Below are 57,671 nucleotides of genomic sequence, written 5' to 3' on the forward strand. Positions count from 1 at the left end.
AAGCAACCGGTCATCCAAACAATCTGGATTTCTACTTCCCATGTGGCACTGGCGATGCCATGCACATTGGCGGTATGGACCACATCGCAAAGAAGGGTCTTCTGCGCCGTATCATGGCAGGTTCCATGCTCAACCCTGTTCACCCTGAAACCGGTGAACGCCCAAAACTAATGCAGATGATCCAGAACAATGAGATCGAGTGCTTCAGTTGGGCCATGGGCACCTCCATGCATTGGTTCCGCGAAGTTGCCCGCCGCAGCCCGGGTTACCTGACCAAAACCGGCATCGGTACCTTCGTTGATCCGGACGTATGCGGTGGCAAGTTCACCGAGAGCTCTCAGGACGGTCTGGTCGAGAAGATCAAATTCAAGGGCGAAGACTACTTGTTCTACCCAACCCGCCCAATCCATGTTGGCCTGCTGCGTGCAACAAGTGCAGATGACAACGGCAACCTGTCTTTTGAGAACGAAGCGCTGCTGTCCTCCAACATCGCAATTGCAACAGCCGTTCGCGCATCCGGCGGTATCGTCATTGCACAGGTAGAAAACAAGGTAGACCGCGGCAGCCGCCCAACCAACATCGTGAAACTGCCGGGCGCTCTGGTAGATCACGTGGTTCTGGTAGATAGCGCTCAGCAACCTATGGTCACCGACATCGATTATGATGCCAACTACCTCGGACTCAACCGTATCGAGATGACTGAACTGCCACGTCCTCCTGTTTGCGTCGACAAGATCATCGCCCGCCGCGCATCCTGGGAAACCAAGAAGCACGAACTCGGCATCCTCGGCTTTGGTGCATCCGGCGACATCCCGCTGGTAATGGCAGAAGATGGCAAGTTCGATGGGGATGAGATCTACGACTACCAGTTCACCACAGAGCACGGCTCTTACGGCGGCGTGGTTATGATGGGCTGGCAGTTCTCTGCGAACGCAAACCCGGAAGCGCTCGTAGATGGCCTGACTCAGTTCGACGTCATCGAAGGTGGCCTGTGTAAGTTCGCAGCACTGGCTTTTGCTGAGTTCGACTCCAAAGGCACCATCAACGTCAGTAAGTTCGGCAAGGTGAACCCGGGCTCAGGCGGCTTCATCAACATCGCGCACAACGCAGAACGTCTGGTCTTCACCGGCACCTTCACAACAGCAGGCCTGAAGACCGCAGTTAGAGACGGCAAGCTTGAGATCGTCAAAGAAGGCAAGATCAAGAAGTTCGTCGAAACTGCTCAGCACATCACCTATCTGGTGAAAGAAGGCGTGGTGAAGCGCAACCAGCAAGCCAAGATCGTCACTGAACGTGCTGTGTTTGAAGTGCATGAAGACGGTTTGCATCTGGTTGAAATCGCACCAGGTATCGACCTGCAGACCCAGATTCTGGATCAGATGGACTACGCACCTGCAAGAGTAGCAGAGCCACTCCCACTCATGGATGCAGAACTCTTTGCTGAAGACTACGTCGAGTAGTCAAAAGCATCGTGGAGTGGGAAAGCTTGTTGCCCACTCCACTGACCTTCCAAAAGGAACTCCCAGAGAGTTTGTAAAACCCTGCTGACTGCCCCTGTGTGCCACAAACTCTCTCCCCGCTTCAGCCAGCCAAGCCATCACAAACCCCGCTGATCTGGCTGAAGCGTTGGACTCTCTGCCTCACACAAAGACCATTCCAATGAAACTCAGCTACCGTATCGTTCTGGCATCTGTTGTCGTGCTTCTTTTGTCGTTTTCCTTGATCATCACGACTGCGACCTACCTCAACTCACAACATTCAGAGCAGGAAACCAAGGCGCTCTTCGTTTCATTCGCCAACGGAATGGCAGTGACTGCAAGAGACGTCACCCGTGAAGCGGAAGTAACCTCAACCAATCTGGCTGTATTACTCGCTCAGCAGATTCAAAGAAGTGATGCCGATCGCGATACAATCGCAGATCTCACTATCGCCGCGCTCAAGAATACTTCTGATGTCCTCGGCATTGCCGTTGTTTTGGAACCTAATGTTCTCGGCAGAGATGTTGAGTTTCAGGCAGACAGATTTTCCACTCCATCTGGACAGTTCGCACCTTACTTCTATCTAAAGGATAGCCAGGTTGGCTTCAGGGTATCTGGCATCGATAAGCCAGAAGTGCAACGATGGTTCCAGGCTGCACTCCGACAAAGATCTCAATACGTTACAGAGCCTTATACCTTTGATGTTGATGGTGAGAACACTGTGTCTGCATCCATCACAACCCCAATTCTGGATACCGCTGGTAATAGCATCGGCGGTGTTATCGTCGACATCGATTTTCATAAGCTCAAAAGCAAGTTAGCAGCCTATGACCTTTATGAAAGTGGGCGACTGGCGGTCATCAGCGAACAAGGCCTTTGGGTGAGCCATACAGATCAGACACTGCTTGGTGAACCCGTTGGCACAATGGTTGAATCAATCATATCCGGCGTCACAGATGAGCCGAACCTGCAGACGATAAATGACCGGCAGTTTGTTCTTGAACGGTTCAGGTTAGGAACTACCAATCAGTATTGGTATGCAGGAATGTCGGTTACGACCGCAGAGCTACACGCAAGTTATTTGACGACCAGAAACATTATCCTGCTCCTCGCATTCGCAGCTGGTCTTGTGAGCTGTCTCGTACTCTGGTTCATCGGCAACTCCATTGCTCGCCCAATCGTCAATCTGACTCACAGGATGCAATCCCTGGCAGACGGCAATGTGAAGGACGAAGTGCAGTATACAGGCCGTTCTGATGAAATCGGCCAGATGCTAACGCCTTGAAGGTCTTTGTGACTGCTGTATCGGAACGTCAGACCTTGCAGTCTGAGGCGGAGAAGGAACATGAGCGTGAAGCTAACCGCCAGAAGGAAGTTGCAAAGCTCATTCAGGACTTCTCTGGTATGGCAGAAACAGCTCTGGGCATCATACATGCCCGATTCAACGAGCTGGAGCAGACTTCTAAAGAACTGGCAGATATCGCAGAAGACACAAATGCTCAGACCACAGCAACTTCAGCAGCCTCAGAGGAAGCAACAACAAACGTGCAGACTGTAGCCTCTGCCTCAGAAGAACTCTCTGCCTCTATTGAAGAGATCGCACAGCAGATTGCCCGTACTAATAAGGTAATCACAAGGACCAATGATGCAGCCCAAGCAACCAATGCCAAAGTATTGGATCTGGATAGCACCGCACAGCGCATTGGCGAGGTCGTGAATCTCATTCAGGACATCGCCGAGCAAACCAACCTGTTGGCACTCAACGCCACCATTGAAGCAGCCCGCGCCGGTGAGATGGGCAAAGGCTTTGCGGTTGTGGCAACCGAGGTGAAGGATTTGGCGAGCCAGACCTCTAAGGCAACTGAGGAGATTTCCCAGCAGATTGCTGAGATTCAGAGCTCTTCCAGGGATGCTGTTGAAGCTATTCAGGAAATCACCTCCAGCATCCGCCAGGTCAACGAGTTCGCCTCCAACATCGCCGCTTCTGTAGAACAACAGGGCGCGGCCACCGCTGAGATCACCGAAAACGTACATCAGGCGGCAACGGGCACACAGAACGTTTCTGAAAACATGGTGCTGGTGGCGCAAGCCGCTGAAAAGACCAACCAATCCTCTGACCTGGTCTCCAAAACCGCCTCTTCCGTACGAGAAGAAGTCATCGGCCTGCGCGAGCAAATCGACGACTTCCTGTACAAAGTGCAGTCCGTATAAAGAATATCCTCAATACTGGACAAATAGTCTTGCGTTGGCGCCGTGGTCTACGGCTTCGTCTGAGAGGAGACCGTAGTAGTTGACGTTGAGCTGGATGTACTCAGTGAGGTTGGACTGGAGGCCGGTTTCGATAAGGGCGACGTTGCGGCCGATTGGGACGCTTGCCACGGTGAATGGGTTGCCGCTGTCGATGAAGCTTTGGGTGTAGTCTAGCGTTTCAGCGGAGGCGTATTGCCAGGCTGCCAGTCCGACGAAACTTGTTTCACCGTAAAGGTAGTTGGAAAGATCAAACTCGCCGCGTGTTCCAAGTGTCAGGAAGGTGAGGGAGTTGGATTGGCTGTCGGCCTTCAGTGCTGCGGCGCCACCGCTTTCATTAAAGCCGGGACCGGTGAGGTAAGCGTAGGCGACGCCGGCGAAGGGTTCCAGGTTGCCGTAGGTGCTTTCCAACGTGTAGCCGAGCTCACCAAAGACCTGAACGGAACCGGCAAACTGATCAGCTGAAAGTGCTTCCTCCGGGAAGAGAGCAACATCACGATCGGTGGCAATGTTGTACCAAGTACCGGCAACACCGCCGCGCAGTTTGACATCGCCGATCGGATTGGCGCTTGCGTAGCCACCCACGCTGTAGCTGTCACTGTCTGAAGAGGCATCAATGGAGCTGATGTCAATGGATGTGCGACCAAAGCCAGCAACCACACCCAGCTGCACCATATCGAAGTAGGTCGCATCAACACCGACCAGAATACCGCCGACGCTTCTGCCTGTGGTGCGGGCGTTGCCGTCTGAGAAGAACTCACCCCAGCTGCCGTAAACCTGGCCCCACATCTCAAAATCGCCGACGGTGCGGGTCACCATGTCGTCATCCACTTTGGAGGCGAAGGCGCTGTGAGCGTTGTAGAGCCGGTCATTGACCGCCTGCCGTAGGAAGCGGCTGTCAGCCAGCAGGATTGCTCGAGTTGAGGCATTGATCTCACCGGAGAGTGGATCAAGAAGCGCCTTGATTTGTGCATTGTTCATTGGAGCAAGGTGTGTGAACAGATCACCGCTTTCGCTAATGGTATCCAGCGCCAGCGTGACGGAATGTTCGTTGCGCGTGGTCGCTAGGTCATTAAAGTTGTTGGAGCTGCGGATGAACTGGATCGCAACGTCATTGTCATCACCCGGAACACCGTAGAGCACGTTTACATCCAGCATGAACATGTCATGGTTTACCGCATCGAACGTGCCGGTTACGGGCTGGGTTCCCGGAGTTGAGAGGTTGTCGATTATGACGAACTCATCGCCAATCTTCACGGGTGTTGGCCCCGAAACACTGATGAGATTTAGGGTCATGTCAGTGACATCAACGGAACCGCCTGCGCTCACAATGATCTGATCTGTATTTGCCGCCCCCGTGTCCGGGTCTGAGCCGACCTCCATATCAAGAGTACCGCCGTTGGTGGTTGCACTCAGGCTGCCTACTGTGATCGTACCAAAGGAAGCGCCGGGAGATAGAACACCACCATCCAGAACGACGTTGTCAGTAACCTCGCCATATCCGGAGAGCGTGCCATCTGAAACGACGGTCAAGCTGCCATCCAAAATAGACGTGTCCGTTGCTGAAGTACCAATCTGCAATGTGCCGCCATGAATTCGCGCATTCACCAGAGACTTGGTGCCATCTGAAAGGATAAGAGTGCCTGCTCCGTTCTTGACGAAGTTTCCTCCACCCGGAGCTGTGTTACCAGTCCAGGTGAGCGTGGCACCTGTATTGGCCATATCAATGGTGTTGTCGTTGTTTCTGAGCTGCAGCTTGGTCGTGTCGACAGTCTCATTACCTGTGCCCAGATAGAATAGGGTGCCACCGTCAATGATCACATCGCCGGAACCGATGGCTGAGGCGGAGAAGCCTTCCAGACCAACCGTACCGGAAGCGATCTCGATATCAGCGGTGTAGCCGGAGTTGTCGCCCAGCAGGTTCACTTCACCCGGGCCAATGAATGTCACCTGATCAGAGCCCGTCAGACCGGACATGATATTGATCTGCCCAACTACATCTGTGGTGCCGACCACGTTACCTGTGCCGGAAAATGCGAGCTCGTTGATGGTGACAGTTCCACCACCTGTGTAGGTCAGGGTTGAAGAGTTGAGTGTGATACCAACATTGCCGTTGCCAATGTTTTCTGCTGCGTTGAACATGAGTTGCGCATCGGTAATTGAAAAATCACCTGACCAGGAACTGTTGGTCCCTGAAAGAGTAATGATTTCACCGCCGTCGATTGAGAGGTTGCCTGAACCTGAAAGGTTGGATGAGATTTCGAGGTTTACTGAAGCATCATCAATATCGATCGTGTTGCTTGTGCCATTGGCCAGCGCAAGGCGTGAGAGAATGACGTCGGTTACGCCCTGATAAAGCAGGTTACCATTGCTGAGAGTTGTGGTGCCTAGGCCAAGACGGTCCGGATCGGTAAACTCGATGGAGCTGTTTTCCTGAACGATGAGGCCACCTGAGAAACTGTTGCCGCCCTGCAGGTTGACCGTGCCGCCAGACCCGATGGTGAGCGCACCCGGTGTGGCGCCGCCATCGGTTATGTTGCCCGTCAGAGTTAGGGTGCGCCCGGACTGTACATCAAGCGTGCCGTTGTTGTGCATCTCAATGTTGTTGGCAATGGTCGCGTTTGAGCCAGAAACATAGCTCAAGTCACCGCCATAAAAGAGAACGGTGCCGCTGCCGATGTTAGCGGCTGCTTCAAACTGTGTGGTGCCTTCCACCAGATCCAGCCCGCCACTGAAACTGCTGCCAGTGCCGCCGAGCACCAGTGTGCCTGCGCCGAGCTTTTTGAGACGACCGGTGCCGTTGATGTCATTGCTGGCGGTGAGTGTATCGCCGGAACCAACTGTTATGGCGGAAGTGCCAGTCAGGTCGAAGCCGTTGGCGATCGTTGCGGTGGTGCCGTTAAAGGTGAGATTACCATTGTCCAGCGTAATGTCGCCCGTGCCAAGATTGCTCGCGCTGGTGAAGCCGACAGTGCTGTTTTCCTGAACGGTCAGGCCAGCGGTAAATGTGTTTGTTCCGCCTAAGTTGACCGTGCCGCCAGACCCGATGGTGAGCATACCCGGTGTGCCATCACCATCTGTGATGTTGCCGGAGATGGTCAGCGTGCGGCCAGACTGCAGATCAATCGTACTGTCATCAAACAGCTCAAGATTATTCGTGATCGTCGCCGATGTGCCGATAAAACTCAGGTTACCGCTGTCCAGGCCGATGTCACCGGTGCCCAGATCATTTGAGTCTGCAAAGCCAACCGTGCTGTTTTCCTGAATGACAAGACCGCCAGAGAAGGTGTTAGAGCCACGCAGATTGACTGTGCCGCCAGATCCGATGGTCAGTGTTGCGGGCGAGCCTCCACCATCAATAACGTTACCTGTGATGGTGAGCGTGCGCCCGGATTGCACATCAAGCGTGCCGTCATTGTGCATTTCAAATGTATTTGCAACGGTAGCATCTGAACCGGAAACATAGCTCAGATCACCGCCGTAATAGATGATGTTTCCGGTGCCGATGTTGGCTGCAGCTCCAAACTGAACAGTACCTTCAGCCAGATCCAAACCACCGCTGAAGCTGCTGCCAGCTCCACCAAGAACGAGTGTTCCATCACCGAATTTTTTCAGGCGGCCCGAACCGCTGATGTCATTGCTGACAGTAAGCGTGTCGCCGGTTCCGACGGTCATGGAGGATGTACCATCCAGATCAATGAGATTGCTGATCGTTGCGGTTGTTCCGTTAAAGGTGAGGTTGCCGTTGTCCAGCTCAACAGTGCCGCTGCCAAGGTCATCAGAATCCGAGAAACCAACCGTGCTGTTTTCTTGAACCACAAGGCCGCCAGAGAAGGAGTTGGTGCCTTGCAGATTAACCGTACCACCAGAGCCGATGGTCAGTTTACCGGGAGAACTGCCGCCATTGACGATGTTGCCTGTGATTGTGAGGGTTCGTCCGGACTGCACATCAAGCGTGCCGTTGTTGTGCATCTCAAATGTGTTGGAAATGGTCGCATCTGAGCCTGAGACATAGCTCAGGTCACCGCCGTAGTAGATGATATGGCCGGAGCCGATACTGGCTGCGCTCCCAAACTGAACAGTTCCGTCAGCCAGATCCAGCCCACCGCTGAAGTTGCTGCCCGTTCCGCCCAGCACAAGAGTTCCGTCACCCAGTTTCTTTAAGCGGCCTGAACCCGAGATGTCATTGCTGACGGTGAGCGTATCGCCAGACCCAACTTCCATAGAAGAGGTGCCATCGAGATCAAACAGATTGTTGACCGTAGCCGTCGTTCCGTTGAATGTGAGGTGGCCGTTGTTGAGTTCAATCGGGCCACTGCCTAGATTGGAGGCGCTGGAGAAAACAACCTCTGTGCCATCAATGTCGGCGCCGCCGGTCCAGGTGTTGTTTCCTGTCAGCGTGGTGATGCCATTGCCCTCAAATCTAACCTTGCCGTTGCCGATGATGTCTCCAGCAAGAGTTAGGTTGCTATTGGAGGTTTCGAATGTGGCGTCATTCAATGCACCCACATTTGTGACTTCGATATCGCCGTTGACCGTTGTGCTGCCAATGGTCACAATTTTGCCGCCGACAAAGTCGAGATCTGCATTTCCTACCGCGTTGGTTCCGGTAAAGACGGCTGTCGCGTTTTCCTCAAAGAACATTTTGCCAGTAAACCGGCTGTTATTATTGGTTATCTGAGTGGTGCCGTTCTCAAAAAGGACTTCACCTGCACCCGATGAGACAGAGACCAGATCTGCTATAAGATGATTTCCACCGGAGCTGGTGGTGTTGATCACAATCTTTGAGCCGTTCAGCATGTAAATGTCGTCTACCCTGAGATAGCCGGCGGAACGTGCAGCTGAGCCTTCTTCTCCACCAATGTTGATCGTTCCCTGACCTTCCAACACAATGTCGCCAGTTGGTGCAAAAAGCTGGCCGCTCTCATAGAGGTTTATCGTGCCCTCGTTGAAACCGTTTCCAACTTCTATGAATACGAAATTTCCTGACTGAGTGACTGACGCACCCTGATAAACGTTCAGTGTGCCGTTTGCGTTTGCAACACCGATCTCTACCAGTTGCCCGATGGGTACTGTTGTTCCGCTGAAGACATTCAGTGTTCCATCAGCCCCGTTTTGGCCAATGCGCAACCCATTTGTGCCATTGATTGAGAAGAGGATTGTTGATGGTGCCGGTAATAACCGTCTGAGCATCCGCCCGTTCCACCTGAAGGCTGAACAGGCAGGCAAACGTGAGACCCGCAAGTGCAGTTGTTCCGAGAAGACGCTCACTGTACCACATTTCAACCCTCACACATTTGCCAGCAACAGCAGTTCGGAGACAGTTGTTCGGTCGAGCACAGCCGTCACGGAAAGCTGCGCAGAGCAAAACGCAGCTTCAGTGTAAGTAATCGCGTTAGTAATCTGTTAAGATTTCTTTGCGCCACACAGGTATGCTGTATTCGACTGAAGAGCTATGAAGTGATACGCAAAACATTTTTCACAAACTATAGATTAACTGAATCGAATATGATGACTAATAGAGTTTTTATTTATTAAATAAGACTTAATTGAAGTATATTTGTGAAATATGCAGTAAGTACTTACTTATAAATGGTAAGCGTTTATATGTTCTTGAAGGTCAACTGAAGGTGTTCGTCAAAACATCCGGAACAGGCTGCCCGGTTATTGCGCATTCAATCGTCATTTCATCAAGCACATCCAGAAATGCGATGGAGGCGCGCTGCATCAAAGGTTTCAAGCGGCAAGAGGGCAGGAAGCAGCAATGAATTTCACCGCATTCGCTCTGACGTAAGCATTCAACAACGGCAAAGTCACTCTCAACGGCGCGGACGACATCCCCAACGCTGATGTCCTTTGCCAGACGGCCAAGCTTGAAGCCACCGCCACGACCGCGCATGGTCTCCAGTATACCTGCACGGGAGAGCTGATTGACCAGTTTCATCACATGCCCGCGCGAAAAGCCTTGCTGTTGAACCACCTGATCGATGCGTTGTATCACATCTGGTTGCATGGCGCATTGCATTGTGAGTCGCAGAGCAAAATCGCTCGCCTGATTTAATCGCATCGTGAAGCTCCAAAGATATATCCACCGTATATCATATCTCCTAGCGTCTCTGAATACGAAAGATAAAGAACTCTCAGCTTGCTGATATCATTCAGAAAATTGTGAGAATTACATGTTCATTGAGTTTGAGAGGACAATCTCAGAGTCTAAAAGATGTAAATCATATATTCCATTTAAGCGGCGTTATGTTAAAGATATATATGAGATAGATATTTAAGAATCGCGGTGGAGCAGCTCGCGATGTGCAGCACGTGTCGTTATCTTTTCTGTTCTCAAACTCCCAGGAAATGCGGCGCGTGCTGTGCTGCTCAGCATGCTTTCACAACCTCAGCTCCACGCCGGTTTTTGCTAATATTCGGAGGTAAGCCATGTTACCCGCAATTGTTTTAGTGGCCGAAGGTCTCGTCGTTCTCTGGTTCCTGCTGTTTCTGACAATGATCACGAGCATCTATCTGGATGGAAAAGACTACGGAACCGCAATCCGGACCAGCATCGAACAGGCCTTCCTCAAACACATCCGCATTTTCGTTGTCTTCGGCATAACAACAGCCTGCCTCTTCACCCTCGCCGAAGCCTTCGAGCTCGTCTGACGACACAAAAGGAGAGCCCCATGAACCTCTACCCCTATCTCCCCGCCATCTTCATCTGGGCCATAGTCCCAGCCCCCCTCTGGATCTGGCTCTGCGTCTCCTGGTTTGTCTGAGAGGTGAGGGGAGGCTCTGCAAAGACATCTTTCTGCCAAAACCATCCCACTCCTCATTTTATTAAATATTCGCTCGATAGAGGGGTATTAGTGAAACACTATCTCATGGCGTAAGTGATATCCCGCACTGAGGAAATATAGTGCGCCAAGAGGTCTGTTATGGCTGGTTCTGATACCACTTCCGGTTCAAATGAAGCTACTGGTACTCCAAAACAATCCGGTGATGTTGATGCGTGGGCGAATGCCATGCTTAAGGTTTGCAGCATCGACCCTTCTGAGGCTGGTGTAGAAGCTGTCCAACCGGTTGAGACACCAACTTCTCCCCGTGATCTGAGAGATATTTCTCTGAATGCAATCAAGCAAGCCTTCAAGGATTTTGGTGCCATCACTGAAAAGGCCCATCTTATTGTCGACCGTGAAGAGCTCAAAGTTTTCGAGAGGTTTGAGCAAGAGGCCAACGATTCCCTGCTGGACGCAGAACAGCTGTTTGATGGCAAGGATTATACTAAGATTGACTATACTGGGATTGATGACAGTCTTCAAAACGCTCACCGTAGTATGGAGGGGATGCGCGCAGCGCTTGAGCGCGGATCTTCAACTGCAAATAGAATAGATGGTTACGTGCAGGAAGTCAGCGACCTGCTCAAAGAGGCTGGTACCTATTACAAGCAGCGTAGTAAGATTCCGTACGAAGAGCAGCTTTCTGACCTCTTAAGCTATCAAACTATGGTCGAGGCGCTGGGGCAGGAAGCCAAACTGTTTCTCTCTGAAAACCGAGTTGCTGATGCCAAGATAGCTATCGAGCAGATGAAGACTGCGATTGGCAACATGCCAAAGTGCTTTGATACGCCGAAAAATTCCAAGACTGCGAAGAAAGCAACACCAGATGAAGTCGAGTACGGTCTGGTTTCTGAGAATGCGCGCGCTATCCCGGATGATGATGCGTTTGGAGATGTGTTTGAAGAAGAGATTGCACTCTCAGAACGAGTGGATGCGATCTTCGCTTTGAACCAGAAGTTGGGAGCTGACCATAAACAGAACCAGTCAGGATGGTCAAAGGAATCTGTAACTGAGTTTGAAAACACATATTTACTAGCTCAAAAGGCGCTTGATGGAGCTCAGGAGTTGGCGACGACAGATCTCTGGCTGGATTCAGATGTCAAAAAAACTCTGCCGCAGATTGATGCATTGCTTGAGACTGGTCGAACCATGCATATGCGCATGGTGAAAATTGGTCTGGCTGCGCAAGGGCTTAATACAGCTGAAGCTGATGAAGTCATTGCAGCAGATAAAGAATCCCAAGGTGATGTCTTCGAAAACCGCCTCGCCAGACTGACGAGTGATCTTGATAGTTTGAAGACTGCCCTCAACACGAGCAATGCAAACTGGCGGCCGATTTGTCAGGACGTGAATGGGGCAGAGTTTGATGCAATTTATCAGGCGTCAATTGGGCACCTTGAAAATGGAGTGGCCTGTGCGCAGGAGAGTAGAGACGATAAAGAGGCTCAATGTGAGCAGCTTCAGCAATGTGTCTCACAGGTCAAGTCCGGTCTGACGCAGATGCAGCAGCTTTTCGCAAAAGCTCAGGAAATCCGCAAAACGGACATTTCCGATATCAATGCCAGGGCAAAAGAATCTACTGAAAAGCTGCAGAGTTTGGTTAAACGTCGATCTGAGATTGAAGCGTGGAGTGTGGATCTCAGCGCTTTTGATCAGGCAGGCACGTCAGCGGCAAAAGCATTGCAAGCTCTCAATGTTGCCGTAAAAGACAAAAGCGCGATCAGGGGAGCTGGCGAGTTGAGTGCGCTCAACAGCCATATTGCAGATCTGCAGGAAGCGTTTGACGCTGCCGCAATCGAAGTCGAGCGTGTGGGTGCGGATGTAAAGTTCCGGTTCAAGAACATCAAAAGTGTATTTGCTGGCCTGGCGGCGCGCAAAGAAGAGCTTAAGAAAAAGCCGAAGGAGTTTGCCGAGTTCTACAAGGCAAACAATGAGGCTTTCACGTTGATCGCACAGGATCAGGCTGTACTGTCTAGACAGGATAAGAAGGGTGCTGATGATTTGCTGGCCGATGTCGAAGTCGTGCTCGGCAAAATGCGTGCCTTACTTGGCATGCCAGATGCCGGTGAAGGTGGCGTGCAGAATGATGCTTCAGGCCGCAGAGAAGAACTGCTGCAGGCGGTACGTGACAGATACAGCCAGCTGAAGCAGATTGAAAAGTGGGCCCGCGAAAACTCAGATTTGGAAGGCCACTACGCAGACTTTGCCGACACGTATGCTGATGCAGAAGAGCACTCCGACACTTTCAAGGTGGGGCTCATTGAACTTGGCAACATGGATCCTAAGGTCGTTGAAGCCGCCTTGCGTGCTATCGATAAAGACCTGGATAGCATGGACACGATCTTCCAGGCAGCCAAAGAGCAGATGGAGCAGTTCAAAGGCGCTGATGCGGTTGCCGATGAGTTAACTGAAAAAACGGATCTTCTCGAGCGCATCCGAGCTTTCAATCCTCGCATCACAAAGTATGAGGACAACGCAGGCTTGTTCCAGGATGCGGGTGAAAAAGAGTTCTACAAAGGCACAATCGCCAACCTTAAAGAATGCTTGCTGACAGCCTCGGATTTTTATTACCGAGATGAGGAAGGAAAAAGTGAAGCTGAACTGGAAAAGGTAGAAGTCTATTTTGACAGCCTTGATGAATCTCTAAAGCAAGCTACTGTGACCCGCAGGGAAGTGGATGAGTTCGAGCATATCGTTGATATGGCGAGCCAATCACTGGCTGATCTGAATGCCAGGGAAGAAAACCTCAAAACCCGCCCACAGCGCAATGCGTTCGTTCTGAACAGTGCTGAAGTGAAAAAGCTTATGGCTTTGGTTGATAAACATATCGGCCGTCAGGATATCAAGCCAATCCGAGACATCATTCCACTCCTGCAAGCCGCCGTTCAGAAAATGGAAGAGGACTTCCCGAAATCAAGAGGCGAGAAAGTCAAAGCCGCTCTTGGGAAAAAGAAGAAGGGCACCTTCGAAGACGAGCTGGCCGCTATGCAACAGCGCCAGGCTGCTGCTGAAGCAGAACGTGCCGCAGAAGAAGAACGCCGTGCAAACTCTGATGAGCATCTGAGCGAAGAAGAAAAGCAAGCCAAGGCCATTAAGCAGGCGATCTGGGATATGGAACAGATTGTCTATAAGGCCTGTGAGCTTATGGTTGGTTTGGACAAGAAGTTTGAAGCTTCGCAAAAGCAATTTGAGGTAAGGAAAAGTACTGCTCAAAGCGCAAAAGAGAAGCAGAAACTGGCTAAAGATAGGGCTTCATTGAAACCTTACTATCATGCTAGAGAAGCATTTAAGGCGCTTATTGTAGAGATCGGCCAGCTTCATCGCGATCAAAAGATTGAGGAAGCCTGGGCGCTCATTCCTAAGATCAAAGCAGCTGCTTTGAAGATGGAAGAGGTTTATCCAAAAACCAGATCCGAAAAAGCAAAAGCCGCACTCGGTAAAAAGAAGAAAAAAGACTTCTTCGGTGATGATATCGAGCCAAAGGGCGGCAAGAAGAAGTAACCCTAAGATCCTCCAAGAGGCGTAGTGATCTACGCCTCTTTAGTCTTCCCATCACTCAGGTTATCCAGAATCGGGCAATCGGGGCGGTGGTCGCCGGCGCAGGCGTTGATGAGGTGGGTTAGGGTGTCACGCATGGCGATGAGGTCGGCGATTTTGTCTTCGATTTCCTTCACATGTTGCTGCGCGATTTTTTTCACATCTGCGCTGCCACGGTCTTTGTCTTCATAGAGTGCCAGTAATGCCCGGCACTCTTCGATGTTGAAGCCCAGGGAGCGGGCGCGGCCAATGAATGTCAGCTTGTGAAGCTCAGTATCTTCAAAGATGCGGTACCCGTTTTCATTCCGTTTGGGATGAAGGAAACCAATATCTTCGTAATAACGAATTGTCTTGGTTGGGATGCCGGAGCGTTCTGCTACTTCGCCAATATTCATAGTAGTCTCATCCCTTACTAGTGCGTGGTGGCCGCTTTGATCCAGCGTAACCGCAAAGCGTTGGTCAAGACAAACACGCTTGACAGTGCCATGGCACCGGCGGCCAGAACAGGAGACAGCAGTGGTCCACCAAATGGGTATAGCACACCTGCAGCCACCGGGATCAGCAGGGTATTATAGCCGAAAGCCCAGAACAGGTTCTGCCGGATGTTGCGCATGGTCTGCTGGCTGATATGGAAGGCATTGACCACACCGTTCAGATCACCGGCCATGAGCACAACATCAGCTGCCTCAATCGCGACGTCGGTGCCTGTACCGATTGCAATTCCAACATCAGCGGCAGCCAGGGCTGGTGCATCATTGATGCCATCTCCTACAAAGGCCAGCTTGCCGGGTGCGTGCTTGCGTAGATCTTCCAGCGCGCGCACTTTGCCATCTGGCAGAACCTCTGCAACCACGCTGTCGATACCCAGTTCCTTAGCAATGGCATCGGCGGTTTTCTGGTTATCACCTGTGATCATCACCACCTTGAGGCCCAAAGCATGCAGGGCTTTGATTGCATTTGGTGTTGTTTGTTTAATGGGGTCAGCCACTGCAATCACTGCTGCGATTTCTCCATCAAGTGCAACGTAGAGCGGGGTTTTGCCCCGAGTTGCCAGAACTGTGCCTTCAACAGAAAGCTGTTCCAGCGAGATGTTTTCACGTTCCATCAGGCGATCTGCACCAACAAGAACATCACGGCCCTGAACCACTGCACTTACACCGAAGCCTGTCAGGGAGTTGAAGCTCTCTGGTTTTGGCAGGGAGATATCACGCTCCTCAGCAGCTTGAACAATTGCTTTTGCGATTGGGTGTTCTGAGTTCTGCTCCACGGCAGCAACCATCCGCAAGACATCGTTCTCTTCAAGGCCATCACGCACGATGATGTCAGTTAGTTCCGGATGACCAGCTGTCAGGGTGCCGGTCTTGTCCAACGCAACCACGCCGGTTTCCTGAAGCATCTGTAGGGCGTCGCCTTTGCGGAAGAGAACTCCGAGTTCTGCAGCACGGCCTGTACCGACCATAATGGAGGTTGGCGTTGCAAGGCCCATGGCACAAGGACAAGCAATGATCAGCACGGCAACACCTGCAACCAGTGCCAGACTGAGGGCTGGGTCAGGGCCAAACAGGAACCAGACACCAACAGTTATGATTGCGATGGTGATGACTGCGGGAACAAACCAAGACGTGATTTTGTCAACCAGTCCCTGAATTGGTAGCTTTGCGCCCTGGGCCTGTTCCACCATCTGAATGATCTGGGAAAGAACCGTGTCATTGCCCACTTTGCTGGCCTGCACACTAAGCGCACCTGTGCCGTTGATCGTCGCACCGACTACTTCATCACCAGATGCCTTCTCTACTGGGATCGGTTCACCGGTGATCATGCTCTCATCGACAAACGAGGAACCGGAGACAACAGTGCCATCGACTGCAATTTTCTCGCCGGGACGGACCTGAATGATATCTCCAACGATGATCTCTTCGATAGGAACTTCGCTTACCACGCCATTGCGTTCAACGCGGGCAGTTTTAGCCTGCATGCCAATGAGCTTTTGAATGGCTTCCCCTGTTCGCCCTTTGGCACGGGCTTCCAGAAAACGGCCCAGAAGAATGAGGACGACGATCACAGCCGCGGCTTCATAGTAAACGTTGACCGTTCCAGCCGGAAGCACCTGAGGCGTGAAGGTTGACAGCAGAGAGAATACATAGGCAGCAGCTGTTCCCAGCGCCACCAGAGAGTTCATATCTGGTGCACCTTTGAAGAGGGATGGAAAGCCTTTGGTGTAGAACTGACGACCCGGACCAAACAGCACAATCGTGGTCAGGATAAACTGCAGATAGTAGCTGTTCTGCATGCCAAGCGTATCCGCAACAAGCATATGAACGCCTGGGATGAAATGACTGCCCATCTCAATGAGGAAGACTGGAAGAGCCAGAACAGCGGCCAGAAGCGTCTTGTTTTTGAGCTGACGGATCTCATCGGTTTTACGGTGAGCAGTCTTAGTCGGCTCCGTCTTTTCCAGTGTGGCTGGATAACCTGCGGTTGTGACGAGTTCAGCAATAGTGGCTGGTGTTGTTGCACCCACGGCATAACGAACGGTTGCACTCTCTGTGGCCAAGTTGACATTCGCATCCAGAACGCCGTCACCGGCTCTCAGTGCTTTTTCTGCGCGGCCAACACAGGAGGCACAGTTCAGGTTGGAGACACCAAATGTGATGCTTTCTGAAACGGCTGGGTAGCCAGCCTCTTGCAGCGCATTCGCCACATCCTTGGGTGTGAGGCTGTCATCATAGTTTACCTGCACGCTCTCCGTCGCCAGATTGACGGAAGCATTGATAACACCCGAGATGTTCTTAAGCGCTTTCTCGACACGACCGACGCAAGAGGCGCAATTCATGCCTTCAACTTGCATTTTTAGTGTTGAACTGTGGGACATAACTTCACCATTTCATTGTCTCTTGAGCGCACTCTAAGGCTTCCAGTCACTGGAAGGTCAAGCAAGAAAACTACAATTAGATGGAAAGAGTTTGATCACCTTTGAAGGTCGACCTTTTCCTGGCAGCAGTATTTATTGAGGGAGGTGGAACTCTCTCACTTACCCTTTGTTTTTATTGGCTCATCAGAGATGGGCGCTGCTTCTATTCTCTTATTCAAGGCAGCCAATCGTGCCTTCTTCCAAAGCACATAGATTGCCGGGATAACAAAAAGCGTAAGCAGCGTTGCGGTGATCATCCCGCCCACCATAGGGGCTGCGATACGCTTCATGATCTCTGAGCCCGTAGCACTGCCAAGCATGATGGGAATCAGGCCTGCGAAGATGGCTGCGACCGTCATCACTTTGGGGCGTAACCGTAACAAAGCTCCCTCGACAACGGATTCCAGAATGTCTTTGGTCGTCAATTGTTGATGTGTTGCCTGAGCCGTCTCGATGCGCTTCTCCCAGGAAAGGTTGAGATAAAGCAGCATCACAATGGCTGTTTCCACGGCCACACCTGCAAGCGCAATAAATCCCACCAACACCGCAACTGACAGGTCAAAGCCCAAAGCGTAGACAAACCAGATGCCTCCGGTAAGCGCTATTGGCAGTGAAGTGAGAATGATCGCGACTTCTCCCACCCGGTTGAAAGCAAGGAACAACATCAGCGTAATGATAAGAAGTGTAACGGGCGCAACCAGCTGCAAACGTTCCTGCACCCGCCCGATATACTCATACTGCCCTGACCAGGTGATTGAGTAGCCAGCCGGGACTTTCACATTCGAGGCAACCAGTTGCTGGGCCTCACTCACGTAGCCACCCAGATCACGGCCCTCGATATCAATGAACACAAATCCTGTTGGCCGTGCATTTTCGGAACGGATCATACCGGGGCCGTCGACGATCTTCACGTCAGATACAGCACCAAGTGGAATGTGCGCACCAGATGGTGTGACAACCGGCAGCTTCTCCAGTTGTTCTGGCGTGCTCCGCCAATCCTGCGGGTAGCGCAAGTTGATGGGGTAACGCTCCAGCCCTTCAACGCTCTCAGAAATATCCATGCCGCCAATTGCGGTTTGCACCACATCCTGAACGTCCTTGATATTCAGCATATAACGGGCAGCTGCATTTCGGTTGATATCAATCTCGATAAACCGTGCACCTTTGGGGCGTTCCGCATAAGCCGACAGCGTCCCCTCTACACCTTTGACAAGTCCTTCAATCTCTACCGAGATATCCTGAATGACCTGCAGATCAGGCCCGGAGACCTTCACGCCAACCGGTGTTTTCATGCCCGTCGCCAGCATATCGATGCGGTTTTTGATGGGCTGAATCCAAACGTTGGTGAGACCAGGCACCTGTACAGACTTATCCAGCTCCTGCCGTATCTTCTCAAGTGTCATGCCTTCTCGCCACTGATCCTGCGGCTTCAGCTGAATGGTGGTTTCAAACATGGTCAAGGGCGCTGGATCCGTTGCGGTTTCAGCGCGCCCCAGCTTTCCATGGACCGTTTGCACTTCAGGCACCTGCATGATCATGCGGTCCGTTTGCTGCAGCACTTCCCGTGCCTTGCCGATGGAAACACCGGTGTAAAGCGACGGCATGTATAGGAAGTCACCTTCCTTCAGCTCCGGCATGAACTCGGTTCCAATCCTGTTCAGCGGCACAAGAATGGAGCCACCAGAACCAACGCAAACACGATTGTTGTCTTTGGCCACGTGATGACCAGCGAAAGGGCTGGCCGATACAGCGCGATGCAGAAACGGTTCACCGGGTTCTTAGCCTCAGGGTGAATGCGCCCACGCACGAAGTATCCCATTAGCACCGGCACCAGAGTGATACTCAAAATCGTGGCCGCTGCCATGGCATAGGTCTTGGTGAAGGCCAGCGGTTTGAATAAACGTCCCTCCTGCGCTTCCAGCACAAACACCGGCAGGAAGCTGATGGTGATGATCGCAAGTGAGTAGAACAATGCTGGCCCAACCTCTGAACAGCATTCTGCAACCACTTTCCAGCGGTTTTTGTCGGGGTCTGGTTCCTTCTCAAGCCGTCGGTGCATGGCTTCGATCATCACAATCGCCGCATCCACCATGCGCCAATCGCAATGGCGATCCCGCCAAGAGACATGATATTCGCGTTCACTCCCTGCAATCGCATCACGAGCAGTGCCGTCAAAATACCCAGTGGTAACGAGATCAGGATCACCAGTGACGATCTGAGATGCAGCAGGAAGATCGCGCAGACCAGAACCACCACCAGAAACTCTTCGGTAAGCTTTTGGGTGAGGTTATCAATGGCTCGCTCAATCACGCCGGAGCGATCATAAGTGGTTACGATCTCAACGCCTTCCGGCAAGTTGGGCTTCAGCTCATTTAGCTTAGCCGTCACACCCTCAATGGTGCGCAGCGGATTCTCGCCCCAGCGCATAATCACGACGGCACCAACGGAGTCACCCTCACCATTCAAGTCTGCCACGCCTCGACGCATTTGCGGACCGAGGCGAATTTCGGCCACATCCTCAAGCGTAAGAGCCGCCCCCCGTTCGTTCACTTTGATCGGGATTTGCTTCAGGTCTTCAATGGACTGAATATAACCAGTGGCGCGGACCATATACTCCGCCTCAGCCATCTCAATAACGCTACCGCTTGTCTCACGGTTTGCGTTCTCAATCGTGCTCATCAGCTCTGGCAGTGTCACTCCATAGGCACGCAGTTTATTAGGATCAGCAACAACCTGATACTGCTTGACCATGCCGCCAATGGTTGCCACTTCAGAAACCCCACTGACGGTTTGAAGCTCAAACTTCAGCCACCAATCCTGCAAGGATCGGAGTTGCGCCAGATCATGATTACCGGTTCGGTCGATCAGCGCATACTGATAGATCCAGCCCACCCCCGTCGCATCCGGTCCAAGCTCAGGCGTTACACCATCCGGCAGTTTAGCGCCCACCTGAGCCAGATATTCCAGCACCCGGCTGCGAGCCCAGTAAAGATCAGTACTGTCCTTGAACACCACATAAACGTAGGAGTCGCCATAAAACGAGAACCCGCGCACATCGATCACATCCGGCACGGACAACATGGCTGTGGCGATTGGGTAGGTCACCTGATCTTCAATAACCTGAGGTGCCTGACCATCATAAGGTGTCTTGATAATCACCTGAACATCGGAAAGGTCCGGGATCGCATCAACGGGTGTTTCCTTCAGTGCCCAGATACCGCCAAGTGTCAACATCACCGCAGCCATCAGAACGATCACACGGTTCTTGATGGAAGCACGGATTATGGAGCCAATCATTTGTCATCGGCCCCCACCGGTTCAGCTGGTGCTGATTTGGAGAGCTTTTCTCCACTCTCGCGCATCTCGACAAGGCTGAAGCGTTTGTCTGAGCCTCGCGTGATAGCAAACTCAATTTGCTTACTCGCAGACACATCAAACTCGTCCAGATTGCCACGAACCGCAAAAGTGGTTTCCATCTTTGGCCAGTCCAGTTCGCTGATCGCCGCGTGACGGATAGTGATAGTGTTGGCCTCCGGGTCAACGCGGGTCACAGTCCCTTCAGACCAGATGGGAGCGCCTTGTGCTGGTGACATCCGTTCCATTCCAGCAGAAAGTGAGCTTTCACTGTCGATCAGAAACTGCGCTGATGTGACAACTTCATCGCCAGGCTGCAGACCTTGCAGGATCTCTGTCCGGCTACCTTCACCAAAACTCCCAGTCAAACCGGGTGTTACGATGCGTGGCTGAAAGGTGCCTTCCTCCGTTTGCAGGATTACCCGTTCAGACATACCGGTACGGATCAATGCGCTGGTGGGAATGGTGATCGCATTTCGCGTTTCAGAAGGAATGATCGTGACACGGCCAAACATGTTAGGACGCAAAAAGCCCTTTGAGTTATCAAAATGCAGGCGAACTGGCAGAGTACGGGTAACTGAGTCCAGCTCTGGATAGATGTAGTCAATCCGTCCATCCAGCACTTTTCCGGGCAAATGCTCAAAGCTGGCCAGCACTTCGCTGTTCGGGCTTAACCGGGCTATATCCTGCTCAAACACATCCACCATCAGCCAGACAGAAGACAGGTCCGCAAGCGTTAAAGCGATGGAATCTGGCTGCAGATACATACCATCCGCAGCTTCTAGTGTGGTCACCACACCGGATTGCGGCGCAAAAACCTTGAAGACATCCGCAGGCTTGCTGGCCCGGGACATCTCCTCAATCTGAACCGGATCAATGCCATAGTTCTGAAGCTGAATACGGATGTTTTGCTCAGCAGCTCTATCGCCCCTTCGCACTGCCCTGATCAGGTCAGCACTGGCAACCGTCACTTCCGGCGCGTAGACGGTAAAGAGCAAGTCACCTTTTTCAACGGGATCACCAACGGCGCGAATGTTGAGCTTCTGGATCCATCCTTCGGTACGCAGATGGACCTGACTGGAACGATGCTCATCATAGCCAACAAAGCCAACACTTTCGATTTTCTGAGAAATTGGCTCTACACTGGCAACCGCTGTACGGACACCAATCGTATTGATGACACTCGGCGAAAGCGTCACTCCAGTCCCGTTTGGCTGCGTTTCTTCACCTGCATAAACAGGGATGAGATCCATACCCATGGGAGACTTACCGGGTTCATCGCGCCGGAAGTTCGGATCCATAGGCGCAACCCAATACAGTATCTCTTTATCAGTGCCACCAGAACTTCCTGAAGTCCAATCTACTGAACTTCCAAGAAAAATCCCCAAGCCCAGCCGAGACACTCGCAACAACCGCAAACCCAACCACAACAGCGTACTTACTACGCATCGGTCCTGTCCTGCTCTACCAATCACTGGTCCAACCTGAAGCAACCCGCCAGCACCACTCCAAGCCCTCACCATTACGCCGCTTTTTGCTGACATAAAGCAGCCCAAAACAGCCTAGAGCCGAACATGATAATCGTTCCAGTTACTGGAAGGTCAAGTGTTCAATCAGGATCGAGAAAAGCTGTATTATAACTCAAAATCTAACTGATAAGAAACTCTTATCATCGCATGCAAAAGATGCAATTTCACTTAATACACTTCAGTACCTACATTCATTCTAGGATTTGCTGGATGCATCGTTTCGTCTCACCGCTTAAGGTAAACGCTACGTCAAGACCCAGTGATCGCCAAACATAGGTAACGGAGACAGTTATGCACGGCAACGATGTCAAGACATCCGGCGTTTGTCCGGTGGTACATGGCGCGAATACATCGATGGATAAGCCAGTCACCCGATGGTGGCCTGACGCTTTGAATCTCGATATCCTCCATCAACATGGTGCGCGTACCAACCCGATGGACCCAGGATTCAATTATCATGACGCTGTCAAAACACTCGACTTTGAGGCAGTGAAGGCAGACGTCCACGCACTCATGACCGACAGCCAAGACTGGTGGCCGGCCGACTGGGGTCATTACGGCGGTCTGATGATCCGTCTTTCATGGCACACAGCTGGCTCTTATCGTCTGGCAGATGGTCGCGGCGGCGGCGGTTCCGGCAACATTCGCTTTGCGCCGCTCAACTCCTGGCCTGATAACGCAAGCTCGATAAAGCACGCCGCTTGCTTTGGCCTATCAAGAAAAAATACGGAAACGCTCTGTCCTGGCTGATTTGATTATTCTCGCCGGTACAGTAGCCTATGATTCCATGGGTCTGAAAACCTTTGGTTTCGGATTTGGCCGTGAGGATATCTGGGGTCCAGAGATCGACACCTATTGGGGATCTGAGAAAGAATGGCTGGCCCGCAGTGAAGAGCGTTACGACGATTTGGATGACCCATCAACGCTCGAAAACCCTCTGGCAGCGACTCATATGGGGCTGATCTACGTGAACCCGGAAGGCGTAAATGGCGTTCCAGGCCCGCAGAAAACAGCCGACCAGATTCGCGAAACCTTTGCTCGTATGGCAATGAATGATGAGGAAACAGCTGCGCTGACCTGTGGTGGTCACACCGTTGGTAAGACCCACGGACGCGGTGCCGTTGACAACATCGGTGTTGCACCGGAAGCTGCCGGATTGGAAGAACAGGGACTTGGCTGGTCCAACCCTGGACAAGACGGCAAAGCAACAAATGCCTTTACTTCTGGCATCGAAGGGGCGTGGACCACACACCCAACCACATTCGATATGGGCTTCTTCGATATGCTGTTTGGTCATGAATGGCATCAGGTTAAATCACCTGCGGGTGCCTGGCAGTGGGAACCTGTCGAGATTAAGGAAGAAGACAAGCCTGTCGATCCAACTGACCCGTCCGTTCGCCACAATCCAATCATGACTGATGCGGATATGGCGATGAAGGTTGACCCGATCTACAACGAATACTGCCAGAAGTTCATGGCAGATCCTGAGTACTTCAGAGATACTTTTGCACGCGCATGGTTCAAGCTGACCCACCGCGATATGGGACCGAGAGCAAACTATCTTGGTCCAGACGTACCGAAAGAAGACCTCATCTGGCAGGATCCGGTTCCAGCAGGCAATACCAACTACGATGTGGCTGCTGTGAAAGCCAAAATCGCAGCAAGTGGCCTGAGCAACGAAGACCTGATCACAACCGCATGGGACAGCGCCCGGACCTATCGTGGGTCTGATATGCGCGGTGGCGCCAACGGTGCCCGTATCCGCCTTGCTCCGCAGAAGGACTGGGTCGGCAACGAGCCAGATCGCCTTGCCAAGGTACTGGCTGTGCTTGAACCAATTGCAGCTGAAGCCGGTGCATCGGTAGCAGATGTCATCGTACTTGGCGGTAACGTTGGTGTTGAGAATGCCATCAAGGCGGCTGGTTTCAGTGTGGAAGTTCCGTTTGCTTCTGGCCGTGGCGATGCCACCGATGAGATGACAGACGCAGCATCCTTCTCTGTGTTGGAGCCTATTTCTGATGGCTTCCGTAACTGGCAAAAGCAAGAGTACGCTGTTAGCCAGAAGAAATGATGTTGGATCGCGCGCAGCTCCTCCGTCTCACTGGATGGGAAATGACTGTGCTCGTTGGCGGCCTGCGCGTTCTTGGTGCCAACTACGGTGGATCAAAGCACGGTGTCTTCACGGATCGTGAAGGTCAGCTGACCACTGACTTCTTCGTCAACCTGACGGACATGGGCAACAGCTGGCATCCGCTTGAGGATGGCACCTACGAGATCCGTGATCGTCACACCGGCAAGACCAAGTGGACAGCAACCAGCGCTGACCTTGTGTTTGGTTCCAACTCAATCCTGCGTGCTTACGCTGAAGTGTATGCTCAGGATGACAACCACGAAAAGTTCGTCCGCGACTTCGTGGCAACATGGACCAAGGTCATGAACGCCGACCGCTTCGACCTGTCTGCATAATTGAACCTCAACCCGGGCAGGAAACTGCCCGGGCTTTTTCGCAACTCCGTTGAGGTGGTTTTCATCCCTCAGGTATATCCGGTTGCGCTGCTCTTCTTTTCCAGTTAAGAACCGCTTGACCTCGGGGTGCGCGCTTTTGTCGTGCTGAGATGCCAGATTGGCGAACCCGTTGAACCTGAACCGGCTAGAACCGGCGGAGGGAAGGGTACCGGTTTCATCCATCCTTGCCCTCTCGCCGCAATGGAGGATGACTTGAAACATCTGTTAATTGCTGCGGGATTACTCACTGCAACATCGGCAATGGCTGCCGATAAGCCTGAACTCACCGTTTACACCTATGACAGCTTCGTTTCCGACTGGGGCCCTGGCCCAAAAGTGGAAGAAGCATTTGAAGCGATCTGCGAGTGTAATCTGAACCTTGTTGGTGTTGAAGATGGCGCAGCGCTGCTTTCCCGCCTTCGTCTTGAAGGCAACAACACCGATGCAGACGTTGTTCTGGGGCTGGATACCAATCTGATTGAGACAGCTAAAACGACTGGTTTATTTGCTCCGCATGCCGTTGAAGCGAAGTACACACTGCCGGTGGACTGGCAGATGAGACCTTTGTGCCTTACGACTGGGGCTATTTCGCTTTTGTGCATAAGAAGGGCGCAACGGTTCCTTCCAGTTTCCGCGAGCTGGCCGAGAGTGACACCAAGATCCTCATTCAAGATCCACGCTCTTCCACTCCGGGCCTTGGCCTGCTGCTTTGGGTAAAGTCTGCTTATGGCGATGAAGCTGCGGATATCTGGGCTGGGCTTTCCGATAATATCGTGACAGTTACCAAAGGTTGGTCTGAAGCCTATGGCCTCTTCCTAGATGGGGAAGCGGACATGGTGCTCAGCTACACCACGTCTCCGGCTTATCACCTGATTGCCGAGGAAGATGACAGCAAAACCACCGCTGCATTTGATGAAGGCCATTACATGCAGGTGGAAGTGGCAGCGAAACTTGCTGGCACCGATCAGCCGGAGCTGGCAGACAAGTTCCTGAACTTCATGGTTTCTGACGCATTCCAGAGCATCATTCCAACAACCAACTGGATGTACCCAGCAGTTACACCTGCAAGCGGTCTTCCAGCAGGTTTCGAAACCTTGCAAACACCTGAAAAGGCTTTGCTCCTTGCACCTGAAGATGCAGTTGCTGCACGACGTGAGGCTCTGCCGGAATGGCTCGAAGCGCTCAGCCAGTAAGCTCGCTTCCCGGAGTTGCCGCGGCATTGCTCGTCGCGGCACTCATTCTTGGCACGCTGGCTGCTGTTGCGCTGCGTGCTGAGGCCGGGCATGGTTTTTCTTCTTCAGATTGGGCAGCACTTAAGTTTACGCTCACACAAGCCGTGCTTTCAGCCGTGATCAGCGTAGGGTTGGCGGTGCCTGTTGCACGCGCGCTGGCACGCCGTCGGTTTAAGGGCCGCAGCCTGTTGATTGCCTTGCTTGGCGCCCCGTTCATCCTTCCGGTTATTGTCGCCATTCTTGGTCTATTGCAGGTTTTTGGACGTTCCGGCTGGATCTCAGAGGTATTGGTTTACTTCGGCGCATCTCCCATCCGCATCTATGGCCTGCACGGTGTTGTGCTGGCTCACGTTTTCTTCAATCTACCATTAGCAACGCGCCTCATATTACAGGGATGGCAAGAGGTGCCGTCTGAACGGTTTCGCCTTGCGGCTCAGCTGGGATGCCACGGCTGGTCTTTGTTTCGTCTGATCGAACTTCCCATGCTCAAACGCATTTTGCCCGGCGCACTAGTCGTGATTTTTGCCATTTGCCTCACCAGTTTTGCGGTTGCACTCACTCTTGGTGGCGGTCCCCGCGCGACAACGATAGAGCTGGCGATTTATCAGGCTTTTACCTATGATTTTGACCTCGGGCGCGCCGCTCTGCTCTCTGCCCTGCAATTGGCGCTGACAGCTGCAGCTGCTTTTGCAGCTCTGAAGCTTTCCCGTGGTGAAGGTTTTGGTGCCGGCTTGGACAGAGCCATCCAACGCTGGGATGGTGGTACGCCTATCCTCGATAGTTTCTGGATCATACTCGCCGCGGTCTTCCTGCTTCTGCCACTCAGCGCTGTTGCGCTCTCAGGTGTCGCAGGTCTTTTCTCACTGCCATTCTTAGTGATCAAATCTGCATTGATTTCGGTTGGAGTGGCCTCAGCCAGCACGATCATTCTGTTGTTGCTTGCGTTACCGATGGCTGCAGCCATTGCTGTTAGAAGGCACAGCCCTGTAGAACTTGCAGGCATTCTTGGCCTTGCTGCTTCTCCATTGGTGATCGGCACGGGGCTGTTCATCATCATCCGCCCCTGGGCAAACCCGACAGATCTAGCGCTCCCTGTCACTGCGCTGGTTAACGCAGCCATGGCCCTGCCGTTCGCCCTGCGTATTCTGGTTCCGGCTGCGAAGGATACTGTTTCACGTCATGGACGTCTGGCGCTGTCTCTGGATATGGAAGGCTGGGTGTTCTTCACGCGTGTTTTCATTCCGCGCATGAGGCCACAGATTGGCTTTGCTGCAGGCCTTGCTGCCGCGCTTTCCATGGGCGATCTAGGTGTGATTGCTCTTTTCGCTGACCCGGAGATTGCAACACTGCCTTTGCAGATCTATCGCCTCATGGGCGCTTATAAGATGGAAGCGGCGGCAGGTGGCGCGCTGTTGTTACTGGTGCTGTCCATGTCTTTATTCTGGCTCTTAGACCGAGGAGGACGCTGGCATGCTGAAGCTTGAGTCTTGCATAATCGCCAATGGCGCCTTTCAGCTGCACGCAAATGTCAGCATGGAAGCTGGTAGCAGTGTTGCCGTGATTGGCCCTTCAGGTGCAGGTAAATCGACCTTGCTGGAAGCAATCGCCGGTTTTCGCCAGATCTCTAAGGGTCACGTCTCATGGATGGGACAGGATCTGACAGAGCTGGCTCCGGGCAAACGCCCAATTGCTATGTTGTTTCAGGATGGCAACCTCTTTCCGCACCTTACAGCTGAGCAGAATGCAGCACTTGGTCTGCGTCCAAGCGGTAAACTCTCAAAAACAGAACAGGCTCAAGTTTCAGCTGCACTGGAGCGGGTTGGCCTTGCCGGGATGGGAACACGTAAACCTGCTGAACTGTCTGGCGGTCAACAAAGCCGCGTTGCGCTCGCCCGTGTGCTCGTGCAACACCGCGACCTGCTTCTGCTTGATGAGCCTTCGCCGCACTTGGCCCAGCCTTGAAGGCCGAAATGCTGGATCTGGTTGCAGAGCTAGCAACTGAGACAGGCACTACGCTCATGATGGTCAGCCACGACCCACAAGACGCCCGCCGCATCACCAGCCAAGCCATGCTGGTTGCAGGCAGCACAGTCCATCCCCCCGCCGAAACCACAGAACTGCTGGACAATCCTCCACCGGCATTGAAGGAATATTTGGGTTAGCTCTTCGGTCTGGAGCTCATCAGCCGAACGCAAAAGCGTGATTGGCGTCCTTTTGGTATTTCTGATTTTATCTCTCAAGCAGTGCGTGTATGGCCCTGACGGAGTTCCGATTTTTGCGCACTGCACTTTGGTTTTGCAACTGGAAAGAGGTTTAAATCATGGGTTTGCTTCAGGATGGACGCTGGGTTGATCGTTGGTATGACACCTCTAAAGCGGGTGGGCGATTTGAGCGCAAAGCGTCTCAGTTTCGAAACTGGGTCACCTCAGATGGTCAACCTGGCCCCAGTGGGAAAGCCGGGTTTAAAGCAGAAGCGGGTCGCTATCACCTTTACGTTTCACTCGCATGCCCATGGGCTCACAGAACTCTGATTTTTCGAAGCCTCAAAGGCCTTGAGGAGATGATTTCATTGTCCGTCGTCCATTGGCATATGGCTGAGAATGGATGGACCTTCGAAGAAGGGGAAGGCGTTCAGCCGGATACCATCAACCATGCTAAGTTCATGTATCAGGTCTATACCGCAGCTCAATCGGACTACTCAGGCCGTGTGACGGTCCCTGTCCTTTGGGACAAAGAGAACAACACGATCGTCTCCAACGAATCCTCCGAGATTATTCGGATGTTCAATTCCGCTTTTGATGATGTTGGAGCGAAATCAGGCGATTACTACCCTGAAGCTTTGAGGGCCGAGATTGATGCTCTGAATGACCGCATCTACACCACAGTCAACAATGGCGTTTACAAAGCCGGGTTCGCAACAACACAAGCCGCCTACGAGGAAGCTTTGTATCCTTTGTTCGAGACACTGGACTGGCTCGAAAGCAAGCTTGCGAAATATCGGTATCTGACTGGAGCGACTATCACGGAAGCGGACTGGAGACTGTTTACGACGCTGGTACGTTTTGATCCTGTCTATGTGGGACACTTCAAATGTAATCTGCGGCGGATACAGGATTACCCGAATCTATCCAATTACCTTCGAGATCTCTTCCAACAACCGGGTATCACCAAAACCGTCAACCTCCACCACATCAAAGCGCACTACTACACCAGCCACGCAACAATAAACCCAACAGGTATAGTGCCGGTTGGGCCAGAGGTTGACTATAGCCATCCCCATGACAGGGCAAAGTTGGGGTAGGAAGACCGCGAAAGCAACGACAACAACGATGTTGATCGCTTTCCGCCTTACTACATCCCCTCTACAATCAAAATATCCGCGAAAGCAGCGTGGGCTCGGTGGGATTTGGCTTGTTGGTATTCGGGGGAGTGGTAGCAGGCGAGGGCTTGGGTCATGGTGTCGAACTCGATGACCACGTTGCGGGGATGGGCGGTGCCTTCCAGGTGTTCGGTTTTGCCGCCGCGGGCTAGAAAGCGGGCGCCGTATTTTTGGAAGGCGGCAGGGGCGGCCTTTGTGTAGTCAGCATAAGCCTCAGCGTCAGTCACTGTGACGTGGGCAATCCAATAGGCTTTTGGCATTTATTTTTCGCTCTTGCTCAGCTCTGCAGTCAGAAGGGTTTTGGCGATGTTGGCTGCTTCTGTCAGGTGCACCTTGATGGCTGCGGCTGCTGCATCAGCATCGTTGGAATCGATCGCAGAGTAGATTTTTTCCATCCGCTTGTACCCGGCTTCATGACGGTCACGGGTTCCCAATGTCATTGCACGTAGGCGGCTGATGCGACCGTTGAGTCGCTGAACAACTTCCCATGCCACGTTCTGTCCGCTGATCTCGAAAATACACTGATAAAACAGAGTTGTTGCCTCAAACAGATCATTGGTCTCGCCGCTGCTATACGCGGATTTGAGCTGGCCGAGGCTTTGCCGAGTTTTTTCTTATCCCCATCTTTGGCCAGTTCTGCGCATTTCTGTGCGGCGCTGGTCTCCAGAAGCATGCGGATTTCATAGATCTGCTGCGCGTTTTCCCAATCCAGTTTTGCAACGATCGGGCCTTTGTTTGGTAGGATTTCAACCAGCCCCTCAGCTTCGAGGTAACGGATGGTTTCCCTTACAACTGAGCGACTTACGCCTAGCTGGTCGCACAAAGGACGTTCCACCAGACGGTCCCCAGACTGGAAGTGCCCGGCAATGATAGCGGCCCGCATTTTTTCAAGGGCCATATCGCGAAGCGTCATTGTTGGACGCTCAATCTTCAAAGGATTATTTGCAGTCTCGATCATGGACGCAATCTAGCCCGCGTTTACTTCATTCGCAAGAAGGTATTGACATTCGGTATTATGGTATACCATCTTATCACCATCGATTTTGTGAGTGGAATGAACGGAAGATCAAATGCCGGCAGAAATACGCAAGACGCTTCTTCATGTGGAAGACACGCTGATTGAGGGTGGCAAAAAAGCAGAGGTACCTTTGCGGATGATTGCTGCTGTGGCTGTCATCAAGAACCCATGGGCCGGACAGGGCTTCGTTGAGGATCTTCGCCCGGGCATCCATGATGTTGCGCCGGATGTTGGCAAACTGCTGACAGACATGATCATCAACTTTGCCGGTTCTGGCGAAGCAGTTGAAGGCTATGGCAAAGCGGCTGTTGTTGGTGTGAACGGTGAAGTGGAGCATGCTTCTGCGCTCATTCACACGCTGCAGTTTGGCAATTTTTACCGCGAAGCAGTTGGCGCTAAAACATATCTGGCGTTCTGCAACACTCGCGCTGGTGCCAATGCGCCGATCATGATTCCGCTGATGGACAAGAACGATGGTGGACGTCGTTCGCATTACCTGACCATTCAGCTGGCTATTCCGGATGCACCGGCCCCGGATGAGATCGTGATTGCATTGGGCGCTTCTCTGGCAGGCCGTCCGCACCACCGGATTGGTGATCGTTATCAGGACCTTAAGGAGCTGGGACATGACGTTGACAACCCTGCAGCTGTCACATCCTAAAGGTACCGTCTGCTACCGCGAAGTAGGCGAAGGCGAGCCGCTCGTGCTGGTGCACGGCGTTGGCATGCAGGACGCCTCCTGGGGTCCGCAGGTCGAGTTCTTTGCCAAAACGCACCGCGTGATTGCTGTGAATATGCCAGGGCACGGAGGAAGCACTGCGCTTCCTCAAGGCTCTCAGCTGGAGGACTACGTAGAGTGGCTCCACGCTGTGATCAGCGCGCTGGGATTTGAGCAGGTAAATCTGGCGGGTCACTCCATGGGCGCGTTGATCAGCGGTGGTTACGCAGCAACGCATCCAGAACGCGTAAAACGCGTTGCTTTGTTGAACGGCGTTTACCGCAGAACACCTGAAGCCCGCAGTGCTGTGCAAGCGCGGGCCAAGGAGATTGCACAGGGCAATATCAACATCGATGGTCCGCTGAGCCGCTGGTTCGGCAACAGTGATGTTGAGTTGAACGCCAAGGAACAGGTCGGCAACTGGCTGCGGGAGGTAGATCCGGTTGGATATGCGATCACTTACAATGCGTTTGCACATGGTGATGCAACCTATGCCGACAAATGGGAAGAGATCCGGTGTCCCGCTCTTTTGCTGACGGGCGATGGTGATCCGAACTCGACCAAGGAAATGGCCGTGGATATGGCGCAGGCTGCTCAGGACGGCATTGTCTGCATCATTGAAGGTCACCGTCACATGGTCAACCTGACGGCACCGGAACAAGTCAACGCCGCGATGGCGAGCTGGTTGAAACAACCAATAAGAACAAACGGATAGAAAGGGAGATCTACCCGATGACAGCCATGGACCCACGGAGTTTGAGGAATGCGTTTGGGACATTCCTGACCGGCGTTACGGTAGTGACAGCCCATGGAGCAGATGGTGAACCGCTTGGCTTTACCGCGAACTCCTTCTCAAGTGTTTCTCTGGACCCGCCATTGCTGCTGGTGTGTCTTGCAAAGAGTTCCAGCAATTATGATGCGCTGACAAATGCATCCGGTTTCGCCGTTAATATCCTGGCTGAGACTCAGAAGGATGTGTCCAACACCTTCGCAAGCCGCGTTGAAGACCGCTTTGCGACTGTGGACTGGAAGGTTGGGCCAAATGGTGCACCAGTCATCTCCGATGTGGCTGCATGGTTCGATTGCTCCATGCACAATGTGGTTGATGCGGGTGATCATGCGATCCTGATTGGTGAAGTGAAAGCGTTTGATACTGGCGTTGCCAATGGTCTGGGCTATGCCCGTGGCGCCTACTTTACGGCGACACAGGAAGTCAGCTCCATTCAGGTGGACAGTGAGACCATCATCAGCGCGCTTTTGGAACGAGACGGCAAACTGCTGTTTCTTGAAGATGATGCTGGGCAACTGCGTTTGCCAAGTCGCACGGCCAGCAAAGGCACCCCTACAAAAGAACTTGCTGCGCTCCTGGAAGAAGCCGGGATTCCTTCTTCCGTTGGCTTTATCTACTCCGTTTATGAGGATGAGAGCGCAAATGCCCAGCATCTGGCCTTTCACTGCAGCGCTGGCGAGGGAGACAGCAAAGTCGGGAGCTTCCTGTCGCTGACGGACGACGTGCTGGCACGGGTGAAAGATTCAGCAACGCAAACAATGCTCACCCGATTTGCGAGAGAGGCGCAAAAGGGCAACTTCGGCATTTATTTTGGAAATCAGGAAAGCGGCGAAGTGCGCAAAATCGCACTGGGAGAGTAAGCCATGAAATTTTCACTATTCATCCATCTGGAACGTATTTCAGCAGACGAAAGTCAGCAAAAACTCTATGACGAGTTTCTGCAGCTCTGTGAGATCGCTGACAAAGGCGGCATGCATGCGATCTGGACTGGTGAACACCATGGCATGAACTTCACCATTGCGCCTAACCCTTTCATCAATCTTGTAGACTTGGCACGGCGGACTGAAAATGTACGTCTTGGAACTGGAACAGTCATCGCGCCCTTCTGGCATCCAATCAAGCTGGCTGGCGAAGCTGCTATGGCGGACATCATTATGGACGGCCGTCTTGAGCTGGGTATCGCTCGTGGTGCTTACAGCTTCGAATATGAGCGGATGATGCCAGGTCTTGATGCATGGGAAGCCGGTCAGCGCATGCGTGAGCTGGTGCCTGCGGTCAAGAAGCTCTGGGAAGGCGACTACACCCATGAAGGTGAGTATTGGCAGTTCCCGAAAACCACCTCTGCGCCGCAGCCAATGCAGCAGCCTCACCCGCCAATCTGGGTGGCGGCTCGTGATCCAAACTCCCATGACTTTGCAGTTGCAAACGGCTGTAACGTTCAGGTGACCCCGCTTTGGAACGGTGATGATGAAGTTGAAAGCCTCATGGAGCGCTTCAACGATGCTTGTGAGAAGAGCCCATCCGTTCCACGTCCAAAGATCATGCTGCTGCGCCACACGTATGTTGGCGGAGATGATGCGGATGTTCAGCAGGGTGCTGAAGAGATCAACCGTTTCTACAACTACTTCGGTGCATGGTTCAAAAACGAGCGTCCAATCACACAGGGTCTCATTGAGCCGCTGAGTGACGAAGATATTGCGAACCATCCGTTCTACAGCGCAGAGCAGATGCGCACCAACAACGTGATTGGCACCTCTGAGAAGGTTATCGAGCGCCTCAAGCACTACGAAGACCTTGGCTATGACGAGTACTCATTCTGGATTGATAGCGGCATGTCGTTTGAGCGTAAGAAAGCGTCTCTTGAACGCTTCATCAACGAAGTAATGCCTGCTTTCCAAAAGGATGCATGATGAAACGCTTCCTGCACTATATCGATGGTCGTTTTGAAGAGGGTTCAGCACAGTTTCAAAGTCTGGATCCGGCAACCGGTCAGCCTTGGGCAGAAATGCCTGAGGCGCGGACAGAGGATGTCAACCGGGCGGTTACTGCCGCTGAACGGGCTTTCTTTGATCCGAGCTGGAGCGGCCTGACCGCAACACAGCGCGGTAAGCTGCTCTACAAACTGGCAGATCTGGTTGAAGCCAATGCACCAAAACTGGCTCAGCTGGAAACGCAGGATACCGGCAAGATCATCCGCGAAACCTCTGCGCAAGTGGCGTATGTGGCGGATTACTATCGGTATTATGCTGGTCTGGCAGACAAGATTGAAGGTGCTCACCTGCCAATCGACAAGCAGGATATGGAAGTCTGGCTGCGCCGTGAGCCTGTTGGCGTTGTGGCGGCGATTGTTCCCTGGAACAACCAGCTTTTCCTGTCTGCAGTTAAGATTGGTCCGGCGCTTGCTGCTGGCTGTACGCTGATTGTGAAAGCATCAGAAGAAGGCCCGGCACCGCTTCTTGAGTTTGCCAAACTGATTGAAGAAGCTGGCTTCCCGAAAGGCGTTGTCAACATCATCACTGGCTTTGGTCCGGAATGCGGTCAGGTGCTCACATCACACCCATCCGTTGCTCATGTAGCCTTCACAGGTGGGCCAGAAACTGCCAAGCATATCGTTCGCAATTCCGCAGAAAACCTCGCTAGCACCTCGCTGGAACTGGGCGGAAAGTCTCCGTTCATCGTGTTTGAGGATGCGGATATCGACAGTGCGGTCAATGCACAGATCTCCGGCATCTTTGCGGCAACCGGGCAAAGCTGTGTTGCAGGCTCTCGTCTGATCATCGCAAAGAGCATCAAGGATGAATTTCTGGCACGCTTGAAAGCGAAAGCTGAAGCCGTTGTCATTGGCCATCCGCAGGATATGGCAACTGAGGTTGGGCCTTTGTGCAGTCAACGTCAGCGCGATCACATCAACGCTGTGATCAAAGCCTCCGTGGACGCTGGCGCCAAACTGCTGACAGGCGGTGTAGATTGTGAGCGGGACGGGTTCTACTTCCCGCCAACCATTCTGGATTGCTCAGAAGTGCCGAATGCCCCTTGCGTGACAACCGAGCTGTTTGGTCCGGTGCTTTCTGTCCTCACCTTTGAGACAGAGGCTGAAGCTCTGCAGATGGCTAATGACACGAAGTTTGGGTTGGCTTCCGGCATTTTCACAAAAAGCCTGACCCGTGCCCACCGTATGGTGAAAGGCATCCGCTCAGGCATCGTTTGGGTCAACACTTATCGCGCTGTTTCGCCAGTTGCTCCGTTTGGGGGGCAAGGCCTCTCCGGCCATGGCCGTGAAGGCGGGCTGCAGGCGGCGCTGGATTACACAACAGTCAAAACAGTCTGGCTGCGCACGTCAGACGATCCGATCCCGGATCCATTCGTGATGCGCTGAGACAAAGGAGAACCCCATCCATAACCCCAGCAAATGGGGCTGTAGATAAGCCGGAGTGGAACCCGGCACGGGCAATACGCCCGAACATAGCCAGGGAGGGAACGATGGCTACCGATAACAAGCAAGCTCAGGGAGAACTGAGTGTTGCTGAAACCGGTCTCTTTAAGGGGCTTCATAACGGAATGTCGATTGCGGCCAAAGCAATGGTTGCGGCATTCGTTGTGTTTACAATTCTGAACGTTGATTATGCAGGCCAGCTGTATGGGGCGGTACGTAGCTGGGTTGAGACAGCGCTGAGCTGGTACTACATCTCATCAGTCATGATCATCTTCTTCATCTGTATCGGCCTGATGGTCAGCCGCTTCGGCTCCATCCGTCTGGGCGATGATGATGCACGTCCGGAATTCAGCAATTTCGCATGGTTTGCAATGCTGTTTTCCGCAAGTGTATCTATTGGCATCATGTTCTTCGGGGTTGCAGAACCGCTGTTCTACTTTGACAACTCCGCAGGCTGGGGCTACCCGAATAACCCATTCGCGGATATGGCTGGCCATACCGAGATGAACATGGACCGTGCAGTGGATGCTGTGCGCGTGACCAACTTCCACTGGGGTCTGCATGGCTGGGCCATCTACACCATCACTGGTCTCTGCCTTGCGTACTTCTCATTCCGCAAAAAATTGCCACTGACGTTCCGCAGTGCCCTTTACCCGATACTCGGAGAGCGCATCTACGGTCCTGCTGGTCATGCTGTTGATCTGCTGGCAGTTTTCGGCACCGTTTTCGGCATCGCGACCTCTATGGGCCTTGGCGTAAACCAGATGGCAGCCGGTCTGAACGTGCTGTTTGGCATTGATCCGGGTACCCTTACCCAGATTGGGTTGGTGATTGGTATCTCCATCATCGCAACGCTCTCTGCTGTGTCCGGTATTGGCAAAGGCATCCGTATCCTGTCTGAGTGGAACATTGCTCTGACGCTGATTTTGATCCTGTTCTTTGCTCTCGCTGGTCCATCTCAGTGGCTTGCAAGCTTCTTCCTGACATCCGTCGGCGATTACATGTCTCACTTCCTGTCCATGGGTTTCTGGACTGCAAGCGAGCCGGGCGATGTGAAGTGGCAGGGTGGCTGGACCATGTTCTACTGGGGCTGGTGGCTGTCTTGGGCACCATTCGTGGGCATGTTCATCGCACGCATCAGCCGTGGTCGTACCATCCGTGAGTTCATGTTCGGCGCGATGCTTGTCCCAACTGTGATGGCCTTCCTTTGGATTACCATCTTCGGCGGCAACGCACTCTTCATCGAGATGAATGCTCCGGGCGGTGTAGGCACTGCAGGTCTGATCGACACCGTAAACAGCTGGAACCTTGGCGGCGCGCTCTATGGCACCATTGAGCAGATGACCTCCAACGGCACCATCAGCTGGCTGATTGCGGCGCTGACCACCTTCCTGCTGGCCACATGGTTCATCACGTCCTCTGATTCCGGCACTTTGGTGATTACCACCATCCTGTCCATGGGCAACGCGCACCCACCAAAACAGCACCGCGTCATCTGGGGTGTTGCTCAGGGTGTTGTCGCTGCAGCCTTGTTGGTTGCCGGTGGTCTGTCTGCTTTGCAAACGGCAGCAATCGCGGCGGCTCTGCCGATCAGTGCACTGGTTGTGTTGATGGCATGGGGCATCGTGAAGTCTCTGATGCAGGACCCGAGTGCAATCGCAGATGAGCACAAAAAGCTGGCGCCGGATGGCACAACGCTTGATCGGGAACTACGAGCCTGACCCGATTTAACGGAAATTGAACAGTATGGGGGCCAAATCTTCTGGTCCCCATTCTTTTACGGCGTGATGAAAACCAGCGTGATTACAAGGAAAGACAAAAGGTGTCACCATGGACCTGAAGCTCAACAACCCCAACCTGCTGCAATCCGGTGCTTATATTGATGGCGGCTTTGTTTCGCGCCAGAAGACGTTCGCGGTCAACAACCCTTCGACGGGAGAGCTGATTGCCAACGTAGCCGATTGCTCCCGCGAGGATGTTGTTGATGCCATCAACGCGGCGAAAGTTGCCCAAAAAGCATGGGGCAAGCGCACCGGCAAAGAGCGCTCCCAGATCCTGCGCCGCTGGTTCGACCTTCTCATTGAAAATGCCGATGATCTCGCTGCGATTCTGACCGCAGAGATGGGCAAACCTTTGGCGGAGTCTAAAGGCGAGATCCTTTACGGTGCCAGCTTCATCGAGTGGTTCTCCGAGGAAGCTAAACGCGTTTATGGTGATACCATTCCGGGCCATCAAGAAGACAAGCGTATTATGGTGATCAAACAACCGGTTGGTGTTGTTGGTGCGATTACTCCATGGAACTTCCCGAATGCCATGATCACCCGCAAAGCTGCGCCAGCTCTGGCTGCTGGCTGTGCCATGATCGTGAAGCCTGCTGACGAAACTCCGCTCTCAGCTCTTGCCCTCGCATTGTTGGCCGAACAGGCGGGGATCCCCAAAGGTGTGCTGAGCATTCTGCCATCCACCGATGCTGTTGCAGTCGGCGAAGAGCTGTGCAGCAACGAGATTGTCCAGAAAATCAGTTTCACCGGCTCCACCAATGTGGGCCGTATCCTCATGCGTCAGAGCGCGGACCAGATAAAAAAGCTCTCACTGGAGCTCGGCGGCAACGCCCCGTTTATCGTGTTCAACGATGCGGATCTGGATAAGGCCGTTGAAGGCGCACTGATCTCCAAATTCCGCAATGCCGGCCAGACCTGCGTCTGCTCCAACCGCATTTACGTGCAGGATGGTGTCTATGACGCTTTTGCCAAAAAACTGGCAGAAGCCGTGTGCAACATGAAAGTTGGCGATGGCTTCGAGCCAGGCGTCACCATTGGCCCGCTCATCACAGATGCAGCCGTCGAAAAGGTGGAAACCCACATCCGCAACGCGCTTGAAAATGGCGCAAAGGTCGTTTGTGGCGGTGGTCGCAGCGAGAAAGGCGGTACTTTCTTCCAACCAACCGTCCTATCTGATGTCACCAGCAAAATGGAAGTAGCAAGAGAAGAAACCTTCGGCCCTCTGGCACCTCTGTTCCGCTTTAAGGAAATCGATGAAGCCATTGAAGCGGCCAACAACACCGAGTTCGGGCTGGCCTCTTATTTCTACAGCAATGATCTGTCTACGGTCTACAAAGTGGCAGAAGAGCTGGAGTACGGCATGGTTGGCGTGAACACCGGCCTGATCTCGACTGAAGTGGCTCCATTTGGCGGCGTCAAGCAATCCGGCCTTGGCCGTGAAGGCTCCAAGTACGGCATCGAAGATTATGTCGAGATCAAATACATCTGTATCAGCGTTTAAGAGAGAAATTGTACATGTCTGACCGGTTTGAAAAAGGCCTTGAGCAACGCAAGGCTACACTTGGCGCTGACTACGTAGAAGCCAATCTAGCAAAAGCGGACGATTTCAACCGTCCGTTTCAGGAAGCCATGACCGAATGGTGCTGGGGCTTTGGCTGGGGAGATGACGCCATCGATGCCCCAACCCGCAGCCTTATGAACCTGGCCATGATCGGTGCCCTCGGCAAAATGCACGAATGGGAACTCCACTGCAAAGGCGCACTGCGCAACGGCGTCACCAAAGAACAAATCCGCGCGGCCTGCCACATCGTAGCCATCTACGCCGGCGTCCCCGCCGGAGTAGACTGCTTCCGCAGTGCGAGGAAGGTACTGGAGGAAGCAGGGGAGTTGTGAGTTAGAAAGCAGCTTTTAAGCTGAGGCAACTGCGCAGACAAAAAAGCACGATGCAATAAGGCAAACCTTGCATCGTGCTAACTACTGACAATCAAAGGGTAGTGTGTAGATTCTCCTATAAAGGAGAGACATCCACGTAGACTTGATAGTCAAAGATCAGAACATCTTCTAGTTTCAAAACTGCTGAGAAGGGGATTTGAAGCGTGCTTTTGTCGTGCCGGATGTAATGCACCTCACCGGTGCATATGACTGTATCTTCAAAAGCCCAGCTGTCTTTAAGTGTATGAGACATCGCCGAGATCGACTTGAAGAACGCTGCATTCGCGTCAACGACGGCTGCATACCCAACAATCTCATTGAAGTTGCCAAGTTGGAAGCGCACATCTGGTGATAGAAACGCTCCAACAGCGTCTGCATTCAATGAATCGACAGCTTTATAGAGTTGCTCTGCAAAGTCTCGAGCGTTCAGGGGAGTTTTGCTAACAATAGTCATGGGGCGTCCTTTCATTATATCTCAAGGGAGCGGGATTTATCAGTTGTTTTGGGAGTTTGATCTGCGGAGTAGTGGCAGTTGAAGGTGGCCATTTGTTAAGGCGAGGCCGACAAACAGAACTGCGATGGCGACAAAGATGACCGGGCCGATTGGCTCTGCGAACACCAGAGCAGCAACAAGAACACCGGATATCGTCGCGAAATAACCGACTTGACTGAAGCCGACACTATCTGTCCTGTCTTGAATAAAGAAGGTCAGCGCATAGCTGCCAGCAGTGAGCAACCCGATGCCCAATACGATCCACCAAACGGCAGTCATAGGTCCGGCAGCGGCGGTTGGATCATCAATCAAAAGCAAAGCTGGCAGCAGCAACAGCACCTGAGAAAACATGGTGCCACTGGCGACGCTATAGATGTCGTATCTCGCGGAAAGGCCTTGTTGCGATAGATATTTGCAATCGCCAGGGACAAAGGCATTGCGGCGCCAAACAGGATCCATATCGGATCAAATTGTCCTTCCTGTACGCTGCTAAAAGTAACGAGGCTAATACCAGCAAGCCCAATAGTGATGCCCAACAGACGCTGGGGGGCGATCAGCTTCCGCTCTACCAGAGATGTCAGGCCGGCAGTGATCAAAGGTGACAAAGTAACCAGAACAGTCAGCAGCCAGGCAGGAATATACTTCAACACCCAATAAGCGATCAGAGTTGGCACCGTGATCCCGAGGAAGCCATTAAGGATGTAGTACTTAATGTGTTCGCGTCTGAAGGAAAGCCGCTCTCGCTTCAATCGGAGAAGAAGATACAGAAACAAGCCTGCCAATAGAAGTTGCGCCAATGTTGCGCTCAAGGCAGTCACGCCCGCCTGGGTGACAAGCTTTGCACTGGCATAGTTCACGCCTACCAACGCACCGATCAGGATGATGTAACCAGTTGGATTCTTATGTTTATCAGTCTGTGAAGAAATCGCGTTACCTGTCATCAGGCCGCTCCTTTCTGATAGACACCGACATGTTCACGACCATGGGGTTTACTCAGGTCGACTTGCGGGCCTATCGAAACAATGCCGTTGGGATTCAAATGAAGATGGCTGCGGAAATAGTGTTCCCGCATGCGTTGGAAGTTCACCGTCCCTGCAATGCCCGGGATCTGGTAAAGCTCTCGCAGGTAGGGACTGAGATTTGAGAAATCTGAAAGGCGCTTCAGGTCAGTTTTGAAATGAGTGACATACACCGCATCAAAGCGAATGAGCGTGACAAACAGCTTCCAGTCGACCTCCGTCAAACTGTCGCCGAGCAAGTATCTCTGTCGTTCCAAACGCTGGTCAAGAACATCAAGAGCGTCAAACAGAGCACGAACGGCTTCGTCATAAGCTGCTTGAGTAGAGGCAAAGCCCGCCTTGTAAGCTCCTGAATTCACATGGGTTTGGATGTAATCGGCAAGCTGATCAATTTGGCCTGCCAGCTCGGCAGGATAAAAGTCAGCAGATGAGCCTGCAAAAGCACCAAAGGATTTGTTCAACATCTGCATGATGTCAGCAGAGTTATTGCTGACAATCTGGCCCGTTTTTTTATCAATCAGAAGCGGAACGCTGATAGGACCAGTGTGGATTGGGTTAGCCCGCAAATAGGCTTCATAAAGAAATGTATCCTTTGGGACACCGGCGGTTTCATCAAACAAAGCTGGGTCAATCCGCCAGCCTGTATCATCCCGGAACGGATGCATCTCGCTGACAGATATAACATTTTCTAGTCCCATCAGAGCACGCATCACCATCACACGATGACACCAAGGGCACGCGTGAGAGGTGTAAAGATGATAGCGGTTTACCTCTGCTGGAAATGGAGCTGTGCTATCAGCCTCAATCCAGTTGCGGATGTCGCTGCTGAGCTGATGGTGTTGTCCATCACTGCCCTTGGGTTTCTCCCGCAACTGCCCATCAATGAGCATCATAGTCATAACTTTGTCCTCTGCTTCTTTAGAGAACCTAGTTCGTTTCTTAGTTTGTGATAATCTGTTAGTTAGGAAACTAATTGGTGAGAAAAAGAGAACGTTGAGGCTTAGTGAATGGATCAGATAAGCGCTTTACCTGTCTTCGTGATGGTCGTGGAACATCAAGGCTTTGCAGCCGCTGCACGTGAGCTGGGTGTCTCGAAATCTGCTGTCAGTAAGAGAATTACCCTTTTAGAAGAGTATCTTGGCGCACGTCTTCTCAACCGTTCGACCCGCAACATCAGCCTGACGGAAGCGGGAGAGCTCTACTACGCCCGCGCTGTTGATGCTCTGGAAGCTGCGAAAGAGGCTGAGAGTGCTGTCGCCCAAATGCAGGGCAAGCCAAAGGGGCGGCTTAAAATCAATGTTCCCATGACCTTTGGCCGACTTCACATCGCACCACTGATACCTAAATTTCTGAAATTAAACCCAGAAATCAGCGTCGATATGATTATGGATGACCGAACAGTTGATCTGGTCGACGGCGGCTTCGATCTCGCCATCAGAGGAGGGCGCTTAAAGGATTCATCCCTCATCGCTAGAAAAATAGCTCCATGCCATAACGTGTTAGCAGCTTCTCCTCAGTACCTTGAGAAACATGGTACCCCAACAACGCCGCAAGACCTACAGACCCATAACTGCCTGCACTACGTTTACTTCAGTGACCAACATGAATGGACACTGGAGGGGGCAGAAGGGCAAATAAGAGTAGAAACTTCAGGTAATTACCAGGTCAACAACGGAGATGCTCTCACTACTGCAGTTCTCGGTGGCTGCGGTATTGGCCGGCTAACAACCTTCGCAGCAGGAGAGTATCTAAGATCTGGAGCCCTGACCCAAGTCCTGCCCAACTACACTCTCCCAACCCAAACCATGTACGCCGTCTACCCCAACCGAAAATATCTCCCCACCAAAACCCGCGTCTTCATAGACTTCGTCTCCGAACAAATCGGCAGTGATCGACCTTATTGGGATAAGGGGCTATCTATCTGATTTAGATAGATTTTCCATATTTCCCTCAATCACCTCCTTACACCCTCTCAGCAGTTTCATCAGCTCTTCGGTGCTTGGCTCGGGGATCCAGCCGGAGAGGGCTAGGGCGGCGGTGGTGGGAGTGCCTAGGGTGGTGGCGATGGTTTGGTGGATGTCGTTGGCTTTGCCGAGGGTGTCGGGCTGAACCTCCACGTAAGCGTAGTTCTGGCGGCGGATGGTGGTGATGCGGTCCATCAGCGCCTCCGGTCCTTCGGGGTAACCGGGGATATCTCGCCCGGCATAAAGACTTATTATCTCTTCGTCCGTTTTTGCGGCGAGCAGTGCCATGCCTACACCGGTCATGGTGGCAGGACGTGATCCGATACGGCCCAGAGCGTCACCGGCGGACATGCCCGGCGTGCGGTGGTAAAGGTAAGCCACCTGATCCCGCCACAAAACCCCAAGTGCCACAATCAGACCAGTGGAAGTCAGCGTTTCCAGCGCGTCCATGGAGTGGCGCAGCAGGCTGGAAGCATGCAGGCTCTGGGCGGCAAGCACATGCATGCCTGGGCCAGGTTCATATTTGCGCTGAGCGGTCTGCTGCAGAATATCCATGGATGCCAGGGTCTTCAGCAGCCGATTGACCCGCGTGGTCTCCATATCCAATACGCGTGCCAACTCCCGTCCCCCCATGGGACGATCAGAGGAGGCAAGCGCCTGCAAAACGATGAAGCCATCGGAAATGCTCTTGTTGGATTGGGCGGGACTTTTGGTTGCCATCTCTGCCTTCGCATCGCGGATCATCGAGCCAATGCCAACCTGATCCATCTTCAAATGAGTTATCAATAGCAACATTACTGCATTTTCTGTGCTGTTTTCCAGCATTGAACCACGTCGATCAGCTTGGTCCACAAGGCATAGGCGGAACTGTAGCATGATTTAATGTTGCTATAAAAGCAATATTGTGATTGGTTTGCGCATGGGTGAGCTAACCCACCCGAATAACTCAGGCAGCTTTCCTCATTGGATGCTGCGATAAAATGGGGCGCTGATCATGACAGATGCGAGTTTGGTTGCGGTTGACTGGGGCACGAGCTCGTTCCGGGCGTGCACTCTCAGCAACCAAATGGAAATCCTCGACAAAATCTCGACAGAGCAAGGGATACTCCAGTGTGACGGAAAGTTTGAGGAGGTCCTGCGAGATAACCTTAAGGGCCTGAAGGGGTTCCGTGCGGACTTGCCAATCGTCCTTTCGGGCATGATCACCTCTCGCAACGGCTGGGTTGAGGTGCCTTACGCAACCTTGCCAACCACAGCCGGTGACCTTTCCAGTGCCACAAAGCAAGTAACACTGCCGGATTTAGGGCCGCTCTGGTTCATTCCGGGCATCAAAGCAGAAGGGGTTGAGGCGGATGTGATGCGCGGGGAGGAAACGGAGATCCTTGGGGCTGTCTCTCATTTTAACCTGCGCGATGCCACCATGATCATTCCCGGAACCCATTCCAAACATACGATCATTCGGGATGGAGCTATTCAAAGCTTCCGCACCTATCTCACAGGAGAGATGTTCAGCGCCCTGACCAAATCCACCATTCTCGGGGCATTTGGCGGCACACCATGTGAAGCTGGCTGCTCCTGGTTTGAGGAAGGCATCCGTATTGGTGCGCAGCAAGGTGGGGCTGGTGCTTTGCTCAACCGCGTATTCTCCGCACGCTCCCGTGTTTTGGTGGATGGCATGCCGGAGGAACATGCAGCTTGCTACCTTTCGGGTTTGCTGATCGGAGCAGAACTTTCCGAAGCCATCGTGACCTCTCAAGACACACTCTGGATCCTCGGCAATGGCAGATTGCCGGAGCTGTATCAGCGCGGCTTTTCTATGCTGGGGGCTCCCTCAAAAATCGTCCCGCACGGGTCCGCTGCATTTGGTGCCGCACAGGTCGCACGCGCCCTCAACCTCATCCAATAATTTCAGGAAGAACAATGAAATCACTCGATAGATACATGCAAACCGCGCCTGTGGTCGCGATTTTACGCGGCTGACGCCGGATGAGGCTTTGGACATTGCGCAGGCGCTGATTGATGGCGGCATTCACATTATGGAAGTGCCACTGAACTCACCGGATCCCTTGAAGAGCATCTCATTGATTGCAGAGAGGTTTGGTGATCAGGTGAGTGTTGGCGCAGGCACGGTGCTCACCGCTGAAAATGTGAAGACTGTGAAGGAAGCCGGAGGGCAGTTTATCGTTGCGCCCAACTTCAGCGCGGAAGTCGGCAAAGCCTGCCAGTTGCTCGATATGGATTGGATGCCGGGTGTTTATACCCCAACAGAAGCGTTTGCTGCTGCCGAGCTGGGCGCGCATTCGCTCAAGCTCTTTCCGGCAGAACTCTGCCCACCCTCCATCATCAAAGCCATGCTTGCCGTGTTGCCAAAGGGGACGCGTGTGCTCCCCGTTGGTGGCGTCGATGCAGACAATATTGCGCAGTACATGGCGGTTGGCGCAGCCGGTGCGGGCATCGGGTCATCACTCTTTAAACCGGGAGACACACCAGATCAGGTGCGCCAGCGGGCCAGAGCTCTCGTGACGAACGTAAACAAGAAGGAATGCTAGCATGTTGAGTGCAAATCTTGATCATCTGGAGATCATCCCCTTTATCTCCGCGGAGCTGAAGCAGCTTTTGCAAGAGGCCAAAGAGTTCTTGAGCGAAGACCGCGAAGCGGGACGCTATGATCTTGATGGCGATAAGGTTTTCGCGATGGTGGTGGATGCGCAAACCCAGCCCATAGAAGAGCGTCGGCCAGAGTTCCATGCTGATTATGCGGATATTCAGGTGCTGCTGGAAGGCACGGAAGTGCTGGGTTACGGCCACATGCCAGCAGGTGCCATCACCGAGGATAAGATGGCAGATAAGGATGTCGCCTTTACAGCTGAGATTGCCGCAGAAAGATAGTCCTCATGGCGCCGCGTGACTTTGCCGTGTTCTTTCCCGGTGAACTGCACCGGCCATTGGTGGCACCAGATGGCAAGGGGGCGCCTGTGCGCAAGGCCATCTTCAAGGTGCACCGCTCAATGCTGGAACCTTCTTAAGTCAACGACTTAGCACGTATCATCATTGTTCAGGATGCGAGGTTGTCATGCGGACACCAAACGAAATCTTTAATCTCACCGGGCGCACGGCTTTGGTGACAGGCTCAAGTCGCGGGATTGGTGCGGCCATTGCAAAGGGGCTTGCAGGTGCCGGGGCCACGGTGGTGGTGCACGGGCACAAACAGGATGCCTGTGCCAACACGCTGGAGGAGATCAGAGCAGGTGGCGGCACTGCTTACTCCATTGGACAGGACTTGAGCGCTCCCAGAGCGGGGCGTGAAGCCATTAAGAAGGCAGAAGCCGTGGCGGGGCCAGTTGATATTCTGGTCATCAACGCCTCTGCTCAGATAAACGCAGTACTGGAGGATCTTGCGCCAGAGGATCTGGAATTTCAGTTCAACGTTAATGTGCGCTCGACCTTAGAGATGCTGCAAACCTGTCTGCCTGTGATGGCAGAGCGCAAATGGGGGCGTGTGGTCAGTATTGGCTCGGTCAACCAGTTGAAACCAAAGCAGATCGTCACGGCTTATGCGGCCACCAAAGCGGCGCAGCACAACATCATGCAAAGCCTTGCGCGGGATTACGCCAGGGACAATGTGCTGCTCAACACGCTGGCACCGGGCCTGATCGACACGGACAGAAGCGCCGGGCGCAAGGCAGAAGACCCGGAAGGGTTTGCTGAGTACGTGCGCCAGCTCAACTGGATGGGCCGTGAAGGCACGACCGATGAGATGGTGGGGGCAGCCTTGCTGCTGGCCTCAGATGCCTGTGGTTTCATGACGGGTGAGAGCATTTTCATGACTGGCGGCTATTAGTTATCACCGGTCCTGAAGGGGAATAGAAAGGGCGGCTCAGCAGGTGTTGATGCCGCCTTTTTTGCTGCTTTAACGCTTGCGTTGAAATGTGCGTTGGTTTGCGTTGATCCGCATATTTTTGAGTGATTTTGCGAGAATCGTTTTCGCAGCACATCCGTTTTGAGAGTTTCAGAGCGAGATTTATTTTTCCAGCACCCCGGTCCCATCCTACCTATCTACCACGCTCCAGCGGCAGAACTCTGCCGTTTGACCATGGTGTTTTGGTGTTCTGCCGCGTCCTCTGATTACGTTGAAAACCCTATTGCGATATATTGCCGATTTTATTAGTATCAATAAATAACACAAGGTATCATAAAGTGGACCAATGAAAAAAGCTGATCTAAATGGCATCTTGCCGGTACTGCCGACGCCCTTCTCGAAAGATGGCGGAGTTGATCTCGACGGAATGAAAGAGGTGGTGACCTTCGCCCTGTCTGCTGGCGTGGATGGAGTGGTGTTTCCCGGTTTCGCCAGTGAGGTGGAAAAGCTCACCGCAGACGAGCGCAGCAGCCTTCTGAAAGTGGTCGTTGATACCGTTGCTGGTCGTCTGCCGATTGTCGCTGGTGCCAGCGCTGCAAAACCGGAGCTGGTGATTGCGCATGGCAAGACAGCCGAAGCTTTGGGCATTGGCCACCTGATGGTGCAGCCTCCGAAGGAGCTGGGTGAGGCAGAAGCACTGGTCTTCATGACGGAGGTTGCTGAAGGTCTGCCGGGTATGGAGATCATCCTGCAGAACGCGCCAGCACCTCGTGGCTCTGATCTGTCACCAAAAGCGATCCTGAAAATCCTCGAAGCCGTGCCTGCTGTCACCTACGTGAAAGAAGAGACCCTTCCGGCGGGTCCGGCTATTGTTGAGATTTTGGCAAACCGTCCAGCGGGCCTCAAAGGCGTTATCGGTGGCGGTGGCGCGCGTTACATTCTGGATGAGTACGAGCGGGGCGCCTGCGCGGCTATGCCAGCCGTTGAAATCGCTGATCTGCATGTGCAGATGGATCGCGCATGGCGCTCTGGCGAGCAGTCCAAAGCACGTGACCTTTACATCCGAACTCTACCTTTGCTTGCAATTCAAGCGCTTTACCGCATGCGTCTGACCAAATATGTGCTGCTAAAACGCGGCATTTCCATCGAAACAGACGTGCGTGCACCAACCCCCCTCTTGGACAAAATGGCTCTAGCGGATATTGACAATAATCTGGTGGAGCTGGGCTTGTTGGAAAGCTCTGTCATGGAAGGGGCAGCATAATGACAGATCCTGTCGCAAAAGTTGAGGTTTTCACATTAACTCAACCTCGCGAAACACCCTACTTGGGTGCTGCACGTCCGGGTGAGGAGCCCAACGCGCAGGGATATCTGGTGCGTCGTGGTAATCGGACGGTCTATCCAATCTTCGACCGCTCTGTGCTGGTGCGTCTTGAAACACGCAATGGCGCAGTTGGTTGGGGGGAGACTTATGGTCTGGCCGCGCCGGGCGCTGTTGGTGCCATCATCAACGATCTGCTGGCCAGTTTTGTCATTGGCCGTGATCCAGCAGATCCGGAAGTCATCTTCGACGATCTTTATGATCTGATGCGCGTGCGCGGTTACACCGGCGGTTTCTATGTGGATGCACTCGCCGCCATCGACATCGCGCTTTGGGACATTGCCGGGCAGCAGGCGGGGAAACCTGTGGTGGAGCTGCTGGGTGGTGTGAAGCAGGATGGCATTCTTGCTTACGTTTCCGGCCTGCCGGAACCGACCCGTGAGAAACGCGCAGAACTGGCGCTGAGCTGGCAGGAGAAGGGCTTCCACGCCTTCAAGTTTGCCAGCCCGGTGGCTGATGATGGCCCGGTTGCCGAAATCGAGCATTTGCGTTCCGCTCTGGGACCAAAAGCTCTGATCGCGGCGGACATGCACTGGAACCAGACAGCCGATGAAGCTCTGTCCCTCATCGAGGGCATGGCGCCATACGGCCTTTGGTTTGCTGAGGCACCGGTGCGCACTGAAGATATCAATGCCCTTGCACAGGTGAGCCAGAGCACATCGCAGAAGATCGCGGTGGGCGAAGAATGGCGCACGGTGTGGGATATGCGTCACCGCATCGAGCGCTGCCGCATCTCAATCGTTCAGCCGGAAATGGGGCATAAGGGCATCACCAGCTTTATGCGCATTGGTCGGCTGGCCGAAGAACTCGGCATTGACGTTATTCCTCACGCCACCATTGGTGCGGGGATCTTTCTGGCAGCAAGCTTGCAGGCTTCTGCCGCTCTGTCCGCCACCCGTGGGCACGAATTCCAACATTCCATCTTTGAACCAAACCGCCGCCTGCTAGTCGGGAACATGGATTGCAAAGCGGGGACGTACTTCCTGTCGGAAGGTCCGGGTCTTGGTGTCAAACCTTCGCCAGAAGCATTGGCGCTTCTGGAAACGCTCTAACCTTGCTTTAGGGAGGAAAGCTCTATGAAATCCTATATTAAATCACTGCTACTTGGGGCGAGTGCAGCGGTTGCCATATCCTTTGCAGCACAAGCAGAAACATTGGTGCTGGTCAACGCGGATGCTATTGATTCACCTGTTGATTTGATGAACAAGCACTTTGCCAAGCTGGTTGAAGAACGCTCCAACGGCGACATTGATGTCAGCTACATCACCGGCACCCAGCTGGGCACCCCACCGCAGGTGATGGACCAGCTCTCCGCCGGTTCTCTGGATGCATTCGGCACCGCTGGCTCCTGGCTGACCAGCTATGCCCCAGACACCAACATCCTCACCTGGGGCTTCACCTTCCGCGATGCGGACCACGTCTTCAACTTCTTCAAGAGCGATCTGTTTGACGATCTGACGAAAGACATGATCAACGAGGCTCGTATCCGTCCGCTGTCTTCCGGTCCAACTGAACCACGTGTTGTATTCCTGACTGAAGAGCTGAACGAGAAAGCTGACTTCTCAGGTCGCAAAATGCGCATTCCGCAGATCCCGGCTTACCTGAGCCTCTGGAAAGCCATCGGCGCACAGCCAACACAGGTTGCCTGGGGTGAGGTGTTCCTGGCCATGCGCACCGGCATCGTTGATGGTGCAGAAGGCCCTCCAAGCGCGGCAATCTCCCAGCGCTTCCACGAGGCCGCACCAAACGTGTACATGACTAACCACGTGTGGGCGACCTCCACTATCGTCATCAACGAAGACAAGTTCCAGAGCTTCACACCGGAACAGCAGGACCTGCTGACCAAAGCTGCAGAAGACGCGTCCCGCTGGGTTTATGAGTACTCCACCGAGCGCCGTGAAACCGTGTTGGACGAAATGCGCAAGGGCGGTGCCACCATCCGTGAGATTGACGCTACCCCACTGCGTGAAGCTGCCAACGCTGGCGTTGCGGATGTGGAAGCCGAAGGCCTGTGGCGCAAAGGCCTGTTTGAAGCTGTCCAGAAATACTAAGCCCGGCCTCTGACCGGACACCAAAGCTGTTGTGAGGCGCGGGGCTGCCCGCGCTTCTCCTCTAATCAATCGCGGTCCAAGCCGCATTAAGAGGGCTTTTCGATGAAAAGTTTCTTGAAGACCGTTGTGACGGTTCTGGGAAAGATAGAAATGGCACTATGCATGGCACTGATTGCTATGATTGTGGGAACCATCTCTTTCCAGATCATCCTGCGGTACGTTTTTGACTCTCCCATTGCCTGGATGGAAGAGATCGTAACAATCGCCTTTATTCTGCTGACCATGCTGGCTGCCGCCGTGGCAACCAAGGAAAAGCGCCATATTCTGGTAGACCTTTTCCCGCAAGGGTCGCTCTCCAAAGCACTGGGCGTGATCATGGCGCTGGTGACGATTGCAACGCTCGTCGTCATTCTGCTGCACGTTAATCCGGTTCTGAAGGTTGAGATGCGCCGTACCACCATCTCCCTGCCGTTCAACTTCCCGGTCGCGTTCTACAACTCCATTCCACTTATCTACTGCTTCTCCTCGATCATCCTGTCGCTGGCCTATGACGTGATCTTTGAGCGCAAAGACGAGCAGGAGGCTCTGGTCTGATCATGGAAGCACTTCTTCTGCTCGGCCTCTTGTTTGGCCTAATCTTTCTGCGCATGCCAGTGCCGTTCGCCATGCTGGCAGCCTCCGTCATCTTCATCGTCATCCAGCAGGTCACCGGCGCTTCGCCTCTGTTCTCTGCCGTGGGTCTGAAGATCATCGCACAGCGCGTTACGCCCTCGCTGGAAAGCTTCCCACTGCTTGCAATCCCGCTCTTCGTCTTTGCGGGCAACCTGCTCAACGTCTCGGGCATTGCAGACAGGATCTTCGCCTTCGCCAAAACGCTGGTGGCCCATATTCACGGTGGTCTGGCACACGTAAACATTCTGGCATCCATCGTCTTTTCCGGTATGTCCGGCGTTGCGCAGGCAGATGCAGCTGGCCTTGGCACCATCGAAATCAAGGCCATGAAAGACGCCGGCTTTGAAAAGCCCTTCAGCGCCGCTGTCACTGCTGCGTCCTCCATCATCGGCCCGATCATCCCACCAAGTGTGATCATGGTGATCTACGCCGTGCTTTCTGGTGAATCCATCGCCCGTCTGTTCCTGGCTGGCATCGTGCCGGGCCTGTTCCTGGGTTTCGTGCTGATGGTGCTCATCTACTTTATGGCGGTCTCCGGCAAGGTGCACTCACCTGTTGCCCCGCGCGCCACCTTCCGCGAAGTGGTTGTTGCTGGCTGGCGTGCTTTACCAGGTCTTCTGGCTCCAATCCTGCTGGTGTCCGGCCTGCTGCTTGGTGTGGCAACACCAACCGAGTTGGGTGCAATCGTCACCGTTTACGCCATGGCGCTTGGAGCGCTCTCCCGTGAGATGTCCTTCAAGGATGTGCTGGATGCCATGCGGGCCACCACATTCACCATCGGCGCAATGGTGTTCATCATCGGCTGTGCAGCCCCAATCTCCTGGCTGATCTCCGTGCTCAACGTGCCGGAAACGCTGCAAACAGCTCTGCTGTCCATTTCGGACAACCCAATTGTGCTGTTGCTGATGATCAACCTGATGCTGCTGGTGGCCGGGCTCTTCATGGAAACCACCGCGATCTTGCTGATCGGTGTGCCAACCCTGCTGCCGCTCATTGAGCATATCGGCATGGACACCACCCAGTTCGGCGTGATGATGATCTTCAACTTGCTGATCGGTGCGGTCTCCCCACCATTCGGCGTAATCCTGTTCATCATGATGGACATTGCCAAGATCAGCTATGGCAAATTGGTCAAGGCCATGATGCCGTTCTATCTACCTATTGTGATTACACTAATTGTGATCACCTTCTTCCCGGCAATAACACTGACATTGCCAGATTTGGTTGCAGGTGTAAGCAGTCGTTGATAGGGAGAGTGACCGGCTCTGGGATGCAGAGTCGGTCGCTTGTTTGTAAGATAGTGGCAAACTTCGACAGAGTGCAGCAGGTTCGGGGATCGTGATTGATGATGCAGGGTGAAACAGTCAAAGAAGACCGTGATACCAAAGCCAAAGTGCCAACAGGCGCTGCAGCGCTGGCCAAAGGCCTGACCCTGCTTGATATCATCGCCGATGCGGATGAGCCGCATCGTTTCTCTGAGCTGCTCAAACTCTCTGGTCTGCCAAAACCCACCTTTGCCCGCATCCTGAAAACACTCATTGCCTTCGGTCTTGTTCGACAAGATGAGGCAAGGGTATCTACACCCTCGGCCCGCGCTTCATGGAGCTCTCCCACAAGGTTTGGGACACGTTCGACCTGTCTTCCGTGGCAGGCTCTGAGCTGCAGCGTCTTTCTGATGATCTTCAGGAAACCGTGACCCTGTGCCGTCTGGATGAAGACCGCGTGCTCTATCTGGAAGAGCGGTCCGGTCAGGGCCTCGCCGTGCGTGTGGATGTGGGCCAGAAAGTACCGGCCCATGCCACAGCTGCCGGCAAAGCGCTTCTGGCCTTTCAGGATCCGACCACTTTACGCAGATTGCTGCAGAACATGAGCCTGCAGGCCTTCACTGATCAAACGATCACCAGCAAGGAACAGCTGCAGGCGGACCTGACCCTGATCCGAGCCCGCGGCTATGCCATCTCGCTGGAAGAGCATTTTGCAGGGGTGAACTCGGTTGCAGTGGCGATCACCGGCAAGGATGGACAGCCTGTTGGCGCACTGGCCGTCCTCGGTCCGTCCTCGCGCATGACAGAAGGCCAGATCCACCCGATTGGCCGCGAACTGATGGCTGCTGCCCGCCGTATTACCGGTGTGGCTGGTGCCGTTGCCATCAGCTCCCAGCCAAGACCAAGAACAAACAGAGCGAACATGGCCAAGCCATTGGAATGCGTGCTGCCCTGGGGCGCACAACTGGGCGAGTCCCCGGTCTGGCACTGCGGCGAAAACAAGCTGTACTGGGTCGATATTCTTAAACCAAGCGTTTGCCGGTTTGATCCTGAAACCGGCTCCAATGACAGCTGTGATGTCGGTAAACTGGTCAGTGCTGTGATGCCAACCAACGATGGCCGCTTGCTGTTGGCCACGCAGGATGGCTTGGAATGGCTGGATTTTGCCAGCGCTCAGCTGACCCCCTTCATGCATCCGGAACGGGATGTGGCGGGCAATCGCCTCAACGATGCCAAGGTCGGCCCGGGCGGTGCTGTGTGGGTTGGTTCCATGCGGCTCGACGCAAGCCAGCCAACGGGTGGCCTCTACCGCGTCACCAATGACGGCAACTTCACCGTCAAGGAAACCGGCATCGCCGTTTCCAACGGCCTGGGCTGGAGCCCGGATTCCAGAGTGTTCTACTTCGTCGATACGGTCCTGGGCGTCATCTACGCCTACGATACAGAGCCGGGCATCGGCACTCTCACCAACAAGCGCATCTTTGCAACGATCCCTGAAAGCGAAGGCCGTCCGGATGGCCTGACAGTGGATGATCAGGGCGGCGTCTGGGTCGCCATCTGGGACGGCTGGCGCGTCAACCGCTACCTGCCGGATGGAACGTTAGATCGCGTGATCGATCTCCCTGTCCCACGCCCAACCAGCGTCACCTTCGGCGGAGAAAACCTCGACACCCTCTACATCACCAGCGCCCGCACCCGCCTCCCCGCCGCCACCCTAGCCGAAGCCCCCCTCTCCGGAGGCCTGTTTACGTGCAAACCGGGTGAAAAGGGGATAGCGAGTTCAGAGTTTGAGGTGAGGGGGTAGAGAGGCGTCTAATCCTCCAGTCTCTCCAGATCGAACACCAGATAGAGCAGGTTTTTGCACCAGTGCATGACGGTTTGGCGTTCTTTTGGGTCGGTGGTGAGGGCGATGATGTTGAGGCAGGAGACGCTGATGAGGTTTTGCAGGTAGGCGAGGCGCTGCGGGTTTTCTGGTAAAGAGCGACCGAACTTTTCCTGAATGCGGATGAAGCGGGAGAGGATCTGGTTGACGTGGGCTTCTTCCAGCTCTGACAGCTCTTTTGAGGAATTCATGGAGCGGCGCAGTTGCCAGTGGCCTGCAGAATTGGCGTCATAGCTGATTGCCATCTGCTCAAACATGTCATCGATGTAATCGCGGATTGGTTCGCTGCCATCATAGCGTGCATCTAACTCATCCAATCCATTCAGAGCATTCTCCAGCCAACGGCGGAACAGCTCGTAGAAAATCGATTGCTTATTGGGAAAAAAGTTATAGAGCGAGCCAACACTGATATCGGCTCGACGTGCTATTTCGTTGGTGTTGATCTTATCGACCTGACCTTCGCTCAGCATATCCAGAGTGGTTTGCAGGATCAGTTCAATCTTTTCACGAGAGCGCTGTTGTTTGGCCTTCTTTCGCAAAGCGAGGGATTGCTCGTTGAGGGATGGCATGGAAATGGCTGTCCTTTGTAAATCTCGCTTTACCGTGTTCTGCCCAACAAGATTTCCAGAGGCAAGCCCCTTGGAAAAGAATTAGCAGATATACTCACTGAATATCTTGACTTATAAAGTCATATTATCTATTGGAGTCAAAATCGAGTTATTGCTCAACTTTTTGATTTGAGAATCTGAAGTTATTGCAATCGCTGAAAATTTTGAAAAATCAAATGATTAAGCTCCAACCAATTTAAGCGTCAAGCCAGAAGCCAGACACCATTGGGGCGGTTATCAGTGGAATAGGTGTTTGAAACATGGGCATCCACTACAAGTCTGCGCTTCTGTCTGGCTCCTCCATCAGTCTGCTGCTGCTTACCGGAATTGCAGCTGCGCAAGAGGCCAGTTCTTCCAATCAGGATCTGGATGAAGTTGTTGTATATGGCTCGACTGTCGCCGAAGACGCATTAGCGCCAACACTCGGTTATGTTCCTACAGAAACAGCAAGCGCAGGCCGTATTGGTTTGCCAATTGAGGAAACGCCACGTTCTGTTTCAGTTGTATCCTCCCAGCAGATGGAAGATCAGGGCGCAGAGTCCATTGTAGATGCGATTTCCTATAGTGCGGGTGTTGTTCCAGCGATTTATGGCTTCGACCTGCGCTATGATAACTATGCGATCCGAGGTTTTGAAAGTGCAGTCGGAGGCCTCAACTATCGTGATGGCTTACCTCTTCGGATCTTCGCTTGGGGGGGCTGGAACATTGAGCCATTTGGAGTTGAGCGAGTTGAGGTATTACGAGGACCATCCTCTGATCTGTTTGGTGCCAACCAGCCAGGTGGACTGGTAAACACTGTTACGAAACGTCCTCAGGAGGAGTTCTCGGCAGTTTTGCAGGCAACTTATGGTAATAACAATCGTAAGCAACTAGCCGCAGATGTCACGGGTTCGCTTTCAGAAGATTCTCCAATTAGTTATCGCATTGTTGGCGTTGGACGTCTGTCTGATACGCAGGTTGACGATGTTCATGATGATCGTCTCTACATCGCCCCATCAGTTACTGCAAAACTTGGCGATAAAACCAAACTTACTCTGTTGGCCCAGTATCAAAAGGACTTCCAAGGCGAGAGCTGGCAAATACTACCTCAGCACGGAACGTTGCTGTCCAACAGCCAGGGAAGTTTTGATTACGATACATTTGCTGGTGATCCAGACCGCAATGGTTTGGAACGTGATCAGCATTATGTTGGCTACGAGCTTGACCACCAGTTCGATAATGGTCTTGAGCTGTATCAACGTGCACGCATAGCTTACAATAAGATCACTTATGATGGCGCATACAATGGTGGAGCAGTAGACTTTGATACTTTATTAGCCGGCGGCGCGCCTCAGGTATCAGGCGTCGATACTGCGATCCTTGTCAAAAATGAAGTTGAAGAAACAGGTTATCAGGGATCCATTGATACGGCCCTTAAATATGACGCAACTTTCGGGAGCGTAGAGACTCAGTTTATTGCTGGTCTGGATTATTACAAAGGGTACTCCGAAGCAGACTTGGGAAGTGGTTACGCCGGAGAAAAGAACCTATTTACTGGCGAAATTACTAATTTGCTTCCCACCCTGCCAGGGGTCAATCCTGCATTGCTGAAGGACTATACTGGTTTCTCAGATCAATCAGTTACACAGACCGGATTGTATGCTGCTGCCAACTCCAAGATCTTTGATAAGTTTAGGTTAGACCTGAATATCCGGCACGATTGGTTGGATCGAGATGTCAAAGGAGAACGACCTGAACCGGGCAGTTCACCTGCAAGAGAGCAAACATTTGATCGGGCACTTACCGGTCGCATTGGGGTTTCTTATGTAAGTGATTACGGTATCACGCCTTTTGCCAGTTTCGGAAACTCTTTTGATGCCCCTCCTGCTGGGATGACAAAAGAAGGGAAGGCCTTCAAGCCAACTCATGCAGAACAGTTTGAAATTGGAGTAAAGTACGCGCCTACAAACTTTGATGGCTTCTTCAGTGTCGCGGGTTTTCAGATCACAAAAGACAATGTCTTAACGAATGACCCAAACAACACCGGTCCTTTACCAGCGTCGATTCAAGCTGGTGAAGTTAGAGTGCGTGGTATCGAGTTTGAAGGTGCAATTGAATTGTACAGCGGCCTTTCTGCTCTCGGCAATTACACATATCTAGATACTGAAGTGACTAAGGATACGACTGCCTCGCTTGTTGGCAATCAACTTGAACGTATCCCTGAGCATGCTGGTTCTCTTTGGCTCAAGTATAACTTTGCAGAAGATACATGGCTTAAAGGCCTAAGCGTCGCAGCCGGTGCTCGCTATTTGGGTGAAAGATTTGGCGATAATGAAAATGCCATCAAGCTTGACGCGGTAACTCTGTTCGATGCTGCCTTAAGTTATGAGTATCGAAATCTGAAGCTCTCCTTTACAGGGCGTAACCTTGCCGACAAATCCTTTATAAGTCATTGCGGTAAAGCCTCGCTCGCTTCACTTGTGCCAGCTGCTTTGAATGTAGATTCACACAACTGCACCTACGGCAAGGGCCGAGAGCTACGGCTTCAGTTGACGAGTACTTTCTAGACTTTCCTAATCAGAAAATGAGTTGATGCCACGGGCTTTGCGGTCCGTGGCTGGTTTTGTGAGAGAGACATGCAAACCATCCACGCATGCATCAAACAGTTTGAACGGGTTTTGTTAAGCGGCGCACTGTGTCTGGCGATGTTTTTCGTGAGTGCTCAGCAGTCAGAAGCAGCTGATTTTCCCGTGGTGTTCGAGCACCAGTACGGGACAACGACAGTGACGTCGCAGCCCAAGCGGATCGTATCTGTCAGTTTCATCGGGCATGACTTTTTGCTGGCTCTGGGCGTGAAGCCTGTGGCGTTGCGGCGTTGGTATGGCAACTATCCCAATGGAGTTTGGCCGTGGGCACAGCCTGCTTTGGAGGATGCCAAACCAACGGTCATGTGGGGAGAGATCAATGTGGAGCAGATCGCTGCTTTGAAGCCTGATCTGATCCTGGGGCTATGGTCAGGTATGACGCGTGCTCAATACAAGATCCTCTCACAGATTGCACCGGTTCTTGTCCCAGAAGAGCATTATGGTGATTACGGCACACCCTGGCAGCAGATGACGCGTACGATCGCGAAAGCAATTGGGCGCGCTGAAAAAGGGGAGCAAGTGGTGCGGGATCTGGAAGCCCGCTTTGCTGCTATCAAACAGAACCATCCGGACTGGTTGGACAAATCCGCAGTGGTGGTCTGGCCGGGAGATATTGGCGCGTATCCATCGTCAGACCTTCGTGGACGGTTTTTAAGCGATCTTGGCTTTATCGTATCTGAAAAGGTCGAAGCGCTTGTCCGAAGTGATCTGTTTTATGTGCGTGTTTCACCGGAAGATCTGGATCCTATCGATACAGATGTTCTGATCTGGCTCGATTTTGGCTCGGGCGCGTCGCAGATCAATACGCTACGTCTTCGCCCGACCATGCGGGCTTATAGAGAAGGGCGTGAGGTCGTTGCGACACCGATGATTGCTGCCGCGCTTTCGCATTCCTCCCCACTCAGCCTGAACTTCGCTCTGGACCAGCTGGAACCGCTGATTGCAGCAGCTATCGATGGAGATCCGGCGACACCAGTGAGCACCTCTGTTGAGGCTGGTATCACACGAGCACAGCAAATGGAGGGGCAGTGATGTTTGTTGATGTTGCTCAGCGTGTGGGTGCTGCAGACAATCTCAGTGTTTCGGACAAGTCTCGTGGTGGCTGGTCACTCGCACTTGTGGTCCTTTTGGTCGTTCTCTCCGTGGTTTCGCTCGGTGCTGGTGTGCGGTCCATTCCGC

45 protein-coding genes, 4 pseudogenes and 1 riboswitch (2 of these 50 running past the window's edge) are annotated in these 57,671 nt (G+C 53.1%); of the genes and pseudogenes, 34 read left to right on the forward strand and 15 right to left on the reverse strand.

Going from position 1 to position 57,671, the window contains the following annotated elements:
* From JCM12308_RS14200 to JCM12308_RS29980, 3 genes are all read left to right on the forward strand, one after another.
* Positions 1 to 1,460, forward strand: partial view of an acyl CoA:acetate/3-ketoacid CoA transferase gene (locus JCM12308_RS14200; RefSeq protein WP_054784198.1) — the 3' portion only. The gene continues 127 nt to the left of window position 1, outside the view; only the last 1,460 of its 1,587 coding nucleotides appear in the window; the start codon falls outside the window, past its left edge; the stop codon is at positions 1,458 to 1,460.
* A gap of 199 nt (positions 1,461 to 1,659) precedes the next feature.
* Positions 1,660 to 2,763, forward strand: coding sequence for a methyl-accepting chemotaxis protein (locus tag JCM12308_RS29975; RefSeq protein WP_208978579.1), 1,104 nt, complete (start codon positions 1,660 to 1,662; stop codon positions 2,761 to 2,763).
* A gap of 8 nt (positions 2,764 to 2,771) precedes the next feature.
* Positions 2,772 to 3,689 carry a methyl-accepting chemotaxis protein gene (locus JCM12308_RS29980; RefSeq protein ID WP_208978580.1) on the forward strand — a complete coding sequence of 306 codons (918 nt, stop codon included), beginning with the start codon at positions 2,772 to 2,774 and terminating at the stop codon, positions 3,687 to 3,689.
* A gap of 9 nt (positions 3,690 to 3,698) precedes the next feature.
* Here JCM12308_RS29980 and JCM12308_RS14210 read toward each other — a convergent pair whose 3' ends face one another.
* Both JCM12308_RS14210 and JCM12308_RS14215 read right to left on the reverse strand, forming a co-directional pair.
* A complete protein-coding gene (locus tag JCM12308_RS14210; protein ID WP_208978581.1) occupies positions 3,699 to 8,918 on the reverse strand; it encodes an autotransporter domain-containing protein in 5,220 nt (1,739 codons plus the stop codon).
* Positions 8,919 to 9,345: 427 nt separating this feature from the next.
* Complete coding sequence (locus JCM12308_RS14215; protein ID WP_083417455.1) at positions 9,346 to 9,792, reverse strand: RrF2 family transcriptional regulator; 447 nt, start codon at positions 9,790 to 9,792, stop codon at positions 9,346 to 9,348.
* Positions 9,793 to 10,160: 368 nt separating this feature from the next.
* Between JCM12308_RS14215 and JCM12308_RS14220 the strand changes: the two genes are divergently transcribed.
* Together JCM12308_RS14220 and JCM12308_RS14225 are read left to right on the forward strand one after the other, a co-directional pair.
* Positions 10,161 to 10,382: a hypothetical protein gene (locus JCM12308_RS14220; RefSeq protein WP_054784199.1), complete on the forward strand. Its 222-nt coding sequence runs from the start codon at positions 10,161 to 10,163 to the stop codon at positions 10,380 to 10,382.
* A 272-nt stretch (positions 10,383 to 10,654) separates the two neighbouring features.
* Positions 10,655 to 14,056 (forward strand): hypothetical protein, encoded by a 3,402-nt coding sequence (locus JCM12308_RS14225; RefSeq protein ID WP_054784200.1) that lies wholly within the window; start codon positions 10,655 to 10,657, stop codon positions 14,054 to 14,056.
* A 29-nt stretch (positions 14,057 to 14,085) separates the two neighbouring features.
* On the opposite strand, the gene cueR is transcribed toward JCM12308_RS14225, so the two are convergent.
* The 4 genes and pseudogenes from cueR to JCM12308_RS14245 all read right to left on the reverse strand — a co-directional run bounded on the left by cueR (position 14,086) and on the right by JCM12308_RS14245 (position 21,658).
* Positions 14,086 to 14,487 carry a Cu(I)-responsive transcriptional regulator gene (gene cueR, locus JCM12308_RS14230; RefSeq protein ID WP_054784201.1) on the reverse strand — a complete coding sequence of 134 codons (402 nt, stop codon included), beginning with the start codon at positions 14,485 to 14,487 and terminating at the stop codon, positions 14,086 to 14,088.
* 17 nt (positions 14,488 to 14,504) lie between these two features.
* Complete coding sequence (locus JCM12308_RS14235) at positions 14,505 to 16,940, reverse strand: heavy metal translocating P-type ATPase (RefSeq protein ID WP_054784202.1); 2,436 nt, start codon at positions 16,938 to 16,940, stop codon at positions 14,505 to 14,507.
* A gap of 179 nt (positions 16,941 to 17,119) precedes the next feature.
* Positions 17,120 to 20,300, reverse strand: a pseudogene (locus tag JCM12308_RS14240) (efflux RND transporter permease subunit).
* The gene (locus JCM12308_RS14245) at positions 20,297 to 21,658 is read right to left on the reverse strand and encodes an efflux RND transporter periplasmic adaptor subunit (protein ID WP_208978582.1); all 1,362 of its coding nucleotides are present in this window, start codon (positions 21,656 to 21,658) and stop codon (positions 20,297 to 20,299) included. The pseudogene JCM12308_RS14240 and the gene JCM12308_RS14245 overlap by 4 nt, the downstream one beginning before the upstream one ends.
* 519 nt (positions 21,659 to 22,177) lie before the next feature.
* Here JCM12308_RS14245 and katG point away from each other — a divergent pair.
* From katG to JCM12308_RS14270, 6 genes and pseudogenes are all read left to right on the forward strand, one after another.
* Positions 22,178 to 24,352 (forward strand): annotated as a pseudogene (katG, locus tag JCM12308_RS32875) (catalase/peroxidase HPI).
* Positions 24,353 to 24,464: 112 nt separating this feature from the next.
* Positions 24,465 to 24,571: riboswitch (TPP riboswitch) on the forward strand.
* Between the two features lie 21 nt (positions 24,572 to 24,592).
* Positions 24,593 to 25,584: pseudogene (thiB, locus tag JCM12308_RS14255) on the forward strand (thiamine ABC transporter substrate binding subunit).
* Positions 25,560 to 27,107, forward strand: coding sequence for an ABC transporter permease family protein (locus JCM12308_RS14260; RefSeq protein ID WP_174519196.1), 1,548 nt, complete (start codon positions 25,560 to 25,562; stop codon positions 27,105 to 27,107). The pseudogene thiB and the gene JCM12308_RS14260 overlap by 25 nt, the downstream one beginning before the upstream one ends.
* Entirely contained in the window at positions 27,094 to 27,585 is a 492-nt protein-coding gene (locus JCM12308_RS14265) for an ATP-binding cassette domain-containing protein (RefSeq protein ID WP_208978583.1), read from the forward strand. Before JCM12308_RS14260 ends, JCM12308_RS14265 begins: the two co-directional genes overlap by 14 nt.
* An 8-nt stretch (positions 27,586 to 27,593) precedes the next feature.
* Entirely contained in the window at positions 27,594 to 27,785 is a 192-nt protein-coding gene (locus tag JCM12308_RS29985) for a hypothetical protein (protein ID WP_208978584.1), read from the forward strand.
* A gap of 158 nt (positions 27,786 to 27,943) precedes the next feature.
* Positions 27,944 to 28,924, forward strand: coding sequence for a glutathione S-transferase family protein (locus JCM12308_RS14270; RefSeq protein ID WP_054784203.1), 981 nt, complete (start codon positions 27,944 to 27,946; stop codon positions 28,922 to 28,924).
* A 50-nt stretch (positions 28,925 to 28,974) separates the two neighbouring features.
* On the opposite strand, the gene JCM12308_RS14275 is transcribed toward JCM12308_RS14270, so the two are convergent.
* The 3 genes from JCM12308_RS14275 to JCM12308_RS14280 are packed head-to-tail and all read right to left on the reverse strand — an operon-like array spanning position 28,975 to position 29,960.
* Entirely contained in the window at positions 28,975 to 29,262 is a 288-nt protein-coding gene (locus JCM12308_RS14275) for a DUF1330 domain-containing protein (protein ID WP_054784204.1), read from the reverse strand.
* Positions 29,263 to 29,553 carry an FCD domain-containing protein gene (locus JCM12308_RS31570; RefSeq protein ID WP_244271911.1) on the reverse strand — a complete coding sequence of 97 codons (291 nt, stop codon included), beginning with the start codon at positions 29,551 to 29,553 and terminating at the stop codon, positions 29,263 to 29,265. It lies immediately after the preceding gene.
* Positions 29,439 to 29,960, reverse strand: coding sequence for a GntR family transcriptional regulator (locus tag JCM12308_RS14280; protein ID WP_244271907.1), 522 nt, complete (start codon positions 29,958 to 29,960; stop codon positions 29,439 to 29,441). Before JCM12308_RS14280 ends, JCM12308_RS31570 begins: the two co-directional genes overlap by 115 nt.
* Before the next feature lie 112 nt (positions 29,961 to 30,072).
* Here JCM12308_RS14280 and JCM12308_RS14285 point away from each other — a divergent pair, with 112 nt between their 5' ends.
* From JCM12308_RS14285 to JCM12308_RS14320, 8 genes are all read left to right on the forward strand, one after another.
* The gene (locus JCM12308_RS14285) at positions 30,073 to 30,681 is read left to right on the forward strand and encodes an amino acid synthesis family protein (RefSeq protein ID WP_008549345.1); all 609 of its coding nucleotides are present in this window, start codon (positions 30,073 to 30,075) and stop codon (positions 30,679 to 30,681) included.
* Positions 30,647 to 31,453 (forward strand): alpha/beta fold hydrolase, encoded by an 807-nt coding sequence (locus JCM12308_RS14290; protein ID WP_037036620.1) that lies wholly within the window; start codon positions 30,647 to 30,649, stop codon positions 31,451 to 31,453. Before JCM12308_RS14285 ends, JCM12308_RS14290 begins: the two co-directional genes overlap by 35 nt.
* Positions 31,454 to 31,470: 17 nt before the next feature.
* Positions 31,471 to 32,388 carry a flavin reductase family protein gene (locus JCM12308_RS14295; protein ID WP_008549113.1) on the forward strand — a complete coding sequence of 306 codons (918 nt, stop codon included), beginning with the start codon at positions 31,471 to 31,473 and terminating at the stop codon, positions 32,386 to 32,388.
* Between the two features lie 3 nt (positions 32,389 to 32,391).
* Positions 32,392 to 33,438, forward strand: a complete 1,047-nt coding sequence (locus tag JCM12308_RS14300; RefSeq protein ID WP_054784205.1) for an LLM class flavin-dependent oxidoreductase — start codon at positions 32,392 to 32,394, stop codon at positions 33,436 to 33,438.
* The gene (locus JCM12308_RS14305; protein WP_054784233.1) at positions 33,438 to 34,904 is read left to right on the forward strand and encodes an aldehyde dehydrogenase; all 1,467 of its coding nucleotides are present in this window, start codon (positions 33,438 to 33,440) and stop codon (positions 34,902 to 34,904) included. Before JCM12308_RS14300 ends, JCM12308_RS14305 begins: the two co-directional genes overlap by 1 nt.
* A 104-nt stretch (positions 34,905 to 35,008) precedes the next feature.
* Positions 35,009 to 36,682 carry a BCCT family transporter gene (locus JCM12308_RS14310; protein ID WP_014284601.1) on the forward strand — a complete coding sequence of 558 codons (1,674 nt, stop codon included), beginning with the start codon at positions 35,009 to 35,011 and terminating at the stop codon, positions 36,680 to 36,682.
* Between the two features lie 109 nt (positions 36,683 to 36,791).
* Positions 36,792 to 38,243 carry an NAD-dependent succinate-semialdehyde dehydrogenase gene (locus JCM12308_RS14315; RefSeq protein ID WP_054784206.1) on the forward strand — a complete coding sequence of 484 codons (1,452 nt, stop codon included), beginning with the start codon at positions 36,792 to 36,794 and terminating at the stop codon, positions 38,241 to 38,243.
* A gap of 14 nt (positions 38,244 to 38,257) precedes the next feature.
* Positions 38,258 to 38,635: a carboxymuconolactone decarboxylase family protein gene (locus tag JCM12308_RS14320; RefSeq protein WP_008549335.1), complete on the forward strand. Its 378-nt coding sequence runs from the start codon at positions 38,258 to 38,260 to the stop codon at positions 38,633 to 38,635.
* A 115-nt stretch (positions 38,636 to 38,750) separates the two neighbouring features.
* On the opposite strand, the gene JCM12308_RS14325 is transcribed toward JCM12308_RS14320, so the two are convergent.
* From JCM12308_RS14325 to JCM12308_RS14335, 4 genes are read right to left on the reverse strand one after another with little or no spacing between them, the layout of a single operon-like run.
* On the reverse strand, positions 38,751 to 39,128 hold the full coding sequence (locus tag JCM12308_RS14325; protein WP_054784207.1) for a nuclear transport factor 2 family protein: 378 nt from the start codon (positions 39,126 to 39,128) through the stop codon (positions 38,751 to 38,753).
* Positions 39,129 to 39,167: 39 nt separating this feature from the next.
* On the reverse strand, positions 39,168 to 39,518 hold the full coding sequence (locus JCM12308_RS29990; RefSeq protein WP_208978594.1) for a hypothetical protein: 351 nt from the start codon (positions 39,516 to 39,518) through the stop codon (positions 39,168 to 39,170).
* The gene (locus JCM12308_RS14330) at positions 39,476 to 40,108 is read right to left on the reverse strand and encodes an EamA family transporter (protein ID WP_208978585.1); all 633 of its coding nucleotides are present in this window, start codon (positions 40,106 to 40,108) and stop codon (positions 39,476 to 39,478) included. Before JCM12308_RS14330 ends, JCM12308_RS29990 begins: the two co-directional genes overlap by 43 nt.
* Positions 40,108 to 41,079: a glutathione S-transferase family protein gene (locus JCM12308_RS14335; RefSeq protein ID WP_054784234.1), complete on the reverse strand. Its 972-nt coding sequence runs from the start codon at positions 41,077 to 41,079 to the stop codon at positions 40,108 to 40,110. Before JCM12308_RS14335 ends, JCM12308_RS14330 begins: the two co-directional genes overlap by 1 nt.
* Positions 41,080 to 41,193: 114 nt before the next feature.
* Here JCM12308_RS14335 and JCM12308_RS14340 point away from each other — a divergent pair, with 114 nt between their 5' ends.
* Positions 41,194 to 42,111: a LysR family transcriptional regulator gene (locus JCM12308_RS14340; protein ID WP_054784208.1), complete on the forward strand. Its 918-nt coding sequence runs from the start codon at positions 41,194 to 41,196 to the stop codon at positions 42,109 to 42,111.
* Here the strand turns inward: JCM12308_RS14340 and JCM12308_RS14345 are convergent.
* Positions 42,100 to 42,945, reverse strand: coding sequence for an IclR family transcriptional regulator (locus tag JCM12308_RS14345; RefSeq protein ID WP_208609274.1), 846 nt, complete (start codon positions 42,943 to 42,945; stop codon positions 42,100 to 42,102). The genes JCM12308_RS14340 and JCM12308_RS14345 overlap by 12 nt on opposite strands.
* Positions 42,946 to 43,144: 199 nt before the next feature.
* Here JCM12308_RS14345 and JCM12308_RS14350 point away from each other — a divergent pair, with 199 nt between their 5' ends.
* The 11 genes and pseudogenes from JCM12308_RS14350 to JCM12308_RS14395 all read left to right on the forward strand — a co-directional run bounded on the left by JCM12308_RS14350 (position 43,145) and on the right by JCM12308_RS14395 (position 53,182).
* Positions 43,145 to 44,056 (forward strand): 2-dehydro-3-deoxygalactonokinase, encoded by a 912-nt coding sequence (locus tag JCM12308_RS14350; protein ID WP_208609275.1) that lies wholly within the window; start codon positions 43,145 to 43,147, stop codon positions 44,054 to 44,056.
* A gap of 88 nt (positions 44,057 to 44,144) precedes the next feature.
* Positions 44,145 to 44,699, forward strand: a complete 555-nt coding sequence (locus JCM12308_RS14355) for a 2-dehydro-3-deoxy-6-phosphogalactonate aldolase (RefSeq protein WP_244271908.1) — start codon at positions 44,145 to 44,147, stop codon at positions 44,697 to 44,699.
* 1 nt (position 44,700) lies between these two features.
* Complete coding sequence (locus JCM12308_RS14360) at positions 44,701 to 45,039, forward strand: NanQ anomerase/TabA/YiaL family protein (RefSeq protein ID WP_208978586.1); 339 nt, start codon at positions 44,701 to 44,703, stop codon at positions 45,037 to 45,039.
* Positions 45,040 to 45,044: 5 nt separating this feature from the next.
* Positions 45,045 to 45,176: a YhcH/YjgK/YiaL family protein gene (locus tag JCM12308_RS32340; protein ID WP_208978587.1), complete on the forward strand. Its 132-nt coding sequence runs from the start codon at positions 45,045 to 45,047 to the stop codon at positions 45,174 to 45,176.
* Between the two features lie 47 nt (positions 45,177 to 45,223).
* Positions 45,224 to 45,991, forward strand: coding sequence for an SDR family NAD(P)-dependent oxidoreductase (locus JCM12308_RS14365; RefSeq protein WP_054784210.1), 768 nt, complete (start codon positions 45,224 to 45,226; stop codon positions 45,989 to 45,991).
* Between the two features lie 364 nt (positions 45,992 to 46,355).
* Complete coding sequence (locus tag JCM12308_RS14370; RefSeq protein WP_054784211.1) at positions 46,356 to 47,273, forward strand: dihydrodipicolinate synthase family protein; 918 nt, start codon at positions 46,356 to 46,358, stop codon at positions 47,271 to 47,273.
* Positions 47,273 to 48,442: a mandelate racemase/muconate lactonizing enzyme family protein gene (locus tag JCM12308_RS14375; RefSeq protein ID WP_054784212.1), complete on the forward strand. Its 1,170-nt coding sequence runs from the start codon at positions 47,273 to 47,275 to the stop codon at positions 48,440 to 48,442. Before JCM12308_RS14370 ends, JCM12308_RS14375 begins: the two co-directional genes overlap by 1 nt.
* Before the next feature lie 24 nt (positions 48,443 to 48,466).
* Positions 48,467 to 49,441: a TRAP transporter substrate-binding protein gene (locus JCM12308_RS14380; RefSeq protein ID WP_054784213.1), complete on the forward strand. Its 975-nt coding sequence runs from the start codon at positions 48,467 to 48,469 to the stop codon at positions 49,439 to 49,441.
* A gap of 162 nt (positions 49,442 to 49,603) precedes the next feature.
* On the forward strand, positions 49,604 to 50,035 hold the full coding sequence (locus JCM12308_RS14385) for a TRAP transporter small permease (protein ID WP_208978588.1): 432 nt from the start codon (positions 49,604 to 49,606) through the stop codon (positions 50,033 to 50,035).
* Between the two features lie 2 nt (positions 50,036 to 50,037).
* Positions 50,038 to 51,360 (forward strand): TRAP transporter large permease, encoded by a 1,323-nt coding sequence (locus tag JCM12308_RS14390; protein ID WP_008551154.1) that lies wholly within the window; start codon positions 50,038 to 50,040, stop codon positions 51,358 to 51,360.
* A 98-nt stretch (positions 51,361 to 51,458) separates the two neighbouring features.
* Positions 51,459 to 53,182: pseudogene (locus JCM12308_RS14395) on the forward strand (SMP-30/gluconolactonase/LRE family protein).
* An 8-nt stretch (positions 53,183 to 53,190) separates the two neighbouring features.
* Here JCM12308_RS14395 and JCM12308_RS14400 read toward each other — a convergent pair.
* On the reverse strand, positions 53,191 to 53,829 hold the full coding sequence (locus JCM12308_RS14400) for a TetR/AcrR family transcriptional regulator (RefSeq protein ID WP_054784215.1): 639 nt from the start codon (positions 53,827 to 53,829) through the stop codon (positions 53,191 to 53,193).
* A 299-nt stretch (positions 53,830 to 54,128) separates the two neighbouring features.
* Between JCM12308_RS14400 and JCM12308_RS14405 the strand changes: the two genes are divergently transcribed.
* From JCM12308_RS14405 to JCM12308_RS14415, 3 genes are all read left to right on the forward strand, one after another.
* Positions 54,129 to 56,414 (forward strand): TonB-dependent siderophore receptor, encoded by a 2,286-nt coding sequence (locus JCM12308_RS14405; protein WP_054784216.1) that lies wholly within the window; start codon positions 54,129 to 54,131, stop codon positions 56,412 to 56,414.
* A 69-nt stretch (positions 56,415 to 56,483) separates the two neighbouring features.
* A complete protein-coding gene (locus JCM12308_RS14410) occupies positions 56,484 to 57,524 on the forward strand; it encodes an iron-siderophore ABC transporter substrate-binding protein (RefSeq protein WP_054784217.1) in 1,041 nt (346 codons plus the stop codon).
* Positions 57,524 to 57,671, forward strand: the 5' portion of a protein-coding gene (locus tag JCM12308_RS14415; protein ID WP_054784218.1) for a FecCD family ABC transporter permease. Its footprint extends 902 nt past the window's final position; the window shows 148 of its 1,050 coding nt (coding positions 1–148); it begins with the start codon at positions 57,524 to 57,526; its stop codon lies beyond the right edge, outside the window. Before JCM12308_RS14410 ends, JCM12308_RS14415 begins: the two co-directional genes overlap by 1 nt.

The organism is Pseudovibrio denitrificans JCM 12308 (genome assembly GCF_001310815.1).
Lineage (GTDB): Bacteria > Pseudomonadota > Alphaproteobacteria > Rhizobiales > Stappiaceae > Pseudovibrio > Pseudovibrio denitrificans.

Coding starts and splice junctions, on each gene's coding strand:
- JCM12308_RS14295 (WP_008549113.1), top strand. CDS start 31,471: ATGACAGCCATGGACCCACGGAGTTTGAGGAATGCGTTTGGGACATTC.
- JCM12308_RS29990 (WP_208978594.1), bottom strand. CDS start 39,518: ATGTTTTCTCAGGTGCTGTTGCTGCTGCCAGCTTTGCTTTTGATTGAT.
- JCM12308_RS14315 (WP_054784206.1), top strand. CDS start 36,792: ATGGACCTGAAGCTCAACAACCCCAACCTGCTGCAATCCGGTGCTTAT.
- JCM12308_RS14345 (WP_208609274.1), bottom strand. CDS start 42,945: ATGTTGCTATTGATAACTCATTTGAAGATGGATCAGGTTGGCATTGGC.
- JCM12308_RS14320 (WP_008549335.1), top strand. CDS start 38,258: ATGTCTGACCGGTTTGAAAAAGGCCTTGAGCAACGCAAGGCTACACTT.
- JCM12308_RS14215 (WP_083417455.1), bottom strand. CDS start 9,792: ATGCGATTAAATCAGGCGAGCGATTTTGCTCTGCGACTCACAATGCAA.
- JCM12308_RS14305 (WP_054784233.1), top strand. CDS start 33,438: ATGAAACGCTTCCTGCACTATATCGATGGTCGTTTTGAAGAGGGTTCA.
- JCM12308_RS14280 (WP_244271907.1), bottom strand. CDS start 29,960: ATGATCGAGACTGCAAATAATCCTTTGAAGATTGAGCGTCCAACAATG.
- JCM12308_RS14265 (WP_208978583.1), top strand. CDS start 27,094: ATGCTGAAGCTTGAGTCTTGCATAATCGCCAATGGCGCCTTTCAGCTG.
- JCM12308_RS14375 (WP_054784212.1), top strand. CDS start 47,273: ATGACAGATCCTGTCGCAAAAGTTGAGGTTTTCACATTAACTCAACCT.
- JCM12308_RS14310 (WP_014284601.1), top strand. CDS start 35,009: ATGGCTACCGATAACAAGCAAGCTCAGGGAGAACTGAGTGTTGCTGAA.
- JCM12308_RS14385 (WP_208978588.1), top strand. CDS start 49,604: ATGGCACTGATTGCTATGATTGTGGGAACCATCTCTTTCCAGATCATC.
- JCM12308_RS14285 (WP_008549345.1), top strand. CDS start 30,073: ATGCCGGCAGAAATACGCAAGACGCTTCTTCATGTGGAAGACACGCTG.
- JCM12308_RS14270 (WP_054784203.1), top strand. CDS start 27,944: ATGGGTTTGCTTCAGGATGGACGCTGGGTTGATCGTTGGTATGACACC.
- JCM12308_RS14290 (WP_037036620.1), top strand. CDS start 30,647: ATGACGTTGACAACCCTGCAGCTGTCACATCCTAAAGGTACCGTCTGC.
- JCM12308_RS14335 (WP_054784234.1), bottom strand. CDS start 41,079: ATGATGCTCATTGATGGGCAGTTGCGGGAGAAACCCAAGGGCAGTGAT.
- JCM12308_RS14210 (WP_208978581.1), bottom strand. CDS start 8,918: ATGCTCAGACGGTTATTACCGGCACCATCAACAATCCTCTTCTCAATC.
- JCM12308_RS14340 (WP_054784208.1), top strand. CDS start 41,194: ATGGATCAGATAAGCGCTTTACCTGTCTTCGTGATGGTCGTGGAACAT.
- cueR (WP_054784201.1), bottom strand. CDS start 14,487: ATGAATATTGGCGAAGTAGCAGAACGCTCCGGCATCCCAACCAAGACA.
- JCM12308_RS14410 (WP_054784217.1), top strand. CDS start 56,484: ATGCAAACCATCCACGCATGCATCAAACAGTTTGAACGGGTTTTGTTA.
- JCM12308_RS14365 (WP_054784210.1), top strand. CDS start 45,224: ATGCGGACACCAAACGAAATCTTTAATCTCACCGGGCGCACGGCTTTG.
- JCM12308_RS14350 (WP_208609275.1), top strand. CDS start 43,145: ATGACAGATGCGAGTTTGGTTGCGGTTGACTGGGGCACGAGCTCGTTC.
- JCM12308_RS29975 (WP_208978579.1), top strand. CDS start 1,660: ATGAAACTCAGCTACCGTATCGTTCTGGCATCTGTTGTCGTGCTTCTT.
- JCM12308_RS14220 (WP_054784199.1), top strand. CDS start 10,161: ATGTTACCCGCAATTGTTTTAGTGGCCGAAGGTCTCGTCGTTCTCTGG.
- JCM12308_RS14330 (WP_208978585.1), bottom strand. CDS start 40,108: ATGACAGGTAACGCGATTTCTTCACAGACTGATAAACATAAGAATCCA.
- JCM12308_RS14400 (WP_054784215.1), bottom strand. CDS start 53,829: ATGCCATCCCTCAACGAGCAATCCCTCGCTTTGCGAAAGAAGGCCAAA.
- JCM12308_RS14360 (WP_208978586.1), top strand. CDS start 44,701: ATGTTGAGTGCAAATCTTGATCATCTGGAGATCATCCCCTTTATCTCC.
- JCM12308_RS32340 (WP_208978587.1), top strand. CDS start 45,045: ATGGCGCCGCGTGACTTTGCCGTGTTCTTTCCCGGTGAACTGCACCGG.
- JCM12308_RS14275 (WP_054784204.1), bottom strand. CDS start 29,262: ATGCCAAAAGCCTATTGGATTGCCCACGTCACAGTGACTGACGCTGAG.
- JCM12308_RS14370 (WP_054784211.1), top strand. CDS start 46,356: ATGAAAAAAGCTGATCTAAATGGCATCTTGCCGGTACTGCCGACGCCC.
- JCM12308_RS14300 (WP_054784205.1), top strand. CDS start 32,392: ATGAAATTTTCACTATTCATCCATCTGGAACGTATTTCAGCAGACGAA.
- JCM12308_RS29985 (WP_208978584.1), top strand. CDS start 27,594: ATGCTGGATCTGGTTGCAGAGCTAGCAACTGAGACAGGCACTACGCTC.
- JCM12308_RS14325 (WP_054784207.1), bottom strand. CDS start 39,128: ATGACTATTGTTAGCAAAACTCCCCTGAACGCTCGAGACTTTGCAGAG.
- JCM12308_RS14225 (WP_054784200.1), top strand. CDS start 10,655: ATGGCTGGTTCTGATACCACTTCCGGTTCAAATGAAGCTACTGGTACT.
- JCM12308_RS14405 (WP_054784216.1), top strand. CDS start 54,129: ATGGGCATCCACTACAAGTCTGCGCTTCTGTCTGGCTCCTCCATCAGT.
- JCM12308_RS14380 (WP_054784213.1), top strand. CDS start 48,467: ATGAAATCCTATATTAAATCACTGCTACTTGGGGCGAGTGCAGCGGTT.
- JCM12308_RS14260 (WP_174519196.1), top strand. CDS start 25,560: ATGGCTCGAAGCGCTCAGCCAGTAAGCTCGCTTCCCGGAGTTGCCGCG.
- JCM12308_RS14390 (WP_008551154.1), top strand. CDS start 50,038: ATGGAAGCACTTCTTCTGCTCGGCCTCTTGTTTGGCCTAATCTTTCTG.
- JCM12308_RS14245 (WP_208978582.1), bottom strand. CDS start 21,658: ATGGATCCGAACTTCCGGCGCGATGAACCCGGTAAGTCTCCCATGGGT.
- JCM12308_RS14235 (WP_054784202.1), bottom strand. CDS start 16,940: ATGCAAGTTGAAGGCATGAATTGCGCCTCTTGCGTCGGTCGTGTCGAG.